The 56715-nt window shown below is 55.1% G+C and carries 56 protein-coding genes and 3 tRNA genes (2 of these 59 running past the window's edge); 39 read left to right on the forward strand and 20 right to left on the reverse strand.

The features are described from left to right. The 3 genes from mscM to rsgA form a co-directional block, all read right to left on the reverse strand. Window positions 1-2357 carry the 5' portion of a miniconductance mechanosensitive channel MscM gene (gene mscM / locus DFO56_RS07885; RefSeq protein WP_020456221.1) on the reverse strand. 976 nt of this gene lie to the left of the window's left edge, so only the first 2357 of its 3333 coding nucleotides appear in the window; it begins with the start codon at window positions 2355-2357; its stop codon lies off the left edge, out of view. 24 nt (window positions 2358-2381) lie between these two features. Continuing rightward, window positions 2382-3350 (reverse strand): archaetidylserine decarboxylase, encoded by a 969-nt coding sequence (asd, locus tag DFO56_RS07890; RefSeq protein WP_020456222.1) that lies wholly within the window; start codon window positions 3348-3350, stop codon window positions 2382-2384. A 98-nt stretch (window positions 3351-3448) separates the two neighbouring features. After that, window positions 3449-4504 (reverse strand): small ribosomal subunit biogenesis GTPase RsgA, encoded by a 1056-nt coding sequence (gene rsgA / locus DFO56_RS07895; protein ID WP_020456223.1) that lies wholly within the window; start codon window positions 4502-4504, stop codon window positions 3449-3451. A gap of 94 nt (window positions 4505-4598) precedes the next feature. On the opposite strand from rsgA, the gene orn reads away from it, so the two are divergent. The 4 genes from orn (at window position 4599) to DFO56_RS07915 (ending at window position 5763) form a co-directional block, all read left to right on the forward strand. Further along, window positions 4599-5144: an oligoribonuclease gene (gene orn / locus DFO56_RS07900; protein ID WP_020456224.1), complete on the forward strand. Its 546-nt coding sequence runs from the start codon at window positions 4599-4601 to the stop codon at window positions 5142-5144. 255 nt (window positions 5145-5399) lie between these two features. After that, window positions 5400-5475, forward strand: a tRNA-Gly gene (locus DFO56_RS07905). A gap of 63 nt (window positions 5476-5538) precedes the next feature. Then, window positions 5539-5614, forward strand: a tRNA-Gly gene (locus DFO56_RS07910). 73 nt (window positions 5615-5687) lie between these two features. Continuing rightward, a tRNA-Gly gene (locus tag DFO56_RS07915) sits at window positions 5688-5763 on the forward strand. A gap of 269 nt (window positions 5764-6032) precedes the next feature. On the opposite strand, the gene queG is transcribed toward DFO56_RS07915, so the two are convergent. Further along, a complete protein-coding gene (gene queG / locus DFO56_RS07920; protein ID WP_045513740.1) occupies window positions 6033-7172 on the reverse strand; it encodes a tRNA epoxyqueuosine(34) reductase QueG in 1140 nt (379 codons plus the stop codon). On the opposite strand from queG, the gene nnr reads away from it, so the two are divergent. The 20 genes from nnr (at window position 7171) to DFO56_RS08020 (ending at window position 27464) form a co-directional block, all read left to right on the forward strand. Beyond that, window positions 7171-8697, forward strand: coding sequence for a bifunctional ADP-dependent NAD(P)H-hydrate dehydratase/NAD(P)H-hydrate epimerase (nnr, locus tag DFO56_RS07925; protein WP_045513738.1), 1527 nt, complete (start codon window positions 7171-7173; stop codon window positions 8695-8697). The genes queG and nnr overlap by 2 nt on opposite strands. After that, on the forward strand, window positions 8690-9151 hold the full coding sequence (tsaE, locus tag DFO56_RS07930; RefSeq protein ID WP_017459175.1) for a tRNA (adenosine(37)-N6)-threonylcarbamoyltransferase complex ATPase subunit type 1 TsaE: 462 nt from the start codon (window positions 8690-8692) through the stop codon (window positions 9149-9151). The genes nnr and tsaE overlap by 8 nt, the downstream gene beginning before the upstream one ends. 16 nt (window positions 9152-9167) lie before the next feature. Further along, the gene (amiB, locus tag DFO56_RS07935) at window positions 9168-10496 is read left to right on the forward strand and encodes an N-acetylmuramoyl-L-alanine amidase AmiB (RefSeq protein WP_020456227.1); all 1329 of its coding nucleotides are present in this window, start codon (window positions 9168-9170) and stop codon (window positions 10494-10496) included. An 11-nt stretch (window positions 10497-10507) separates the two neighbouring features. Then, complete coding sequence (mutL, locus tag DFO56_RS07940) at window positions 10508-12364, forward strand: DNA mismatch repair endonuclease MutL (RefSeq protein ID WP_045513736.1); 1857 nt, start codon at window positions 10508-10510, stop codon at window positions 12362-12364. Beyond that, complete coding sequence (miaA, locus tag DFO56_RS07945) at window positions 12357-13307, forward strand: tRNA (adenosine(37)-N6)-dimethylallyltransferase MiaA (RefSeq protein WP_045513734.1); 951 nt, start codon at window positions 12357-12359, stop codon at window positions 13305-13307. The genes mutL and miaA overlap by 8 nt, the downstream gene beginning before the upstream one ends. Window positions 13308-13403: 96 nt before the next feature. Then, window positions 13404-13709: an RNA chaperone Hfq gene (gene hfq, locus DFO56_RS07950; RefSeq protein ID WP_017459171.1), complete on the forward strand. Its 306-nt coding sequence runs from the start codon at window positions 13404-13406 to the stop codon at window positions 13707-13709. Between the two features lie 75 nt (window positions 13710-13784). Beyond that, window positions 13785-15065 carry a ribosome rescue GTPase HflX gene (gene hflX, locus DFO56_RS07955; protein ID WP_045513732.1) on the forward strand — a complete coding sequence of 427 codons (1281 nt, stop codon included), beginning with the start codon at window positions 13785-13787 and terminating at the stop codon, window positions 15063-15065. 81 nt (window positions 15066-15146) lie between these two features. After that, complete coding sequence (gene hflK, locus DFO56_RS07960; RefSeq protein ID WP_020456231.1) at window positions 15147-16406, forward strand: FtsH protease activity modulator HflK; 1260 nt, start codon at window positions 15147-15149, stop codon at window positions 16404-16406. Window positions 16407-16408: 2 nt separating this feature from the next. Further along, a complete protein-coding gene (hflC, locus tag DFO56_RS07965) occupies window positions 16409-17413 on the forward strand; it encodes a protease modulator HflC (RefSeq protein ID WP_020456232.1) in 1005 nt (334 codons plus the stop codon). Between the two features lie 72 nt (window positions 17414-17485). After that, window positions 17486-17683, forward strand: coding sequence for a DUF2065 family protein (locus DFO56_RS07970; RefSeq protein ID WP_017459167.1), 198 nt, complete (start codon window positions 17486-17488; stop codon window positions 17681-17683). A 103-nt stretch (window positions 17684-17786) separates the two neighbouring features. Then, on the forward strand, window positions 17787-19085 hold the full coding sequence (purA, locus tag DFO56_RS07975; RefSeq protein ID WP_017459166.1) for an adenylosuccinate synthase: 1299 nt from the start codon (window positions 17787-17789) through the stop codon (window positions 19083-19085). Window positions 19086-19236: 151 nt separating this feature from the next. Then, window positions 19237-19662 (forward strand): nitric oxide-sensing transcriptional repressor NsrR, encoded by a 426-nt coding sequence (nsrR, locus tag DFO56_RS07980; RefSeq protein WP_020456234.1) that lies wholly within the window; start codon window positions 19237-19239, stop codon window positions 19660-19662. Window positions 19663-19700: 38 nt separating this feature from the next. Further along, window positions 19701-22136 carry a ribonuclease R gene (rnr, locus tag DFO56_RS07985; protein ID WP_045513730.1) on the forward strand — a complete coding sequence of 812 codons (2436 nt, stop codon included), beginning with the start codon at window positions 19701-19703 and terminating at the stop codon, window positions 22134-22136. Between the two features lie 472 nt (window positions 22137-22608). After that, complete coding sequence (gene rlmB, locus DFO56_RS07990; RefSeq protein ID WP_045513728.1) at window positions 22609-23343, forward strand: 23S rRNA (guanosine(2251)-2'-O)-methyltransferase RlmB; 735 nt, start codon at window positions 22609-22611, stop codon at window positions 23341-23343. A gap of 126 nt (window positions 23344-23469) precedes the next feature. Further along, on the forward strand, window positions 23470-23871 hold the full coding sequence (locus DFO56_RS07995) for a YjfI family protein (RefSeq protein WP_045513726.1): 402 nt from the start codon (window positions 23470-23472) through the stop codon (window positions 23869-23871). A gap of 20 nt (window positions 23872-23891) precedes the next feature. Next, complete coding sequence (locus tag DFO56_RS08000; RefSeq protein WP_020456238.1) at window positions 23892-24590, forward strand: PspA/IM30 family protein; 699 nt, start codon at window positions 23892-23894, stop codon at window positions 24588-24590. Further along, window positions 24590-25249: a DUF2491 family protein gene (locus DFO56_RS08005; RefSeq protein ID WP_020456239.1), complete on the forward strand. Its 660-nt coding sequence runs from the start codon at window positions 24590-24592 to the stop codon at window positions 25247-25249. Before DFO56_RS08000 ends, DFO56_RS08005 begins: the two co-directional genes overlap by 1 nt. 14 nt (window positions 25250-25263) lie before the next feature. After that, window positions 25264-25662 (forward strand): DUF350 domain-containing protein, encoded by a 399-nt coding sequence (locus tag DFO56_RS08010; protein ID WP_020456240.1) that lies wholly within the window; start codon window positions 25264-25266, stop codon window positions 25660-25662. Between the two features lie 9 nt (window positions 25663-25671). Further along, on the forward strand, window positions 25672-26298 hold the full coding sequence (locus DFO56_RS08015) for a DUF1190 domain-containing protein (RefSeq protein WP_020456241.1): 627 nt from the start codon (window positions 25672-25674) through the stop codon (window positions 26296-26298). A 2-nt stretch (window positions 26299-26300) separates the two neighbouring features. Next, entirely contained in the window at window positions 26301-27464 is a 1164-nt protein-coding gene (locus tag DFO56_RS08020; RefSeq protein WP_020456242.1) for a glutathionylspermidine synthase family protein, read from the forward strand. A 40-nt stretch (window positions 27465-27504) separates the two neighbouring features. Here DFO56_RS08020 and DFO56_RS08025 read toward each other — a convergent pair whose 3' ends face one another. Then, window positions 27505-28794 carry an MFS transporter gene (locus DFO56_RS08025; RefSeq protein ID WP_045513724.1) on the reverse strand — a complete coding sequence of 430 codons (1290 nt, stop codon included), beginning with the start codon at window positions 28792-28794 and terminating at the stop codon, window positions 27505-27507. Between the two features lie 193 nt (window positions 28795-28987). Between DFO56_RS08025 and DFO56_RS08030 the strand changes: the two genes are divergently transcribed. Next, the gene (locus DFO56_RS08030; protein WP_020456244.1) at window positions 28988-30607 is read left to right on the forward strand and encodes an isovaleryl-CoA dehydrogenase; all 1620 of its coding nucleotides are present in this window, start codon (window positions 28988-28990) and stop codon (window positions 30605-30607) included. On the opposite strand, the gene DFO56_RS08035 is transcribed toward DFO56_RS08030, so the two are convergent. The 3 genes from DFO56_RS08035 to bsmA form a co-directional block, all read right to left on the reverse strand. After that, complete coding sequence (locus DFO56_RS08035) at window positions 30604-32538, reverse strand: methyl-accepting chemotaxis protein (protein ID WP_045513722.1); 1935 nt, start codon at window positions 32536-32538, stop codon at window positions 30604-30606. The two genes, DFO56_RS08030 and DFO56_RS08035, sit on opposite strands and share 4 nt — an antisense overlap. 169 nt (window positions 32539-32707) lie before the next feature. Further along, window positions 32708-32995, reverse strand: a complete 288-nt coding sequence (gene yjfN / locus DFO56_RS08040) for a DUF1471 family protease activator YjfN (protein ID WP_020456246.1) — start codon at window positions 32993-32995, stop codon at window positions 32708-32710. 123 nt (window positions 32996-33118) lie between these two features. After that, the gene (gene bsmA, locus DFO56_RS08045) at window positions 33119-33448 is read right to left on the reverse strand and encodes a biofilm peroxide resistance protein BsmA (RefSeq protein WP_044489546.1); all 330 of its coding nucleotides are present in this window, start codon (window positions 33446-33448) and stop codon (window positions 33119-33121) included. Window positions 33449-33635: 187 nt separating this feature from the next. Between bsmA and yjfP the strand changes: the two genes are divergently transcribed. Then, entirely contained in the window at window positions 33636-34385 is a 750-nt protein-coding gene (gene yjfP, locus DFO56_RS08050; protein WP_045513720.1) for an esterase, read from the forward strand. Here yjfP and DFO56_RS08055 read toward each other — a convergent pair. Beyond that, entirely contained in the window at window positions 34382-35563 is a 1182-nt protein-coding gene (locus tag DFO56_RS08055; protein WP_045513718.1) for an MFS transporter, read from the reverse strand. The genes yjfP and DFO56_RS08055 overlap by 4 nt on opposite strands. Before the next feature lie 156 nt (window positions 35564-35719). Next, entirely contained in the window at window positions 35720-35992 is a 273-nt protein-coding gene (yjfY, locus tag DFO56_RS08060) for a DUF1471 family protein YjfY (RefSeq protein WP_045513716.1), read from the reverse strand. 343 nt (window positions 35993-36335) lie between these two features. On the opposite strand from yjfY, the gene rpsF reads away from it, so the two are divergent. From rpsF to DFO56_RS08085, 5 genes are all read left to right on the forward strand, one after another. Then, window positions 36336-36731 carry a 30S ribosomal protein S6 gene (gene rpsF / locus DFO56_RS08065; RefSeq protein WP_020456251.1) on the forward strand — a complete coding sequence of 132 codons (396 nt, stop codon included), beginning with the start codon at window positions 36336-36338 and terminating at the stop codon, window positions 36729-36731. 6 nt (window positions 36732-36737) lie between these two features. After that, window positions 36738-37052, forward strand: a complete 315-nt coding sequence (priB, locus tag DFO56_RS08070) for a primosomal replication protein N (RefSeq protein ID WP_017459147.1) — start codon at window positions 36738-36740, stop codon at window positions 37050-37052. A gap of 4 nt (window positions 37053-37056) precedes the next feature. Next, window positions 37057-37284: a 30S ribosomal protein S18 gene (gene rpsR, locus DFO56_RS08075; protein WP_000135199.1), complete on the forward strand. Its 228-nt coding sequence runs from the start codon at window positions 37057-37059 to the stop codon at window positions 37282-37284. Window positions 37285-37325: 41 nt separating this feature from the next. Then, window positions 37326-37775 (forward strand): 50S ribosomal protein L9, encoded by a 450-nt coding sequence (gene rplI, locus DFO56_RS08080; protein WP_017459146.1) that lies wholly within the window; start codon window positions 37326-37328, stop codon window positions 37773-37775. A gap of 154 nt (window positions 37776-37929) precedes the next feature. Further along, window positions 37930-38859, forward strand: a complete 930-nt coding sequence (locus tag DFO56_RS08085; RefSeq protein WP_045513711.1) for a DMT family transporter — start codon at window positions 37930-37932, stop codon at window positions 38857-38859. Window positions 38860-38879: 20 nt separating this feature from the next. On the opposite strand, the gene DFO56_RS08090 is transcribed toward DFO56_RS08085, so the two are convergent. Continuing rightward, entirely contained in the window at window positions 38880-39542 is a 663-nt protein-coding gene (locus tag DFO56_RS08090; RefSeq protein ID WP_045513709.1) for a LysM-like peptidoglycan-binding domain-containing protein, read from the reverse strand. Between the two features lie 263 nt (window positions 39543-39805). Between DFO56_RS08090 and fklB the strand changes: the two genes are divergently transcribed. Together fklB and cycA are read left to right on the forward strand one after the other, a co-directional pair. Beyond that, the gene (gene fklB, locus DFO56_RS08095; RefSeq protein ID WP_020456255.1) at window positions 39806-40426 is read left to right on the forward strand and encodes an FKBP-type peptidyl-prolyl cis-trans isomerase; all 621 of its coding nucleotides are present in this window, start codon (window positions 39806-39808) and stop codon (window positions 40424-40426) included. A gap of 300 nt (window positions 40427-40726) precedes the next feature. Next, complete coding sequence (cycA, locus tag DFO56_RS08100) at window positions 40727-42139, forward strand: D-serine/D-alanine/glycine transporter (protein WP_020456256.1); 1413 nt, start codon at window positions 40727-40729, stop codon at window positions 42137-42139. 61 nt (window positions 42140-42200) lie between these two features. Here cycA and ytfE read toward each other — a convergent pair whose 3' ends face one another. Both ytfE and DFO56_RS24805 read right to left on the reverse strand, forming a co-directional pair. After that, window positions 42201-42863, reverse strand: coding sequence for an iron-sulfur cluster repair protein YtfE (gene ytfE / locus DFO56_RS08105; RefSeq protein ID WP_045513707.1), 663 nt, complete (start codon window positions 42861-42863; stop codon window positions 42201-42203). An 89-nt stretch (window positions 42864-42952) separates the two neighbouring features. Further along, on the reverse strand, window positions 42953-43174 hold the full coding sequence (locus DFO56_RS24805) for a hypothetical protein (protein WP_162484578.1): 222 nt from the start codon (window positions 43172-43174) through the stop codon (window positions 42953-42955). Here DFO56_RS24805 and DFO56_RS08110 point away from each other — a divergent pair. Beyond that, window positions 43137-44792: a methyl-accepting chemotaxis protein gene (locus DFO56_RS08110; RefSeq protein ID WP_045513705.1), complete on the forward strand. Its 1656-nt coding sequence runs from the start codon at window positions 43137-43139 to the stop codon at window positions 44790-44792. The two genes, DFO56_RS24805 and DFO56_RS08110, sit on opposite strands and share 38 nt — an antisense overlap. A gap of 194 nt (window positions 44793-44986) precedes the next feature. On the opposite strand, the gene DFO56_RS08115 is transcribed toward DFO56_RS08110, so the two are convergent. From DFO56_RS08115 to DFO56_RS08125, 3 genes are all read right to left on the reverse strand, one after another. Beyond that, complete coding sequence (locus DFO56_RS08115) at window positions 44987-45952, reverse strand: DMT family transporter (RefSeq protein ID WP_045513703.1); 966 nt, start codon at window positions 45950-45952, stop codon at window positions 44987-44989. A gap of 75 nt (window positions 45953-46027) precedes the next feature. Beyond that, the gene (locus DFO56_RS08120) at window positions 46028-46852 is read right to left on the reverse strand and encodes an AraC family transcriptional regulator (protein ID WP_045513701.1); all 825 of its coding nucleotides are present in this window, start codon (window positions 46850-46852) and stop codon (window positions 46028-46030) included. 81 nt (window positions 46853-46933) lie between these two features. Further along, window positions 46934-47782 (reverse strand): SDR family oxidoreductase, encoded by an 849-nt coding sequence (locus tag DFO56_RS08125; protein ID WP_045513699.1) that lies wholly within the window; start codon window positions 47780-47782, stop codon window positions 46934-46936. Window positions 47783-47867: 85 nt separating this feature from the next. Here DFO56_RS08125 and DFO56_RS08130 point away from each other — a divergent pair, with 85 nt between their 5' ends. Next, window positions 47868-48278, forward strand: a complete 411-nt coding sequence (locus tag DFO56_RS08130; protein WP_045513697.1) for a helix-turn-helix domain-containing protein — start codon at window positions 47868-47870, stop codon at window positions 48276-48278. Here DFO56_RS08130 and DFO56_RS08135 read toward each other — a convergent pair whose 3' ends face one another. After that, entirely contained in the window at window positions 48279-50222 is a 1944-nt protein-coding gene (locus DFO56_RS08135) for a bifunctional 2',3'-cyclic-nucleotide 2'-phosphodiesterase/3'-nucleotidase (RefSeq protein WP_114413853.1), read from the reverse strand. It lies immediately after the preceding gene. A 189-nt stretch (window positions 50223-50411) separates the two neighbouring features. On the opposite strand from DFO56_RS08135, the gene cysQ reads away from it, so the two are divergent. Continuing rightward, entirely contained in the window at window positions 50412-51152 is a 741-nt protein-coding gene (gene cysQ, locus DFO56_RS08140; protein WP_045513692.1) for a 3'(2'),5'-bisphosphate nucleotidase CysQ, read from the forward strand. On the opposite strand, the gene DFO56_RS08145 is transcribed toward cysQ, so the two are convergent. Next, window positions 51146-51703: a YtfJ family protein gene (locus DFO56_RS08145; RefSeq protein ID WP_045513689.1), complete on the reverse strand. Its 558-nt coding sequence runs from the start codon at window positions 51701-51703 to the stop codon at window positions 51146-51148. The genes cysQ and DFO56_RS08145 overlap by 7 nt on opposite strands. Before the next feature lie 335 nt (window positions 51704-52038). Between DFO56_RS08145 and DFO56_RS08150 the strand changes: the two genes are divergently transcribed. After that, window positions 52039-52245: a DUF1107 domain-containing protein gene (locus DFO56_RS08150; RefSeq protein WP_004857160.1), complete on the forward strand. Its 207-nt coding sequence runs from the start codon at window positions 52039-52041 to the stop codon at window positions 52243-52245. Window positions 52246-52319: 74 nt separating this feature from the next. Here DFO56_RS08150 and DFO56_RS08155 read toward each other — a convergent pair whose 3' ends face one another. Together DFO56_RS08155 and msrA are read right to left on the reverse strand one after the other, a co-directional pair. Then, a complete protein-coding gene (locus DFO56_RS08155; protein WP_020456266.1) occupies window positions 52320-53654 on the reverse strand; it encodes a hemolysin family protein in 1335 nt (444 codons plus the stop codon). Between the two features lie 182 nt (window positions 53655-53836). Then, the gene (gene msrA, locus DFO56_RS08160; protein WP_044489551.1) at window positions 53837-54481 is read right to left on the reverse strand and encodes a peptide-methionine (S)-S-oxide reductase MsrA; all 645 of its coding nucleotides are present in this window, start codon (window positions 54479-54481) and stop codon (window positions 53837-53839) included. A gap of 245 nt (window positions 54482-54726) precedes the next feature. On the opposite strand from msrA, the gene tamA reads away from it, so the two are divergent. Together tamA and tamB are read left to right on the forward strand one after the other, a co-directional pair. Next, window positions 54727-56460, forward strand: a complete 1734-nt coding sequence (tamA, locus tag DFO56_RS08165) for an autotransporter assembly complex protein TamA (RefSeq protein ID WP_045513686.1) — start codon at window positions 54727-54729, stop codon at window positions 56458-56460. Next, on the forward strand, window positions 56457-56715 hold the 5' end (the start) of the coding sequence (gene tamB / locus DFO56_RS08170) for an autotransporter assembly complex protein TamB (protein WP_045513684.1). The gene runs 3518 nt beyond the window's last position; only the first 259 of its 3777 coding nucleotides appear in the window; the start codon lies at window positions 56457-56459; its stop codon lies beyond the right edge, outside the window. Before tamA ends, tamB begins: the two co-directional genes overlap by 4 nt.

Raw genomic sequence — 56715 nt, forward strand, 5'->3', positions numbered from 1 at the left:
GAACGCACCAGGCGCAATGACTGTACGCTGATAGCATCAAGATCGACTTCCGGCTCATCCACCTCGGCAGTGCCTTCGGTACTGGTGTGATGGGGAACATCTTCTTCACCACGGGCGCGCTGGGCGAGGATCTCCGCGCGGCGGTGGCGGGCGCGTTCAAAGGCCAGACGGCGGCGCTGGATTAGCATCCAGCGGCGGATGATGTGATAGACCACCAGCAACAGGAACCAGATGGCGACCGAGGTTTCCAGACGCGCCAGCAGCGCCTGCGCCGTAGCCAGATAACCCACGCAGGCAGCCAGAATCGCCGCCAGAGGCGCGCTGAGCAACAGGTTCCACAGCAGGTGGTTGGGCATATTTTCACTGCTGCCAGCTTTATCAACATACAACGGGATCCCGGCACGCTTCAGGCTTAGCGTCACAATCGCCAGCGCCCCGCAAATCAGAATAAAACAGAGCCGCCCCAGCGACGCCGAGAACTCACGATCGTTAAGGTTATCAAACATGATCAGCGCCATGATCAGCGGCACAATAAAACCGATGCTCATCAGGTAATAACGCATCCCTCTTGCCACACGGTTACGCGGCCAGCCGAAGTGGGCGACAAATAAGCCGGTCGGGCGGGCGAACGTGGCGCAGATCATCACCACCCACAGCAGCGGCACGGTGGCGGTTACGCCGTCGCCAATCGCCACTGCCAGCGGGTAGGGCCAGGCTTCCTGCAAACCGTAGCCGAGCGTTTTCCACAATACCGGCAGCGGCGATGCAACCAGAATCGACCAGAACACCGTACGCATGGTGAGCCAGAAGTGATCCTGCGTCACTTTGCCCACGCGCGCGCTGGAACGCTCCAGAAAGCGCGTAAAGTGACGACGGGAGTAAATGCTAAAGCCCACCAGCAGCAACGCGCCAAACAGTGGAAATAGCGTCTCTTTGCTGGTGAGCATCATGGCGCTGGCTTTGCCCAACTGGTTGATGGTATCGAGCGAAAGCAAGCGACGCAGATCCTGCACGATCTCAATCGGCCAGGCGAAGGAGATAGGGCTGACATCCGCCGTCCAGAACAGATAGCGGTGCGTAGCTTCATTCACTTCTTTTAGCGCGTCTTCCAACTGGCTATTGGAAACTTTGAGCTTGGTGAGTTCAAGGATTAGCGTATCGCCGCCTTGCAATAGCGAATTCAGCAGTTCGCGCTGGGTGCGCAGTTGTGCTTCCAGAATGCGGTTTTGCTCAGCCGTCAGCGCCTGACCATCCGCCTGGCGGATTTGTCGCAGTTGCGGCTGCTTGTTCAGCAGATCTTCATAGCGCATGCGATGCACACGCAACTGCGCCATTTCGGTATCAAGCTGCTGCGGTTTTGGCATCTCTGGCAGACGAGCGACCTGTGCGCGTAGCGCTTCACCGAGCATATTGGACGCGCCAAGCCATTGCGATTGTTCACGCAGGGTATTCAACGCCTGACGAACCTGCAATGTCTGCCCGGTGGCCTGGCGCTGCTGTGATGCCACCAGATCCATACGCTGCGCCTGCTGGTTCAGCGCCTGTGACAACTCGCGGTTAATGCGGAACTGCTCGACAATTCCCGCCGGTAAGTTGGCGCTGTTTTCGGCCAGTAATTCGGTGCTTTCCAGCGCCTGTTCCGCTTCGCGCTGGCGCTGGCTGTTGAGTTGATTACGCAACGCTTGTAAATACGCGTCTAATTGCTGGCTCTGTTTTTGTGCCAGCTCGGAGCGCATGCGCGCCAGCTCCTGGCGGTTATTTGCTGATAGCTGTGCCAGCTCCAGTTCGTCAACCAATGCTTTCAGCTTCGCGGATTCCGCCTGCGCGCCAAAGTTTTGTGCTTGTGCCAGCGGGGTATTGCTGTTTTGCGCCCCGAGGCGGCGTTCAACTTCGGTGACCTGGCGGCGTGCGTCGGTTTGCTGCTGCGGTAGCTGACTTAGCGAATCGCTAATTTCCCGCGCGCGCTCCTGCTCCTGCTGCGCTAAACGGGTTTTCTCCAGCAACTGGCTGCTGACTTGCAGGATCTCCTGATTCAGCGCGTCGCTGCTCATGCCCGCCGGAACGGGTTTCGGTTCATCACGCAGGTTATCGAGCTGCGCGCGCAACGTTCTGGAGAGTTTGGGGAAGTTATCAATGACTTCTTGATATTGTTTGGCGCGCTCGAGTGAACCTTTACGTTCTTCGAGCGCGTTTAGCGCGGCCTGGAGCACCTCGACGGTTTCGGCCTGATCCGGCGTGTTTTTCGCCGCTTTGGCTTGCTCCAGCTCCTGGGCGATTTGCCGGGCATCGGGGGCCGTTGCGGCGATAGCCCCCAGGCTGAGGCACCAGGCCATCAGAAAAACGATAATCAGGCGCACATCAGTCTCCAGAATGGTTAAGGCTTAGCTTTCGTCTTGCTTGTCGTCTACCAGCGGGCTGGCGTCATGCTCTGCTTTGATTTCCGCTTCCGGAAGCGGTGCCGGTTGTGCATCAACAGGCGCGAAGGTTTCGGCGGAAATCGCCAGCGGCTGGCCAATTTTGGTCACTGACAGGCTCTGTAACTGCTCGACTAAATTCACTTTGCCCGGCGCAAACAGGTTAATTACGGTAGAACCGAGTTTGAAACGGCCCATCTCCTGGCCTTTCAGCAGGGCAACCGCGCCTTCGCTTTCACCGGCAGGCCAGGTCCAGCGTTTGATGATGCCTTCGCGTGGTGGAGTGATGGTGCCCGCCCATACGGTTTCGATGCTGCCGACAATCGTCGCGCCGACAAGGATTTGCGCCATCGGACCAAACTCGGTATCAAACAGGCAGATCACGCGTTCGTTACGGGCAAACAGGTTCGGCACGTTCTGCGCCGTCAAATGGTTTACGGAGAAAAGATCGCCCGGCACGTAAATCATCTCGCGCAGGATGCCGTTGCACGGCATGTGCACGCGGTGATAGTCGCGCGGCGAGAGATAGGTGGTGACAAAGCTACCGTTACGGAACAGATCCGCCATCAGGTAGTTGCCCGCCAGCAGCGCTTCCAGGGTGTAGTTGTGCCCTTTGGCCTGCAGAATTTTGTCGTTATCGATAGCGCCAAGTTGGCTAATCACACCGTCCGCAGGCATCACCAGCACGTTCGGGTCAGTATCGAGCGGGCGCACTTCGTCACGCAGTGGGCGGACGAAAAAGTCGTTAAAAGTGCGGTAGCTGGCGGTGTCCGGCTTCTGCGCTTCTTTCATATCGACCTTGTAGTATTTTACGAACAGATCGATAACCAGTTTGGTCAGCCAGCCTGCACGTTTGCTCGCGCCCCAGCCCGCCAGGCGAGTGAGCCACAGTTTAGGCAGAATGTATTGAAGCGAAAGTTTAAATGAGTTTAACAAGGTAGCCTCCAGGCTATTGTTTTTGTCGTTCCTGACCCGGCGCGTAAGCGCCGAAGCCTTTAAAAAGGGGACGATTTTAGCGACGCTAAGCGTAGTTGTCAGTCATCAGATTCAGAAAAGCTTTTACGCGTTTTTACTTGCGACATGCTCTCAAGAATGCGGTGGTAGTTTTCAAACCGACTTTCGGCGATTTCGCCTTTCTCTACCGCTTCGCGGATGGCGCAACCTGGGTCGGTATCGTGCTTGCAGTCGCGGTATTTGCAATGACCAAGATAGTCATGGAATTCGACAAAGCCGTTGGTGATTTGTTCCGGTTCGAGATGCCAGAGGCCAAACTCGCGAACGCCCGGTGAATCAATCACATCGCCGCCATGTGGGAAATGATACAGCCGCGCCGCAGTCGTGGTGTGCTGGCCAAGACCAGAGACGTCGGAAACGTCGTTGGTGAGGATTTGATCTTCCTGAAAATCGAGCAACGCATTGAGCAGGCTCGATTTCCCCACCCCGGACTGACCCGCAAAAATGCTTATGCGGTCGGTCAAGGCTTCAACAAGCGGTGCCAGCCCGTCTTGCGTATGGCTTGAAACCATCAGCACCTTGTAGCCAATCCCACGATAGATATCCATCTGCTCGTTAACGAAGCGCAAGCTGTCGTCATCCAGCAGATCAATTTTGTTCAGCACAATTAACGGCTCGACCTGCAGGGTTTCACACGCCACCAGATAGCGGTCGATGATATTGAGCGATAACTCCGGCAGGATAGCGGAAACCACGACGATCTGGTCGATGTTTGCCGCGATCGGTTTGACGCCATCGTAAAAGTCAGGGCGCGTCAGCACCGAGGTGCGTTCATGGACCGCTTCTACGATGCCTTTCACGCTGACACCTTCTGCCGCCTCTTTACCCGGACGCCATACCACGCGATCGCCGGTCACCAGCGAGCGGATAGTGCGACGTATGTTGCAGCGATGCACTTCGCCATCGGCGGATTCCACATCGGCGTGCATGCCAAAGCGGCTGATCACCACCCCTTCGGACGGATCGCCGAACAGGTTGTCATCGTAGTCAGCTTTCTCCGCAGACGTTTTTAGTCGGCGCTGATGGTTCGCATTGACGCGGCGCTGCTGCCCTTTGGAGAGTTTATTTTTACTCAATCGTGCTGGCTCCTGGTCGCCCCGGATGGGCAAAACGACTATGATACACGCAATTTTAGATGAATATAGTTACGCGAGAAGGGTGGAAAATAGCATGAGCGCAAATGAAAACAACCTCATTTGGATCGATCTTGAAATGACGGGGTTAGATCCCGAGCGCGATCGCATTATTGAAATCGCGACGCTGGTGACCGATGCAAACCTCAACATTCTGGCGGAAGGTCCGGTAATTGCCGTTCACCAATCCGACGCGCAATTAGCGCTGATGGATGACTGGAACGTACGTACGCACACCGGTAGCGGCCTGGTGGATCGCGTCAAGGCCAGCCAACTGGATGACCGTGCGGCAGAACTGGCGACTATAGCGTTCCTGAAAGAGTGGGTACCTGCGGGGAAATCGCCGATTTGCGGCAACAGTATCGGCCAGGATCGCCGCTTTCTGTTTAAGTACATGCCGGAGCTCGAAGCCTATTTCCACTATCGCTACCTGGATGTCAGCACGTTGAAAGAGCTGGCGCGCCGCTGGAAACCGGAAGTGCTTGAAGGGCTGAAAAAGCAGAACACGCATCAGGCGCTGGATGATATTCGCGAATCGGTGGCGGAACTTGCTTACTATCGCGAGCATTTTATTAAGCTGTAATACAAAAGCGGCGCGGAGCCGGAAATTTTAGCTTCGGCTCTGTAAGCCACTAACCGCGCGACTTTGCTGGAAAAATGCGCGTTTTGTCGATTAAATCGGCACTTGAACAAAAAAAGCGAAAATTTGCTTTCGGGGGCTTGCAGCAGGAAGGATTTCTCGTATAATGCGCCTCCCGTGAAGACACAGAAATGTGCAACACGGCATCACGAAATTTTAGTGAAAAGCATAAGCAACTTACTGAAAAATCGATGATAAGCGGGAATAGCTCAGTTGGTAGAGCACGACCTTGCCAAGGTCGGGGTCGCGAGTTCGAGTCTCGTTTCCCGCTCCAAAATTTGAAATGCACCATCCAGATTTACTGGCTTCGGCATTGACGTTGAATCCAGATAAATATGCGGGAATAGCTCAGTTGGTAGAGCACGACCTTGCCAAGGTCGGGGTCGCGAGTTCGAGTCTCGTTTCCCGCTCCAAATTTGAAATGCCGAAAGGCACGCACCATCCAGATTTACTGGTGACGGCAAGCAAGCCAAACCAGATAAGTATGCGGGAATAGCTCAGTTGGTAGAGCACGACCTTGCCAAGGTCGGGGTCGCGAGTTCGAGTCTCGTTTCCCGCTCCAAATTTTCAAATCCAATAAATTATCCACAGCGGGTTTCCTCGTTGGGGACGTTTTTTATTGTCTTCGCTAAACGTTTGTGAACAGACTTATCCACAGGCGAGCCTTTCATTCGCAACACAACGATTACTTCGATAAGCAAACGATTTTCTTTTAATGCGTTGAAAATAAATAAGAAAATAACATTTCAAACTGTTAACGCGATCGCTTGACGATTTTGTGAACGTTGAATCGTAATGTGTTTTTAATTTTATTCACAAGCTGTGGATGGCTCAGGCATCGCGCGGTAACCCTTTTTCAACCACCCGAACCAGCCGTTGTTTTTTCGACGTCTGGACTTCCACCACGTAGGCGTTACGCTTCTCAATTTGCTGCGCAATCGCCCACTGTATGTGTTCGTCGAGAAGTGGGTGCTCACCCAGACGTTGTTCCAGTGCCTGAATATTGGCAACGTCCCACGGCGCATTCCCCAGCGCGACGGCAATATTCCGCAGCCAGCGCAGATGACCAATACGGCGTATGGCCGAACCCTCAGTAATTTTCAAAAAATACGCCTCGGTCCAGCCGAACAGTTCAATCAACTCTGGAGCGTGCAGCGCTTTACGCGGGCTGAAATCCTCTTCTTCGGTTAACTGAGAGAAACGGTTCCACGGGCAGATCAACTGACAATCGTCACAGCCGTAGATACGGTTACCTATCAGCGGACGAAATTCTTCTGGGATAGCCCCTTCCACCTCAATGGTGAGGTAAGAAATGCAGCGCCGGGCATCGACCGTATAGGGTTCAACAATTGCCCCGGTCGGGCAGATGGTCATGCAGGCCACACAGCGGCCACAGCCTTCTTCCACCGGTTGGTCGACGGGAAGCGGTAAATCGATCAATAACTCGCCAAGGAAAAAGAACGAGCCAGCGTCACGGCTTAAGATAAGTGAGTGCTTACCTGTCCAGCCAAGCCCGGCTTTTTCCGCCAGCGGGCGCTCGAGAATGGGCGCAGAATCGACAAAAGGTCTAAAATTCAGCGAAGCACATTGCTGCTGGATCAGCTCGCCGAGCTTTTTTAACCGGTTGCGCAGCAGCTTATGGTAATCACGGCCCAGCGCATAACGACTGACATAGCCAAGCGTCGGGTTTTTCAACGTGCTGGCGAAGGCCGCTTGTGCGGGAAGGTAGTTCATTCGCACGCTGATTACACGTAGCGTGCCGGGGAGAAGCTCGTGGGGACGGGCGCGCATCATGCCGTGACGCGCCATCCACTCCATCTCGCCGTGATATTGTTTATCCAGCCATGCCTGTAACGCAGGTTCGCTGGCGCTGAGATCGGTATCGGTAATACCGACCTGCTGAAAACCCAGTTCAGTGCCCCACTGTTTGATTTGTTGCGCTAAGTGATTGAGATCGAGGGGTTCTGACATGACGGACCATACAATGAAGAAAATCGCAGCAAGTATACCACACTCTGTCTGGCCTGCTGAGGACCTCAGACGCGCTGAAAAAGAGGCGGCGGATAGCCTTGGCATTACGCTTTATGAACTGATGCAGCGCGCGGGAGAAGCGGCGTTCAACATTGCGCGGGAATACTTTCCTGATGCGCGTTGCTGGCTTGTGCTTTGCGGCCACGGTAATAACGGTGGCGACGGCTATGTGGTGGCGCGTTTAGCCGCAGCGGCGGGGCTTTCCGTGACGCTGCTGGCGCTGGAAAGCAACAAACCGCTGCCGGAAGAGGCCGCGCAGGCGCGCGAGGCGTGGCTCAACGCGGGTGGCGAGATCCATGCGGCTGACGTTCTGTGGCCGGAACAGGTTGATCTCATAATTGATGGGCTGCTTGGCACCGGGCTGACCAGTGCGCCGCGCGATGATGTGGCGGCGCTGATTGATCATGCCAATGCGCACCCGGCTCCCGTGCTGGCTCTGGATATTCCCTCTGGCCTGAATGCGCAAACCGGCGCGGCCACTGGTGCGGTGATGCAGGCGCGTCATACGGTGACGTTTATCGCCCTTAAACCTGGTTTGCTAACGGGCAAAGCGCGCGATGTGGTTGGTCAATTACATCACCATGCGTTGGGGCTTGACGCCTGGCTTTCAGGCCAGCAAACATCAATTTCCCGTTTTGATGCCACCCTGCTTACCCAATGGTTTACGCCACGGCGACCCACTTCGCATAAAGGTGATTTCGGGCGGCTGGTGATTATCGGTGGCGATCACGGAACGGCTGGCGCGGTGCGCATGGCGGGAGAAGCTGCGTTGCGCACAGGCGCTGGCCTGGTGCGGATTCTGACACGTAGCGAGAATATTGCGCCCATTATTACCGCGCGTCCGGAATTGATGGTGCACGAACTCACCGCCGAGTCGCTGGATGAGAGCCTTGAATGGGCAGATGTGGTGGTCATTGGCCCCGGTCTTGGGCAACTGGAGTGGGGTAAAAAGGCGCTCCAGAAAGTGGAAAATTTTCGCAAACCGATGTTATGGGATGCGGATGCGCTGAACCTTCTGGCAATCAATCCCGATAAACGTCACAATCGCGTTCTGACGCCGCACCCCGGCGAAGCCGCTCGCCTGCTTAACTGTAGCGTGGCAGAAATTGAAAGCGACCGCTTACTTTCCGCGCGGCGTCTGGTAAAACGTTACGCAGGTGTTGTCGTGCTGAAAGGTGCGGGTACGGTTATCGCGAGCGACGATGGCGAAACGGGCATTATTGATGCCGGTAACGCCGGGATGGCAAGTGGCGGAATGGGCGATGTGCTGTCGGGCATTATCGGTTCACTACTGGGGCAAAAATTGAGCCTGTATGACGCGGCCTGCGCCGGCTGTGTCGCGCACGGCGCGGCGGCGGATCGCCTGGCGGTGCAGCACGGCCAGCGAGGCATGCTGGCAACCGATCTTTTTAGCACGCTGTTGCGTGTTGTTAACCCGGATGTAATTGAAACAGAAGATGATTAATCGAGTTATTCCTTTACCTGACGAGCAATCAACACTGGATCTCGGCAAGCGTGTGGCGCAGGCCTGCGACGGCGCGACAGTGATTTATTTATATGGCGATCTTGGTGCAGGTAAAACCACCTTTAGCCGGGGATTTCTGCAGGCTTTAGGCCATAACGGCAATGTCAAAAGCCCGACTTACACACTGGTTGAACCTTACACCCTCGATAAATTAATGGTGTATCACTTCGATTTGTACCGCCTTGCGGACCCGGAGGAGCTGGAATTTATGGGGATCCGTGATTATTTTGCCAACGATGCGATTTGTCTGGTCGAGTGGCCGCAACAAGGTGCGGGTGTACTGCCTGACCCGGATGTCGAAATCCATTTAGATTACCAGGCGCAGGGGCGTGAGGCGCGCATTAGCGCTGTATCCTCATCTGGCGATTCGTTACTGGCACGTATGGCCGGTTAACCGGAAGGATGACGGAATGATCTGTCGCGTGAAAAGTTGGTTGGCACTCGCTTTGTTACTGCTGTGTACACAGGTGAGTGCGGCGAGTTTAGCGGATATTCAGGTGTCGAATGGCGATAGCCAGGCGCGTATTACCTTCAGTTTTATGGGCGATCCTGACTATTCGTTTTCGCAGCAGGGCAAGCGCAGCGTTGCGCTGGACATCAAGCAGACCGGCGTGATTCAGGGTCTGCCGCTGCAGTTCAGTGGCAATAATCTGGTGAGAAGCATTCGTGCCGGTACCGCACAGGACAACCAGTCGATTCGGCTGGTGGTGGATCTGACGCAGAACGGCAAAACCCGCGCGGTGAAACAGCAAAGCGGAGCGGGCTACACTGTCGTCTTTACCATTGATGCTGATGTTCCTCCGCCCCCACCGCCGCCAAAAGTGGTAGTGAAACGCGCAGAAACCCCGGCGGTTATGCCGCAACAAACGGCACCGGGACGCAACCCGTTTAAAGGCGAAAACGATCGCATCACCAGCGTCACCAGCAGTAATACCATCACGCGGCCTGCGATGCAGTCGCGCGCGGTTTCTGGCGATAAAGTAGTGATTGCCATCGATGCCGGGCACGGCGGTCAGGACCCCGGCGCGATTGGCGCAGGGGGAACGCAGGAGAAAAACGTCACTATCTCTATCGCGCGGAAACTGCGGACGTTACTGAATGGTGACCCCATGTTCAAACCGGTCATGACTCGCGATGGCGATTACTTTATTTCGGTGATGGGCCGCTCCGACGTGGCGCGTAAGCAGAATGCAAACTTTCTGGTTTCGATCCATGCCGATGCCGCGCCTAACCGCGATGCAACCGGCGCTTCGGTATGGGTGCTGTCTAACCGCCGTGCAAACAGTGAAATGGCGGGCTGGCTGGAGCAGCATGAGAAACAATCCGAGCTGCTTGGCGGCGCGGGCGATGTGCTGGCAAATAGCCAGTCTGACCCTTATTTGAGCCAGGCGGTGCTGGATTTACAGTTCGGCCATTCGCAGCGCGTAGGCTATGATGTCGCCACCAGTATGCTCAGCCAGCTTCAGCGTATCGGTGCATTACATAAACGCCGCCCGGAACACGCCAGCCTTGGCGTTCTGCGCTCACCGGATATTCCGTCGGTGCTGGTCGAAACAGGCTTTATCAGTAACAGCAGCGAAGAGCGGCTACTGGGAAGCGATGCCTACCAGCAACAAATTGCCGAAGCGATTTACGGTGGGCTGCGTAACTATTTCCTCGCACATCCGTTGCAATCCTCGCCGCAGAGCGGCGGGCAAACCGCCAGTGCGGGCTCATCTGCTAACGGGCTGCTTAACTAAGGATTTATTTCATGCCGATACAGGTTCTACCGCCACAGCTTGCGAACCAGATCGCCGCGGGCGAAGTGGTTGAACGCCCTGCGTCGGTGGTGAAAGAGTTAGTGGAAAACAGCCTTGATGCTGGCGCAACGCGCATTGATATTGATATCGAGCGCGGCGGCGCGAAGTTAATTCGTATCCGTGATAACGGTGTCGGCATCAAAAAAGAGGAGCTGGCGCTGGCGCTGGCACGTCATGCCACCAGTAAAATTGCCTCTCTGGATGACCTGGAAGCGATTATCAGTCTTGGTTTTCGCGGCGAAGCGCTGGCGAGTATCAGCTCGGTTTCCCGTTTAACGTTGACTTCCCGTACAGCCGAACAGCAAGAAGCCTGGCAGGCTTATGCCGAAGGGCGCGAGATGGCGGTGACGGTGAAACCCGCTGCGCACCCGGTGGGCACGACGCTCGAAGTGCTGGATCTGTTTTACAACACGCCGGCGCGGCGCAAATTTATGCGCACGGAAAAAACCGAGTTCGGCCATATCGATGAAGTTATCCGCCGTATCGCACTGGCGCGTTTTGATGTCACCATTAACCTCAATCACAACGGTAAACTGGTGCGTCAGTATCGAGCGGTTGCTGAAGGGGGGCAGAAAGAGCGCCGCCTTGGCGCGATTTGCGGTACGGCATTTTTAGAGCAGGCGCTGGCCATTGAATGGCAGCATGGTGACCTAGCCCTGCGCGGCTGGGTGGCCGACCCCAAAAGTACCTCCAGCGCTTTCGCTGAAATCCAGTATTGCTATGTAAATGGCCGCATGATGCGCGACCGGCTGATAAACCACGCCATTCGCCAGGCATGTGAAGATAAGCTGGGCGCGGATCAGCAGCCTGCGTTTGTGCTTTATCTGGAAATCGATCCGCATCAAGTGGATGTGAATGTCCATCCGGCAAAACATGAAGTGCGCTTTCATCAGTCGCGCCTGGTACATGATTTTATCTACCAGGGCGTGTTAAGTGTGCTGCAACAGCAGATAGAAACACCGTTACCGCTTTCTGAAGAACCCGCGCCAAGAGCGCTGCCGGAAAACCGTGTCGCGGCAGGGCGTAACCAGTTTGCTGAACCGCTGATCGCTCGCGAGCCGCCAGCACCGCGTGTTTCCACTCCTTCTTCTGGGGGAGCGCGTAGCAATACCGCAGGGGCTCAACCGTGGCCTAACGCTCAGCCGGGTTATCAGAAACAGCAGGGGGCGCTGTATCGGCAATTGCTGGAAACCCCGGTTGTCGAACGTAAAAATGAAAACGTGGCGCCTGTCGCTCCGGCACTGGACGGGCACAGCCAGAGTTTTGGTCGTGTATTAACGCTTATTGCGCCGCATTTTGCGCTACTTGAGCGGGACGGAAAACTGGCACTACTGGCGCTGCCGGTTGCTGAACGCTGGCTGCGCCATGCACAACTGTCGCCAGACCACGCGCCTGCCTGCGGTCAACCGTTATTGATTCCGGTGCGTTTAAAAATCTCTGCGCAAGAGAGCGCCGTATTGAAGCGTGCCCAGGCAGTGCTTGCGGAAATGGGCATCGAATTTGTTCCCGATGGACAACACGTGACCATTCGCGCAGTGCCTTTACCCTTGCGCCAACAAAATTTACAAATCTTGATTCCCGCTCTGATAGGCTACCTGGCGCAGCAGACAAGCATTGATGCGGTGAATATTGCTCACTGGCTGGCGCGCCAGCTGGCGAGTGAGCATCCACAATGGAGTGTGGCGCAGGCGATAACCCTGCTTGCCGACGTTGAACGGCTTTGTCCGCATCTGGTGAAGACCCCGCCGGATGGTTTATTACAACCTGTTGATTTACAAAAGGCGATGAACGCCCTGAAAAATGAGTGAAGTGAGTAAGGCTGGCCTGCCGAAGGCTATTTTTTTGATGGGGCCCACGGCCTCCGGCAAAACCGCATTAGCCATTGAGCTTCGTAAAGTTTTGCCAGTAGAGTTGATAAGCGTAGATTCAGCCCTTATCTATCGGGGAATGGATATTGGTACCGCCAAGCCGAGCGCGGAAGAGTTACAGGCTGCGCCGCACCGGTTGTTGGATATTCTCGATCCGGCGGTAGCCTATTCCGCCGCTGATTTTCGCCGCGATGCGCTGGCGGAGATGAAAGAGATAACCGATGCAGGGCGAATTCCTCTGCTGGTGGGCGGTACGATGCTCTACTTTAAGGCGCTACTGGAAGGGTTATCGCCTCTTCCGTCGGCAGACGCGCAAGTGCGAGCAGACATTGAAAAACAGGCGGCAGAGCGGGGATGGGAAGTGTTGCATCAGCAGTTGCGGGAGATCGATCCCGTTGCCGCAGCGCGGATTCATCCAAATGATCCGCAAAGGCTTTCCCGGGCACTGGAAGTTTTTTTCATTTCGGGTAAAACTTTAACGGATCTGACGCAAACGTCAGGAGACGCTCTGCCTTACCAGGTGCATCAGTTCGCCATCGCCCCGGCGAGCCGTGAACTGCTCCATCAACGAATCGAGCAGCGTTTTCATCAGATGTTGGCTTCAGGTTTTGAAGCAGAAGTGCGGGCGCTTTTTGCTCGTGGTGATTTGCATACGGATATGCCTTCCGTTCGTTGTGTGGGATACCGCCAGATGTGGTCATACATTGAAGGCGAAATTTCATACGATGAAATGGTTTATCGAGGTATTTGCGCGACGAGGCAGTTAGCCAAGCGGCAGATAACCTGGTTGCGGGGCTGGGATGGCGTTCACTGGTTAGAGAGTGAAAAGCCGGAAAAGTCTTACCGTGACGTGCTACAGGTTGTTAGTGCTATCGCAGGGTGAATGTGTACAATTAAGTCGTATGGCGCGCAAATTTTTACGCAGTTTTCAGAACTTACGAGTTCTAAGTACAAAACAAGCATATAAGGAAAAGATAGAATGGCTAAGGGGCAATCTTTACAAGATCCGTTCCTGAACGCACTGCGTCGGGAACGTGTTCCAGTTTCAATTTATTTGGTGAATGGTATTAAGCTGCAAGGGCAAATTGAGTCTTTCGATCAGTTCGTGATCCTGTTGAAAAACACGGTCAGTCAGATGGTCTATAAGCACGCGATTTCAACTGTTGTTCCATCTCGTCCGGTTTCTCATCACAGCAACAATGCCGGCGGCGGTACCAGCAGTAACTACCATCACGGTAGCAACGCGCAGGGCTCTGCACAGCAGGAAGGCGAAGAGACCGAATAAGGTTGACGGCTGATTTTCCAGATCGGGGAGCCAGTAAAGCTGTGTTCCCCGCTGGTATTTTATGAGGGTTTACGCTTGTTTGACCGTTATGACGCCGGTGAGCAGGCGGTACTGGTACACATCTATTTTTCGCAAGACAAAGATATGGAAGACCTCCAGGAGTTTGAATCTCTGGTCTCTTCCGCCGGTGTCGAAGCAATGCAGGTGATTACCGGTAGCCGTAAAGCACCGCATCCAAAATATTTTGTTGGTGAAGGTAAAGCAGTTGAAATTGCGGATGCCGTAAAATCTGCGGGCGCTTCTGTTGTGCTCTTTGATCATGCGCTAACCCCAGCCCAGGAACGTAACCTGGAGAGACTGTGCGAATGTCGAGTCATCGATCGCACCGGTCTGATATTAGATATTTTTGCCCAGCGTGCGCGTACGCATGAGGGGAAATTGCAAGTTGAGCTGGCGCAGTTGCGCCACCTGGCGACACGCCTTGTGCGTGGCTGGACCCACCTTGAACGACAAAAGGGCGGCATTGGTTTGCGCGGTCCGGGTGAAACCCAGCTCGAAACCGACCGTCGTTTGTTGCGTAATCGTATTACTCAGATCCTCTCGCGCCTCGAAAAGGTTGAAAAGCAGCGTGAACAGGGGCGTCGTTCCCGCACGAAAGCCGATATTCCAACGGTCTCGCTGGTGGGGTATACCAACGCCGGTAAATCCACGCTGTTTAACCAGATAACGGAAGCGCAGGTCTACGCGGCCGATCAGCTATTCGCCACCCTCGATCCGACGTTGCGTCGTATTGATGTCGCGGATGTCGGTGAAACGGTGCTGGCAGACACGGTAGGGTTTATTCGCCACTTGCCGCACGATTTGGTTGCCGCGTTTAAAGCAACCTTGCAGGAGACACGCCAGGCGACGTTGTTACTGCATGTGATTGACGCCGCCGATGTGCGAGTACAGGAAAACATCGATGCAGTGAACACCGTGCTGGAAGAGATTGAGGCACACGATATCCCGACGCTGCTGGTGATGAACAAAATCGACATGCTGGATGATTTCGAACCGCGTATTGACCGGGATGAAGAGAACAAACCGATCCGTGTCTGGCTCTCCGCGCAGACAGGGGTTGGCGTACCACTGTTATTCCAGGCTTTGACTGAGCGTCTTGCGGGTGAAGTGGCGCAGCACACGCTGCGATTACCGCCGCAGGAAGGGCGTCTGAGAAGTCGGTTTCACCAGCTTCAGGCAATAGAAAAAGAGTGGATGGAAGACGATGGCAGCGTAGGTATGCAGGTGCGTATGCCGATCGTCGACTGGCGTCGACTCTGTAAACAAGAACCGGCACTCGAAGAGTACATCGTTTGACCGGCAGCCTGAAGATTTTTCCCCTTTGGGGGTGCCCGCCAAAGGCCGGGTATACACCGCAAATAAATATGGAGCACATACATGGCGTGGAATCAGCCCGGTAACAACGGACAAGACCGCGACCCGTGGGGAAGCAGCAAACCAGGCGGCAACTCTGAGGGAAATGGAAACAAAGGCGGTCGCGATCAGGGGCCACCTGATCTGGATGATATTTTCCGTAAACTGAGTAAAAAACTTGGTGGCCTGGGCGGTGGTAAAAGCACCGGCGGCGGTAATCCGGGTTCTTCTGGCCCACGCGGTCAGGCGAGCGGGCGTATTGTGGGTATCGTTGCCGCAGCGGTCGTTATTATCTGGGCTGCAACCGGGTTCTACACCATTAAAGAAGCCGAGCGTGGCGTGGTGACCCGTTTGGGCAAGTTCAGCCATTTGGTCGAACCGGGTTTGAACTGGAAACCGAACTTTATCGATGAAGTGACGCCCGTAAACGTGGAATCCGTGCGTGAACTGGCGGCATCTGGCGTGATGCTGACGTCTGATGAAAACGTCGTGCGCGTTGAAATGAACGTGCAGTATCGCATTACCGATCCTGAGCGCTATCTGTTTAGCGTTACCAGCGCCGATGACAGCCTGCGTCAGGCTACGGACAGCGCGCTGCGTGGCGTCATCGGTAAATACACCATGGATCGTATTCTGACCGAAGGCCGTACCGTTATTCGTAGCGATACCCAGCGCGAACTGGAAGAAACCATTCGCCCTTATAACATGGGGATTACCCTGCTGGACGTTAACTTCCAGGCCGCTCGTCCGCCGGAAGAGGTGAAAGCCGCGTTTGATGATGCCATTGCCGCCCGTGAAAACGAGCAGCAGTACATCCGTGAAGCCGAAGCTTACACCAACGAAGTTCAGCCGCGTGCGAACGGTCAGGCGCAGCGTATTCTCGAAGAGGCGCGTGCGTATAAAACGCAAACCATCCTGGAAGCCCAGGGTGAAGTGGCGCGCTTTGCTAAGATCCTGCCGGAATATAAAGCCGCGCCGGAAATTACCCGCGAGCGTCTGTATATCGAAACCATGGAAAAAGTGCTGAGCCATACCCGCAAAGTGCTGGTTAACGATAAAGGCGGCAACCTGATGGTGCTGCCGCTGGATCAGATGCTCAAAGGTGGTAACGCCGCTCCTGCGGCAAAGAGTGACAACAGTGGCGCGAACAACTTGCTGCGTCTGCCGCCAGCGTCAAGCTCCAGTAGCAGCGCTAACAGCGCCCCCGCAACGTCTGCGGGAGATATCATGGACCAACGCCGCGTTAACGCGCAGCGTAACGACTACCAGCGTCAGGGGGAATAACGATGCGTAAGTCAGTTATCGCGATCATCATCATCGTGCTGGTAGTGCTCTACACCTCTATCTTTGTAGTGAAAGAAGGCGAGCGTGGTATCTCGCTGCGCTTTGGTAAAGTGCTGCGTGATGATGAAAACAAGCCGTTGGTTTATGCGCCGGGCCTGCATTTTAAACTGCCGTTTATTGAGTCGGTTAAGCTGCTTGATGCACGTATCCAGACCATGGATAACCAGGCAGATCGCTTTGTGACCAAAGAGAAAAAAGATCTGATCGTCGACTCCTACATCAAGTGGCGTATCAGCGATTTCAGCCGTTACTATCTGGCGACCGGCGGCGGTGACGTCTCCCAGGCAGAGGTGCTGCTGAAACGTAAGTTCTCTGACCGTCTGCGTTCTGAAATCGGTCGTCTGGACGTGAAAGACATCGTTACCGATTCTCGTGGCCGTTTGACGCTCGAAGTGCGCGATGCGCTGAACTCGGGTTCTGCCGGTACAGAAGACGAAGTGTCGACGCCTGCTGCCGATGATGCCATCGCGAAAGCGGCTGAGCGCGTTCAGGCTGAAACCAATGGTAAAGTGCCGGTTATCAACCCGAACAGTATGGCGGCGTTGGGTATTGAAGTGGTTGATGTGCGTATTAAGCAAATCAACCTGCCGACTGAAGTGTCGGATGCGATTTACAACCGTATGCGCGCCGAGCGTGAAGCGGTTGCCCGTCGTCATCGTTCACAGGGTCAGGAAGAAGCGGAAAAACTGCGTGCCGCAGCGGATTACGAAGTGACCAAAACGCTGGCAGAATCTGAGCGTCAGGGGCGCATCCTGCGCGGTGAGGGTGATGCTGAAGCGGCGAAGCTGTTTGCTGATGCATTCAGTCAGGATCCGGACTTCTATGCCTTTATCCGTAGCCTGCGTGCCTATGAAAGCAGCTTCCAGAGCAACCAGGATGTGATGGTGCTTAGCCCGGATAGCGATTTCTTCCGTTATATGAAGACGCCGACTTCCGCGACTCGTTAAGATAACCTGCGATTTTCATCGTAAAAACCACCGCCTTCTCCGGCGGTGGTTTTGTGTTTATAAGGATCAGCAATGAATTCGACAATCTGGCTCGCTCTGGCGCTGGTGTTGGTACTGGAAGGGCTTGGGCCGATGCTTTATCCGCGAGCATGGCGGCGTATGATTGCTTCTCTGAGCCTGCTGCCGGACCATCTTTTGCGTCGATTTGGCGGTGGGCTTGTGGTCGCGGGAGTGGTTATCTACTACATGTTGAGGAAAACGATTGGCTGACGAAATTGAGGCGTTCTTTGGGCATTTTTGCACAGAAAAAGTGCTGAATCTGAAAAAAAGCGGTGGTAGAATCCATTTTTAAGCAAACGGTGATTTTGAAAAAATGGGTAACAACGTCGTCGTACTGGGCACCCAATGGGGTGACGAAGGTAAAGGGAAGATTGTTGATCTTCTGACTGAACGGGCTAAATATGTTGTACGCTACCAGGGCGGTCACAACGCAGGCCATACTCTCGTAATCAACGGTGAAAAAACCGTCCTCCATCTTATTCCATCAGGCATTCTTCGCGAAAACGTCACCAGCATCATCGGTAACGGCGTTGTGCTGTCTCCCGCTGCGCTGATGAAAGAGATGAAAGAACTGGAAGACCGTGGTATCCCGGTTCGCGAACGTCTGCTGCTCTCTGAAGCATGTCCGTTAATCCTTGATTATCATGTGGCGCTGGACGTGGCGCGTGAAAAAGCGCGCGGCGCGAAAGCTATCGGTACTACCGGTCGCGGTATCGGCCCGGCGTACGAAGATAAAGTCGCTCGTCGCGGTCTGCGCGTTGGCGATCTGTTCGATAAAGCCACTTTCGCCGACAAACTGAAAGAAGTGATGGAGTATCACAACTTCCAGCTGGTGAATTTCTACAAAGTGGAAGCGGTTGACTACCAGAAAGTGCTGGACGATGTGATGGCGATTGCCGACATCCTGACCGCAATGGTGGTGGACGTTTCCGATCTGCTGGATCAGGCGCGTAAACGCGGCGACTTCGTGATGTTCGAAGGCGCGCAGGGGACGTTGCTGGATATCGATCACGGCACCTATCCGTACGTGACCTCCTCCAATACCACCGCTGGTGGTGTAGCGACGGGTTCCGGCCTTGGCCCGCGTTACGTGGATTACGTGCTCGGCATCATTAAAGCTTACTCCACGCGTGTAGGCGCGGGTCCGTTCCCGACCGAGCTGTTCGACGATATCGGTGAGTTCCTGTGCAAGCAGGGTAACGAATATGGCGCCACTACGGGACGCCGTCGTCGTACCGGCTGGCTGGACGCGGTTGCTGTACGTCGCGCAGTGCAGATCAACTCCCTGTCTGGCTTCTGCCTGACCAAGCTGGACGTGCTGGATGGTCTGAAAGAGGTGAAAATCTGCGTTGCTTACCGCATGCCGGATGGCCGCGAAGTCACCACTACGCCGCTGGCGGCTGACAACTGGGAAGGTATCGAGCCGATTTACGAAACCATGCCTGGCTGGTCTGAATCGACCTTTGGTGTCAAAGATCGCAGCGGTCTGCCGCAGGCTGCGCTGAATTACATCAAACGCATTGAAGAACTTACCGGCGTGCCGATCGACATCATCTCCACCGGTCCGGATCGTACTGAAACCATGATTCTGCGCGATCCGTTCGACGCATAATGTGGTTTAAGGGCGCGTAAATCGCGCCCTTTTTCTTCGCTTTTTTCACCCTTCCGTTCAAATAAATTAGCGACCTGACAGGTGGCTGGTTTATCATCAATAGTGTCAATACCTGCGGGTATCTCATCTTTTTCCCTTTTATGAGGTTGATGTGCAGTTAACAAGCTTTACCGATTACGGTTTGCGCGCCCTGATTTACATGGCGTCGCTGCCGGCAGGACAAATGACCAGCATTACTGAAGTTACAGAAACGTATGGCGTGTCCCGTAATCATATGGTCAAGATAATCAATCAGCTGAGCCGTGAAGGCTACGTCGCGGCCGTCCGTGGGAAAAACGGTGGGATCCGGCTGGGGAAACCCGCGCAGGATATTCGTATTGGTGATGTTGTCCGCTCGCTGGAGCCGCTGGCGCTGGTCAATTGCAGCAGCGAGTTTTGCCATATTACCAGTGCCTGTCGCCTGAAAAAGGCGCTTGCCAAAGCTGTGCAAAGTTTTCTTAAGGAGCTGGATAACTATACGCTGGCCGATTTGGTTGAAGAGAATCAACCGCTTTACAAATTATTGCTGGTGGAATGACGAAAATTTCCACCAGAGCTGACAACGGAGGAACCGCAATGTCACAAGATCCTTTCCTCGAACGCGAATCTGAAAAATATACCAACCCCATTCCCAGCCGCGAATTCATCCTCGATCACTTAGCCAAACGCGAAAAACCAGCCAGCCGGGATGAACTGGCCATCGAACTCAATATCGAAGGTGAAGAGCAACAAGAAGCGCTGCGCCGCCGTCTGCGCGCTATGGAGCGCGACGGGCAATTAGTCTTTACCCGCCGTCAGTGCTACGCCTTACCGGAACGTCTCGATCTGCTCAAAGGCGTGGTGATTGGTCACCGCGACGGCTATGGTTTTCTGCGCGTTGAAGGCCGCAAAGACGATCTTTATCTCTCCAGCGAGCAGATGAAAATGTGTATTCACGGCGATCAGGTGCTGGCGCAACCGCTGGGCGCGGATCGTAAAGGCCGCCGCGAAGCGCGTATCGTACGCGTGCTGGTGCCGAAAACCGGGCAGATCGTTGGCCGCTACTTTACCGACGCAGGTGTCGGTTTTGTCGTGCCGGATGATAGCCGCATGAGTTTCGACATTCTTATCCCGCCTGAAGAGATTATGGGCGCGCGCATGGGCTTTGTGGTGGTCGTTGAGCTGACGCAGCGTCCAACCCGCCGCACGAAAGCGATTGGTAAAATCGTCGAGGTGCTTGGCGACAACATGGGTACCGGTATGGCGGTCGACATGGCGCTGCGCACCCATGAAATTCCGTACCAGTGGCCGCCGGAAGTGGAAAAACAGGTCGCCGGGCTGAAAGAGCAAGTACCGGAGGAGGCCAAAGTCGGGCGTGTAGATTTACGCGATCTGCCGCTGGTGACTATTGATGGCGAAGACGCCCGCGACTTCGACGATGCCGTTTACTGCGAGAAGAAACGCGGCGGTGGCTGGCGCTTGTGGGTGGCGATTGCCGATGTGAGTTATTACGTGCGTCACGGCACCGCGCTTGATAACGAAGCCCGTAACCGTGGCACATCGGTTTACTTTCCATCGCAAGTAGTGCCGATGCTGCCGGAAGTGCTGTCAAACGGTCTGTGCTCGCTGAACCCGCAAGTGGATCGCCTGTGCATGGTCTGTGAAATGACCGTCTCCTCAAAAGGGCGCTTAACCGGCTTTAAATTCTACGAAGCGGTGATGAGCTCCCACGCACGTCTGACCTACACCAAAGTGTGGCATATGTTGCAGGGCGATCAGGAACTGCGTGAGCAGTACGCGCCGCTGGTGAAACACATCGAAGAGCTGCATAACCTGTATAAAGTGCTCGATCAGGCGCGCGCTGAGCGCGGCGGCATCTCGTTTGAGAGCGAAGAAGCGAAGTTTATCTTCAACGCCGAGCGCCGCATTGAGCGTATTGAGCAGACTCAGCGTAACGATGCGCACAAACTGATTGAAGAGTGCATGATCCTCGCCAACATCTCCGCAGCACGTTTTGTGGAGAAAGCCGACGAGCCGGCGCTGTTCCGTATTCACGATAAACCGGCCAACGATGCGATCACCGCGTTCCGCTCTGTGCTTGCCGAGCTGGGGCTGGAGCTGCCGGGCGGCAATAAACCGGAGCCGCGCGATTACGCCGAGCTGCTGGAATCGATTGCCGATCGCCCGGATCACGAAATGCTGCAAACCATGCTGCTGCGCTCGATGAAACAGGCGATCTACGATCCGGAAAACCGCGGTCACTTCGGCCTGGCGCTGCAATCTTATGCGCACTTCACTTCACCGATTCGCCGCTACCCGGACTTATCACTGCACCGCGCCATTAAATATTTACTGGCGAAAGAGCAGGGGCTGAAGGGCAACAGCACCGAAACTGGCGGCTGGCACTACAGCATGGAAGAGGTGCTGCAACTGGGTCAGCACTGTTCGATGACCGAACGCCGCGCCGATGAAGCCACTCGTGATGTTTCGGACTGGCTGAAATGCGACTTTATGCAGGATCAGGTCGGCAACACCTTCCCGGGCGTTATCGCCAGCGTTACCGGCTTCGGTTTCTTCGTGCGGCTCGACGATCTGTTTATCGATGGGCTGGTGCATGTCTCTTCGCTGGACAACGACTACTACCGCTTCGATCAGATCGGTCAGCGCCTGATTGGCGAATCCGGCGGACAGACGTATCGCCTCGGCGATCGGGTGCAGGTAAAAGTCGAAGCGGTCAATATGGATGAGCGCAAGATCGACTTCTCGCTGATCTCCAGTGAGCGCAGCCCGCGTAACGTGGGGAAAACCGAGCGTGAAAGAGCGAAAAAAGGTTCGGCAGGCAAAAACGGCTCTGCGAAAAAGCCTCCGCGTCGCCAGATGGGTAAAAAAGTGAATTTCGAGCCAGACAGCGCCTTCCGTGGTGAAGGTGGAAAAGGCAAAGCGAAAAAAGCCAAAAAACCGTCGGCGAAAACGCAGAAAATCGCCGCCGCGACCAAAGCGAAACGCGCGGCGAAAAAGAAAGCTGCCCAGTAATACCAGCAAAGCCCTTCCCGTGAAGGGCTTTTTTCTGCGTCACTTATTCAATACTCCACGGGTTGTTATCTTTTCTGAGCGGTTTCCACCGATATTGGTGCGCGTATAAAACAGCCCTGGAAAATCGGCGCATTAGCTCAGTACGATTATCTGCCAGCCTGTTTTATCTCATTCGTCCTCCGGCATTTACCCGCTGCGTCATTAACTGAAGTGATGCATCACATCGCCACTCAACCTTTCGTGGTTTCCGGGAAACGCTGTTCAACAGTTACCGGGCAAAAGCGAAACCATTCGCTTTGCGCGGGCGAAACATCACGGTGCAGCGAAATTCCGCACTCCATACCACGTTCGGCAAAGCGGCAACTGAGCCCGCAGAGGTACTTTCTGCGGCGCGTGTCGGTTATAATGAGCGCAAGTGATGAGTGTCACGGCCCACATAACGCGGCGAAACCGCCCCAAATGAGTACCATCAATGAGTGAAATGATTTACGGCATCCATGCGGTGCAGGCCCTGCTGGAGCGCGCCCCGGAGCGTTTTCAGGAAGTGTTTATTCTGAAAGGCCGCGAGGACAAACGTCTGCTGCCGCTGATCCACGCGCTGGAAGCGCAGGGCGTGGTGATCCAGGTGGCGAACCGCCAGTATCTGGATGAAAAAAGCGAAGGCGCGGTGCACCAGGGGATCATTGCACGCGTGAAACCGGGGCGTCAGTACCAGGAAAACGATCTGCCGGATCTGATCGCCAGCCTCGAGCAACCCTTCTTTTTGATCCTCGATGGCGTCACCGATCCGCACAACCTGGGGGCCTGTTTGCGTAGCGCAGACGCGGCGGGTGTGCATGCGGTGATTGTGCCGAAGGACAAATCCGCGCAGCTGAATGCCACGGCGAAAAAAGTCGCCTGCGGCGCGGCAGAGAGCGTACCGTTGATCCGCGTGACCAACCTGGCGCGCACCATGCGCCTGTTGCAGGAAGAGAATATCTGGATTGTCGGCACAGCGGGCGAAGCCGATCACACCCTGTTCCAGAGCAAAATGACCGGGCGCATGGCGCTGGTAATGGGCGCGGAAGGTGAAGGTATGCGCCGCCTGACGCGTGAGCACTGTGATGAGCTGATCAGCATTCCGATGGCGGGCAGCGTGTCGTCGCTCAACGTCTCGGTCGCCACCGGCATCTGCTTGTTTGAAGCGGTGCGCCAGCGCGCGCTTTAAACTTCCAGCGCACGGTAAAACCACCCTTATTCGGGTGGTTTTTTTTGCCCTGAACACTGGTAGAATTTGCCGGCAGATATTTTCTCTTTTTACTTTTATTGCGATGGAATAATCAGGGTATAAATGATGGCATGGACTGTAGAAACACTTGGCGCGGCATTATTGCAATCATCGACGCTTACGTTAAATATCCAACACGAAGCTGATGCGTTAATTATTAAACTGGATGACTACGGCGATTTGCAATTAAATCTGTTGCTCACTTCCCGGCAGATAATTATTGAAACCTATATTTGTCCTTTAAGTGAAATTAAACAACAGGACGCTTTTAACGCCTTCCTGCTGCGCAATCAAAAACTTTTACCTTTATCGTCTGTTGGCATCTCGCCTGTCGGCGGGGAAGAGTATTATGTCGCCTTCGGCGCGCTGTCGCTTAACTCCTCGCTCGACGATATCCTGCTGGAAATCTCCACGCTTGCGCAAAACGCGCTGGATCTTGCTGAACTAACCGATGATTTTACCCAATAACATTGTCAGGGAGTGGTTGTATGGGAATTTTAAAAAGCCTGTTTACGCTGGGTAAATCCTTTATTGCTCAGGCGGAAGAGTCGATTGAAGAGACGCAGGGCGTGCGCATGCTGGAGCAACACATTCGCGACGCGCGCGCTGAGCTGGATAAAGCGGGTAAATCCCGCGTCGACCTGCTGGCGCGCGTTAAGTTGAGCAACGACAAACTCAACGATTTACGTGAGCGCAAAGCCAGCCTTGAAGCCCGCGCGCTGGAAGCGATGGCGAAAAATGTGGATGCCGGTTTGCTGAATGAAGTCGCCAGCGAAATCGCCCGTCTGGAAAATACCATTGCGGCGGAAGAACAAGTGCTGGCGAATCTTGAAACGTCGCGCGATGCCGTTGAAAAAGCGGTAACCGCCACGGCGCAACGTATTGAGCAGTTTGAGCAGCAACTGGAAGTGATTAAAGCCACCGATGCGATGCAGCGCGCGCAACAGGCTGTCACTACCTCCACCGTGGGCGCGTCCAACAATGTGGCCACGGCGGCAGAGTCCCTGAAACGCCTGCAGGCACGTCAGGCTGAACGCCAGGCCCGACTGGATGCGGCAACGCAGCTTGAAAAAGTGGCTGACGGACGCGATCTCGACGAAAAACTGGCGCAGGCCGGTATTGGTGGCAGCGATAAAACTTCGGCGCAGGATGTGCTGGCGCGTCTGCAACAGCAACAGAAACCGTGATGCTCTCTTTTCTGAAAAACCTGCTGGGGCGGCCTGATGCGGCGGCCCCGGTAAGAGGTCCGCTTGGGTTGCATCTGCACGCGGGTTTCACCATTGATACGCTGCTGTTTCGCCTGTGCGAAGAGGATTTGCTGGTTCAGCTTCCCGGCGAAGAGTACACCATTGGCGCGTGCGGGTCGTTCGATCTCGGCGCCGGATGCATGATTCATCGCTACTACACAACGGGCGATGAGTTCCTGCAAATCAGCACTTCGGGCGGTCTGGAAACGCACAATATCGATGACATCAAACTGTTTGTGTATGAAGAGAGCGCGGGGGTTTCCGGCGAAAAAGCCTGGCGCGATATGCTGAGCGCAAACGCGATGGGCAAACCCGTGCTCCGCTGGCGGGATTGCCAGTGGCAGCGCGTGTTTAACGCGGAAGAGCGGGGCGATATCGAACCGGTCTATACGCTGGAAACCGTCAACAACCACGCTGGCGCAAGCTGGGAAGTGCACAACTTTATGATGGCGTACCAGCGCGAAGTCACCGCTGACGTGTTCGAATATTTGCTGTTAAACGGCGAAGAGACCTTTAATGCGCAAAACCAGCCGGAGTGGATCTACTCGCGCGCGCTGGGCGTGGATATTCCGCTGACATCATTAAAGGTCATTGGTTAATTATGGGATTAGACATGCATATTCTCGGATCGCTGCTGGCGTTTTGCTCTTATTTTTTTATTGGCATTGCGATGGTGCTCTGTTTTCTTTTCGTTTATACGCGCATTACCCCGCACGATGAATGGCGATTAATTAAAGAGAATAATGTCGCCGCATCGTTAGCGTTTAGTGGTTCTCTGCTGGGCTATATTATTCCGCTTTCCAGCGCGGCGATTAACTCGGTGAGTATTCCGGATTATTTAATCTGGGGTGTTATTGCGCTGGTGGTGCAGTTACTTGTTTACGGCGGTGTGCGTCTCTATATGCCGAAACTGAGCGACAAAATAATTAACAGCAATACTGCCGCCGGGTTATTTATGGGGGCAGCGGCACTGGCGGGTGGGATTTTTAATGCCGCCTGCATGACGTGGTAATGGAACATCATGGCCAGAAAGAGAGCAAATCGGCAAAGAAATCCTATTCTTTCGCCTGCGCAGAGCCGCGCCCAGCGGCCCATTTTCACCCAGCCGAAAGAGCGTAAAAGCGGGCAATACCTGACGCTGGCGATTATGGGCGGCGCCGCCTTTTTTGCTTTAAAAGGCTGCAACGATCATAAAGACGATAACGACGGTGACGGGGTCTATTACACCTCGCAGCAGGATTGCGTTGACGACGGTAACGCTGCGCAGGTGTGTAACGATGCGTGGAATAACGCACGCATGAACTTCGAGCAAGAGATCCCGCGTAATATGTCGCAACCGTATTGCGTGCAGCAATACGATAATTGCTACTACGACAATATTGGCCAGCGCTGGATGCCAGTGCTCAGCGGTTTTCTGTTAAGCCAGGCCGTGCGCAAAGACCGGGATGAGCAATACAGCTACAGCAGCGGCGGCAGTTACTACGCTTCCCGCCCGGTGTGGCGCAACCGCGACGGAGATTACAGCTGGCGCTCCGGTGGAAGCAGCAGCGCGAGCAACCATTACGGTTACACCACCAAAAAGGCGACCACTTCATCACGTGGCGGTTTCGGGCGCTCTTCCAGCGCGCGCGGAAGCTGGGGAGGCTAACGATGCTGCGTCATGATGTTGCTGTGCGCCCGGATCTTGAGCGGATTGCCCGCGACCACGGCTTTGACTTCCATATCATTGATAACGAAGTTTACTGGGATGAGAGCCGCGCTTACCGTTTTACGCTGCGCCAGATTGAAGAGCAGATTGAAAAGCCGACCGCCGAACTGCATCAAATGTGCCTTGAGGTAGTGGATCGCGCCGTGGCGGACGAGGCGATCCTTCGCCAGCTGGCGATCCCGCCGTTGTACTGGGATGCGATTGCCGCAAGCTGGCGCAACCGCGATCCGTCGCTCTACGGGCGAATGGATTTTGTCTGGTGCGGCAAAGACCCGGTGAAGTTGCTGGAATATAACGCTGATACGCCAACCTCGCTGTACGAATCAGCCTACTTCCAGTGGCTGTGGATGGAGGATGCGCGGCGTAACGGTACGCTCCCACGCGATGCCGATCAGTACAACGCGATTCAGGACAAGTTGATTGCCCGTTTCGCCGAGATCCAGAGTCGTCATCCGCTCTATTTTTGCTGCTGCAAAGGAACCGAGGAAGATCGCGGCACGGTGCTCTACCTGGAGGATTGCGCCCGCCAGGCCGGACTCGATACGCGGTTTATTTATATCGAAGACGTTGGGCTGGGGCTGGGCGGTGTATTGACGGATCTGGATGATAATGTCATTCGCCAGGCGTTTAAGCTCTATCCGCTTGAGTGGATGATGCGCGACGAAAACGGCCCCTTGTTGTGTAAACGCCGCGAGCAGTGGCTGGAACCGTTGTGGAAAAGCGTGCTCAGCAATAAGGGGCTACTGCCGCTGCTGTGGCGTTTCTTCCCCCATCATCCGAACCTGCTGCCCGCCTGGTTTGACGGGGAAAAACCGCAAATCGCGGCGGGTGCCAGCTACGTGCGCAAGCCGCTGTTTTCCCGCGAAGGGGGCAATGTCACCCTTTTCGACGGGGCGCACAACGTGATTGACCATGAAGAGGGCGACTACGGTGAAGAACCGATGATCTACCAGGCTTTTCAGCCGCTGCCGCGCTTTGGCGATAGCTACACGTTGATTGGCAGTTGGGTGGTAGACGATGAAGCGGTCGGTATGGGCATCCGCGAAGATTGCACCTTGATTACCAAAGATACCTCGCGGTTTGTACCGCATTACATCGCCGGGTAATGCACCGCCCGGCAAGCGCAACGCGGCCGGGCAACGAACGTTACTCCTCAAGCGAGTGCAAATGGTCATCTTTTTTGAGCGTCATCAGCGCCACAATGCTGACTAACGCCGTTGCCATAACGTAATAGGCCGGGATATCGACATTTCCTGTCTCTTTGATAAGACCGGTGATGATTAACCCCGCGCAGCCGGAAAACAGCGCGTTCGACAGCGAATACGCCAGGCCCAGCCCGGTATAACGCACGCGGGTTGGAAACATCTCCGCAAGCATCGCCGGGCCAGGTCCTGCCAGCATACCGACCAGACCGCCCGCTACCAGTACCACCACGGCTTTTATCGCCAGCGTGCTTGATTCCGCCTGCAGGATTTTCAGCAGCGGCAGCGCCAGGATCAGCAGCAGCGCGGTGGCAATCACCATCACCGTACGACGCCCGATGCGATCGCTCAGGATGCCGGAGGGAATGATCGTCATCGCAAAGCCGATATTGGATATCACCGCAATCAGCAGCGCCTGGTTAAAGCCGGTATGCAGCGCCGACTGTAAATACGCAGGCATGATCACAAGGTAGGTATAACCGGCGGCGGACCACACCATCACCCGGCCGATCCCCATGATGATGGCTTTGAACGTGTCGCTCAGCCGGGCGCGTTCGGTAACAGGATGCGCCTGCTGTTGCACAAAACTTGGCGTCTCCTCCATGCTCACCCGCAACCACAGCGCGACAACGCCCATCGGCAGCGCAAGGAAAAAGGGGATGCGCCAGCCCCAGTCATGCAACGCCTCTGGCGTTAGCAACACGGAAAGCAGCGCCACAATACCGGCACCTGCCAGCAGCCCCAGCGCTACGGTAAACGATTGCCATGCGCCATACAGCCCGCGTTTGCCGCGCGGCGCGAACTCCGTCATTAGCGATACCGCGCCACCGTATTCGCCCCCGGCAAACAGCCCCTGCAAAATGCGTAAACCGGTAATAATGAGCGGTGCGGCGATGCCAATGCTGGCATACACCGGGACAAGACCAATGGCGGCGGTAGCGAGTGTCATCATCACCAGCACGATAATCAGCGTCGGCTTGCGGCCAATCCGGTCACCGATACGCCCGAACACCATTGCGCCAAGTGGGCGGAAGAAAAAGGCGACGGCAAAGGAGGCATAAGTCAGGATCAGACTGGTGAGTCCCGTTTCGCCCGAGAGTTGAAAGAAGTTTTTCGCAATTACGGTGGCGAGAAAGCCATAGACCGCGAATTCGTACCACTCGATAAAGTTGCCGATCGAGCCGGCAATCAAAGCGCGTTTGTGCGCATTCGGTGCGTGTTGGGAAGCTGGCATCAGGATTCTCTTTGGCAAGGTGAGAATAAATTATTCATCAGTAATCGCATTCATGAAATATATTATTCTTATATTGTGTGAGCCGTTTCACGAATGATTACCGTCAAATTGCGGCCTTGTGAGCCTACTCCCATGCAGCGTTAGCGCGGGCTGTCCATACTTATCTTCATTGCCATTGAAGGAGGGAGACACGATGCACTGGCAGACGCATACCGTTTTTAACCAACCCATTCCGTTAAAAAACAGCAACCTTTTTCTTTCCGATCGCCCTTTGTGCGAGGCGGTGATGCGCGAAGGCGCGGCGTGGGACGCCGAGCTGCTCGCCAGCATTGGCCAACAATTGGGCGCGGCGGAATCGCTGGAGCTGGGAAGATTAGCCAACGCCAATCCCCCGGAGCTGCTGCGTTATGACACCACCGGCGAGCGGCTGGATGATGTCCGTTTTCACCCGGCGTGGCATCTGTTGATGCAGGGGCTGTGCGCCAACCGGGTGCATAACCTGGCCTGGGAAGAGGAGGCGCGCGTCGGTTCTTTTGTCGCGCGGGCGGCGCGGTTTGTGCTGCACGCCCAGGTTGAATCCGGCACCTTGTGCCCCATCACCATGACTTTCGCGGCCACGCCGCTGCTGCAACAGGCCTTGCCGATGCCTTTTCATGACTGGTTAAAACCGCTGTTGAGTGACCGTTACGATCCTCATTTAGCGCCGGGTAATCAGAAACGCGGCCTGCTGATTGGTATGGGAATGACCGAAAAACAGGGCGGAACGGATGTACTGAGCAATACCACCCGAGCGGAAAAAAGCGGGGATGAATACCGGCTGGTGGGACATAAATGGTTCTTTTCCGTACCGCAAAGTGATGCACATCTGGTGCTGGCACAGGCCAAAGGCGGGCTCTCCTGCTTTTTTGTACCGCGCTTTCTGCCTGGCGGTCAGCGTAACGGCGTGCGGCTTGAGCGTCTGAAAGAGAAACTCGGCAACCGTTCTAATGCCAGTAGCGAAGCGGAGTTTTGCGATGCCAGCGGCTGGCTGCTTGGCGAAGAGGGCGACGGCGTGCGGCAGATCCTCAAAATGGGTGGGCTGACGCGCTTTGATTGCGCGCTGGGAAGCCATGGGCTGATGCGCCGTGCCTTTTCGGTGGCGCTCTATCACGCACACCGGCGTCAGGCGTTTGGTAAAAACCTGGTCGATCAGCCGCTGATGCGTCATGTGCTGAGCAGGATGGCGCTGGAACTGGAGGGGCAAACCACCATGCTGTTTCGCCTCGCCCGCGCATGGGACAGCCGCCGCAATGAGCAAGACGCGCTCTTTGCGCGTCTGTTTACTCCGGTGGCGAAATTTGCGGTCTGTAAGGGGGGGATCCCGTTTGTCGCCGAAGCGATGGAAGTGCTTGGCGGTATCGGCTATTGCGAGGAGAGCGAGTTACCGCGCTTGTATCGCGAAATGCCGGTCAATAGCATCTGGGAAGGTTCCGGCAACGTCATGTGCCTGGATGTGCTGCGCGTGCTGGGTAAACAGCCGGGGATAGTGGATTTGCTTAGTGATGATTTTGCGGCGGTGAAAGGACAGGATCGCCATTTTGATCGCGCATGGCGACAGCTACAACAGCGGCTACGCAGACCGGATGAAGCGCAGGGAAGGGAGATAACGCAACTGCTTTGGCGGCTGGGGACAGGAGCGCAAATGCTGCGCCACGCATCGCCGCCGATCGCGCAGGCGTGGTGCCAGATGATGCTGGATACCCGTGGCACGTCGCCGATTGGCGAACAGGTGCAAAATGACCTGCTGCTACGCGCCACGGGGGCAGCAAATTAATCCATCTTCAGGCGGAACAGGCTTACCAGCTCGCTCAGGTGCGCGCCTTTTTCCCGCAACGTACGGGCCGTCTCCTCGCTTTGCGAAACGCGCCCGGCGTTGACGTGCGTGGCGTCGCCGATGTGCGTCATCGCCAGGTTAACCTGGTTGATGCCCGCTGATTGCTCGTGGGAGGCATGGTTAATTTCATGCACCAGCTGGTTGATCTGATCCATGTGGCTGATGATCGATTGCATGGCAACGCGCGTGGCTTCTGACTGGGAATGTCCTTCGCTCACCTTTTTCAGCGTGTCACCAATCAGCGCTTCAATCTCTTTCACCGCGTTGGCGCTGCGCGCCGCCAGGGCGCGAACTTCCTGGGCAACCACGGCAAAACCTTTACCATGTTCCCCTGCGCGCGCGGCTTCTACTGCGGCGTTGAGCGCCAGGATATTGGTCTGGAAAGCGATGGATTCAATCACATGGGTAATGTCGGCAATGCGCTGTGATGCTGCGCGAATGTCTTCCATTGTCGCCACGGAGTGATCGACGGTTTTCCCGCCTTTTTGCACCGCGTCGGTGGTTTCATTCACCAGGCTTTGCGTTTGTTCCATGTTGGCGGCGTTTTGCTGCACGGTGGCGGCAAGCTGCTCCATGCTGGCGGAGGTCTCTTCCACGCTGCTGGCTTGCTTGTTGATCTGCTCGCTGATTTCGCCGCTGTCGGCGGCCAGCGCGTTGGTGCCGAGGTTAATTTCGGCGGCGGATTCGCGCACCTGCAACACAATCTTGTGCAGCCCGTCGCCAATGCCGTTAATGGCTTCGATCAACTGCCCGACTTCATCGTGGCGATCCACCACCAGGGTGGCGCGCAAATCGCCTGCCGAATACTGCTGAGCGAGTTCGATAACATTACGCAGCGGGCGGCTGAGCCAGCGGCGAATAATCACCACAAACAGCGCGGCAAACAGCAGGGAAACCACGATACCAGCCAGCAGGAACTGGTTACGCATGGTGGTAACATCGCGCAGCAGTACGGCTTTGTCGACTTCGCCAACCACTGTCCAGTTCCAGCCGGGCAGCACGGTGTAAGACATCAACAATGTGCGGCCGTCTGCGCTCTGGCGCGCCAGCGTACCGCTGCTGTTTGTCAGCAAGGTTTGCAGATCTTTTTCATCCCACTGCGGGCGTTTGCCTTCGTCGGTATCGTGGAACAGATAGTTGCCGTAATTCTTGCCCTGGTTGCGATCAAGCACGAAGAAATGGCCGCTTTCACCCAGCTTACGGCCGAGGATCTTATTGCGCATCACCTCCCACGAACGGGAGATATCAACGCCAACAAACAGAATGGCAATGGTGTTGCCGCTGGCGTCTTTTACCGGTTGGTATTGGGTGATATAGCGTTTGCCAAACAGCAGCGCCAGCCCGCGATAGACTTCACCTTTCATTACCGGCACAAAAGCCGGGCTGGCTTTATCCAGCTTTGTGCCGATGGCGCGATCGCCGTTCTCTTTGCGCAGTGATGTTGCGACACGCACAAAGTCGTCACCGCTGCGCACGAATAGCGTCGCGATAGCGCTGGTTCGGTTGAGGAAATCGTCCGGGATAGCGTTGTTGTTATGCAGTTCAGTATCGCCGCCTTTGAAGAGCGGCACATCGATACCGTTAATCTCGCGGCGCTGCTGTGAATCAACCGCGAGCGGCTGTGGCAGAAAACTGCTGAACAAGCGCGTGTAGCTTTCCACCTCATCACTGAGACTACTGTTGAACATTTCAACCATATCCACCACCCCGGTAGACTGGCTATGCAGGTCTTCCATGGCCAGCGTTTCCAGCTGTTGGCTGGCTTTATTGCTCATCAGAAAAGTGAATAAGAGGAAAAGCGTTGCAACGCTTGCGCCAGTCAGAAGTGACAATTTTGCACCGAGGCCGGTGCGGCGAAAAAAGGCGCTCATAATTTGTCCGTTGTTCTGTGTATGAGGCTCCTTCAACGGCACAATTGCGATAACATTTAGTTTGTCAATGTAACAAAATGTTACATCGATGTATCCTTACAATAACATAATCTTAATGATTGTAGGGGCATAAAAAAGCCACCAGATTTAGGTGGCTTTTTACGACGGCTCAGGCGTACAAAATGGCCTGCACTCGCCAGTTGTCAACTTGTTGATCTTCCTGCATTCGCACAATGCGATACCAGGAGGCTCCCTGTTCATCTGCTTTTAACGCGATAACCCGCTCAACGTCCTGTAGGCTCCCTGAGACATTATTAACGGAGATAAGACCGATTTCGTTTAATCCCGTCACGCAGTCAGCGCTGGCGAACTCTGCAGGCTGCGCTGTTGTATTTAGCAAACCGGTAGAAAGCAACAGTGAGTTTAAAGCAAGAGATCGTTTCATAGTCAGCTCCATTTTACGTTACCCCGATAGTGTGCAGGGCTTCCTTTCGCGCAACGGATTCGAAAAATCCTATTGTGCACAGGAGAACATCAATGGACGCAAAGCAATGTAAATGTCCTGAAAATCAACGCCTCGCTACTGTTTATACAGCAGGGCGCGTCCGAACCAACGACCGGGAATTATGGTGTCATCCATCATGATGATGACGTAATAATTGGCGCCGGCGGCCACTGCTTTGGCTTTGATTGCGTCTTCCACGTCCATGGGAGAACCCAGTACCGTTACGCTAACGGCACCAATCTCGCGGAGATCCTGCGTTTGATTACGGCGGATTTCCTGCGGATGGTCGCTAACCGGCGGTGCAGATTGCGGCTTACCTTCCAGCACTGCGCAGCCGCTTAATAACAAGGCGAACAGTAAGCACGGTAAAGCACGCATGGTTTTCTCATCTCTCCTGATTGCCATAGTGTAGTTCCTGGTGAATTTCCGTTTGGGGGAATGTTCCCGAAATGTTATCCCGAGCACTAATTTCGAATGAAAGTGTTTTGAAAGCGTAAGCTATCTCTCAACGTCGTCAGATGCTCATGCGAAATCTGACTTGCGCCACCCTGTCGCCAGTGGCATACCAGCACTATAGATCAAGGAGGGAGTAATGATTGAACTTCAGATTGAACAATTTGCAGGTATCGAAACGCTGCATGCCTTCCCGGCGGGAAAACGCGGCGAACCGCTGCCTTGTGTCGTGTTTTATCACGGTTTCACCTCATCAAAGCTGGTCTACAGCTACTTTGCCGTGGCGCTGGCGCAAGCCGGTTTCCGCATGGTGATGCCGGATGCGCCGGATCATGGTGCGCGCTTTAGCGGTGATGTTGAGCGGCGTTTGCACCGGTTCTGGCAAATTCTGCGTGGCAATATTGAAGAGTTCGCCGCGCTGCGCGACGCGCTGGAGCGCCTCGAATTGATTGATAACCGGCGGCTGGCGATCGGTGGTGCGTCAATGGGCGGGATGACGGCGCTGGGCATTATGACCCAACACCCGGAAGTGCGCTGCGTCGCAAGCCTGATGGGCTCCGGCTATTTCACCACGCTTGCGCGTACGCTTTTCCCGCCGCTGGCCGTGACCACGCCGGAACAGCAATGTGAATTCGACGCGATTATTGATCCGCTCTCACAGTGGGACGTCAATACGCAACTGGCGCGCATTGCCGATCGCCCGCTGCTGCTGTGGCACGGTGAGCAAGATGATGTGGTGCCAGCAGCGGAATCTTTCCGTTTACAGCAAGCATTGCAGGAACAGGGGCTGGACACCAATCTCACTTACCAGTGGGAAGCCGGGGTAACGCACCGCATCACCCCGCAAGCGCTGAGTGCGACAACGGACTTTTTTAGCCGTTATCTTTAAGCCGTTCGGCGCAAGCGCATAACCACCAGCGCGAGCACACAGATGATGGCTCCCGCCCAGAAGGTTGACGCCGCGCCGTGGGTTTCCCACAAAACCCCGGCACCGAGGCTTGCCAGCAGCAGCGCAACACCGCTGAGTAAATTGAACATGCCAAACGCCGTGCCGCGCAGTTCCGCTGGCGCGGTATCGGCAACCATGGTCGCGAGCAAGCCTTGCGTCATGCCCATATGCACACCCCACAGTGCGACACCGAGCAGCAATGTGCTCCAGTGCTGGCTGAGCGCCAGCGCCATATCCGCGAAGATCAGTACCACCAGACCCAGCTGTAGTAACCGGCTGTGGCTGATGCGGTCTGACAGTTTGCCAAACGGATAGGCGGTGACCGAGTAGACCAGGTTCATGGCGACCATCACCAGCGGAATGGTCGCCAGCGGGATCTCCAGCTGCTGGGCGCGCAGCACCAAAAATGCTTCGCTAAAGCGGGCGAGGGTAAAGATAAAACCGAGCGCCACCACCCACCAGTAAGCACGGCTTAACCGTTTGAGATTTTCGCGGCGAATGGGATTGGTGCGCTTATGGGTGATAGGGGTTTTCGGTTCGTGCAGGCCGAAGAATAACAGCGCGACCGCCAGCACTCCGGGGATCACCGCGATCCAGAATACGGCCTGAAAGTCGTCATTCCACAACAGCATCAATGCGACCGCCAGCAATGGCCCGAGGAACGCGCCAACGGTGTCCAGCGACTGGCGCAAACCAAACGCTGCACCGCGGATTTCCGTCGGGGTGACATCGGCAACCAGCGCATCGCGCGGCGCCCCGCGAATGCCTTTGCCAAGCCGATCCATCATGCGTGCGCCGAACACCAGGCCGGACGTTGAGGCCAGCGCAAACAGCGGCTTGCTTAATGCGCCCATGCCATAACCCAGCAGCGCCAGACCTTTGCGTTTGCCGATGTAGTCACTGAACATGCCGGAAAAGACTTTAATCATCAGCGCGGTGGCTTCCGCCAGCCCTTCAATCAGGCCAATAATCACGACGCTTGTGCCGAGCGTCGTGGCCATAAACAGCGGCAGCAAGCTGTGGATCATCTCCGAGGAGATATCCATCAACATACTGACGCCGCCTAATACCCAGACGCCTGCAGGTATGCGACCTAACGTTGAAAACCGCTTGAACATTGCTTTCCCCGCAACTTTTCATCACCGCAGCCAGAACGCTATTAAACCTGCCGGAAAGGGGTTTGATAAGGGGGATAAGAAAAGAATTCTCGCGTCGGTGTGCGGCCCCAATGCGGGGCCGCAAATGCAAGAGAGACTGGCCTGTAAAACGTATAATTAGCGGTAGATAAACGCGCTGGCGTGCAGGTTGCCGTTGCTCCCCGGCTCATGGGTGAGCTCTGCACGGTAATATTTGGCGCTGTGGGCGTCGGCCTCGTCATTGAGCGCCTCGTCAGCTTCATGCTCAGTAGCGAAGTTATGATTGATATAGATAACGCCTAAGCTGTGCACATCATCCATGTTGCGGGCTTGCTGGTTGTTGAGTTTAATTGCCGCTGCGGCATTGGCGCTAAGCAGCAAGGTTGTTAATAATATTGCGATGTATTTCATGATGTTATGCTCCGATAAAACGTCGTTTTTTAGTTTTTTAACATCTCTCCTCCTTATGTTTGAGGCCTGTTTGAAGTGTACGCGTTAGCCCAAAAAGGTATCGCGACCATTTCTGATGCTGTCGTTCAAAAAATTGCCGTAATGCGTTGTGCTTAATTTTAATTCGCCAGGCGCGCTTCTCTTTGCGCTTAGTGCGAATTATTTGTGCAATTGCCTTGAGTTTGGCAGGGGACATCAGTATTATGACGCGTCAATTTTTCAGCCGACCTTTAACACGTTCCTTGCCTCCCCGGGATTCGGCTGACCCAGACAGGAGGCTGAATAATCCGTAAGGAGCAATTCGATGCGTCATTACGAAATCGTTTTTATGGTCCATCCTGACCAGAGCGAACAGGTTCCGGGCATGATCGAACGTTACACTGGTGCAATCACTGCAGCAGAAGGTACGATCCACCGTCTGGAAGACTGGGGCCGCCGTCAGCTGGCTTACCCGATCAACAAACTGCACAAAGCACACTACGTTCTGATGAACGTTGAAGCTCCGCAGGAAGTGATCGATGAGCTGGAAACAAACTTCCGCTTCAACGATGCCGTTATTCGCAGCATGGTTATGCGTACTAAACACGCTGTTACCGAAGCATCTCCGATGGTTAAAGCGAAAGACGAGCGCCGTGAGCGTCGCGATGATTTCGCTAACGAAACCGCAGATGATGCAGATGCTGGGGATTCTGAAGAGTAATTACTGATGGCCAACCGCCTGGTGTTGTCCGGCACAGTGTGCAGGGCGCCGCTTCGTAAGGTCAGCCCGTCAGGAATTCCTCACTGCCAGTTCGTGCTTGAGCACCGTTCTGTGCAGGAGGAAGCCGGTTTCCACCGGCAGGCGTGGTGCCAAATGCCTGTAATAATCAGCGGGCAGGAGAACCAGGCCATTACTCACAGTATAACGGTCGGCAGCGCAGTAACTGTTCAGGGGTTCATCAGTTGCCATAAGGCAAAGAACGGCTTGAGCAAAATGGTTCTGCATGCCGAGCAGATTGAATTGATAGATTCTGGAGACTAGCCAAATGGCACGTTATTTCCGTCGTCGCAAGTTCTGCCGTTTCACCGCGGAAGGCGTTCAAGAGATCGACTATAAAGATATCGCTACGCTGAAAAACTACATCACCGAAAGCGGTAAGATTGTCCCGAGCCGTATCACCGGTACCCGTGCAAAATATCAGCGCCAGCTGGCACGCGCTATCAAACGCGCTCGCTACCTGTCCCTGCTGCCGTACACTGATCGTCATCAGTAATCGGTCACGGTCCATTAATACGACTTTGAGAGGATAAGGTAATGCAAGTTATTCTGCTTGATAAAGTAGCAAACCTGGGTAGCCTGGGTGATCAGGTTAACGTTAAAGCGGGCTACGCTCGTAACTTCCTGGTACCGCAGGGTAAAGCTGTTCCGGCTACCAAGAAAAACGTTGAGTATTTCGAAGCACGTCGCGCTGAACTGGAAGCCAAACTGGCTGACGTTCTGGCGGCTGCTAACGCTCGCGCTGAAAGCATCAACGCACTGGGCTCTGTTACCATCGCGTCTAAATCTGGCGACGAAGGTAAACTGTTCGGTTCCATCGGTACTCGCGACATCGCTGACGCTGTAACTGCAGCTGGCGTGAAAGTTGCGAAGAGCGAAGTTCGCCTGCCGAACGGCGTTCTGCGTACTGTTGGTGAGCACGAAGTGGACTTCCAGGTTCATAGCGAAGTATTCGCTAAACTGACTGTAAACGTTGTTGCTGAGTAATTAGTTACTCTAAAACAATGTGTAAAACGCCGGCCTTGTGCCGGCGTTTTGCTTTTCAGGCCTCGCAGAACAGGCCATTGTGGCTTGTTTAATCTCGCATTCTGACGCATCCTCAGGTAATAATTGAAACGCAATTTTATCTTTGAGATTTGTCATGGAAACCGCTCTGCCCGCGTCCGTTTTTGCCCGCCGCAATGTGGCTTACGCCTGCGCCACGCTCTGTTGTCTGCTCTGGGGTAGCTCCTACCCGGCCATTAAAAACGGCTACGAACTCTTTCACATCGCCACCGACGATATCCCGTCAAAGGTAGTATTTGCCGGTTACCGTTTCCTGTTTGCAGGCGTATTGCTGCTGCTGTTCGCCCTGGCGCAGCGCAAACCGATTGGCAGGTTATCGGCTACGCAGTTTGGGCAACTGACGGTGCTCGGGTTAACGCAAACGACCCTGCAATACACCTTCTTCTATATTGGTCTTGCTTATACTACCGGCGTAAACGGGTCGATCATGAATGCGACCGGCACCTTCTTCAGCGTGCTGTTGGCGCACTTTATCTATCAAAACGACAAGCTCAGCTACAACAAAAGCCTCGGCTGTATTCTGGGCTTTGCCGGCGTCATGCTGGTGAACTTCCACAGCGGTATGCGTGACTTTGTTTTTGTCTGGAACGGCGACGGTTTCATTGTGCTGGCGGCGTTTATCCTCTCTGCCGCCACGCTGTATGGCAAACGTATTTCCCAGACAGTAGATCCCACGGTGATGACCGGCTGGCAGTTGGCTATCGGCGGCGTTGCGCTGCTGATTGGCGGCTATCTGTCGGGGGGAATGCTGGAAGTGCATAGCCTCAGTGCGGTCGCGATCCTCGGTTATCTTACGCTGCTGTCTGCGGTGGCTTTTGCGCTGTGGAGCATGCTGCTGAAAGTGAACCGCGTCAGCATGATCGCGCCGTTCAATTTCGTGATACCGGTTGCCGGTACGGTGCTCTCCGCTATTTTCCTTGGGGAGAACATCCTCGATATCAAATACGCGGTCGCACTGGTGCTGGTCTGCTCAGGGATCTGGTGGGTCAATAAACGAGCCGGGTAACGTGTACCCGGCACAGTAGATTAACGCGCGCGGATAAAGCTGCCGTCCGGCTGGCGGGTAAACAGCACCGGCTGGCCGCCGGTCTCGATGGTCAGCCCGGTTACTACGCCGTTGGCGTTCTGGCGAATTTTCACCATCTGGCCGCTTTGCAGGGTGCTCAGCGGTTTACCGTCACCTTCCACTTTGGCCATCGCATAGACATCGGTTGGCGGCAGATTGTGATCGCGAAACAGTTGCGCCAGCGTTTTCCCCTCTTCAACGCGGTAAGCGCGCCACTGCTGCTCGATGCCGCTGGAAGAGGGCAGCGTGTTCTGCGCTACATGCTGGCGCGGTTGCTGCACGGGTTGCTGTTGCTCGACGGCTTGTTGCTGTTGCATTGATTCTTCCGCGCTCGGCGCGGTCTGCTGCGGCTCGCTCACCACCTGCGGCGGTGTGGGTTCCGTTGTGGAAGGTTGCGACTGTGAAGCGGTGGGAAGATTGAGTTGCGCTTCGCGAGCACCGGTTGGCGCTGTGGAACGGTTGCTGTCGTCCGTTGACGGTAACAGAAAACCGATAACCACCAGCAAAGCCGCGAGGATCAGGCCGCGACGGTGCAATGGCGGGAGCGGATCCATCAGGCGAAAATGGTCCGGGGCTTGCCAGATTTTCACCAGGGTAGGTTTCAGTTCAAATCGCCCGGGCATGGCTTTCCTCCTGCTCCGCGTCATTTAATGTCCTGTCTCGTTGAGTATATACACTTTATCCCGCCACCGCGGCGTACGCCGTTTTTAACTGCCTGAAAGTCGACAAAAAGCTGCATTTTGTGACCGCAATTCGGGATAAATCTTACTTGCTGTATTCTTTCCCTTTCCCTGCGATTTGTCATCTTTCCTGCGACAAAGTTTTACCCGGTGCAGCGCGGCTGTTATGCTGCGCGCTACCTTAAAAAGCGATGAAAGGAAAACCCATGACAACCCCAACTTTTGACACGATCGAAGCGCAAGCCAGCTACGGCATTGGTTTGCAGGTAGGACAGCAGCTGAGCGAATCCGGGTTAGAGGGGCTGTTACCGGAAGCGCTGGTCGCAGGCATCGCTGATGCACTGGAAGGCAAACAACCCGCTGTTCCGGTAGATGTTGTACATCGTGCGCTGCGTGAAATTCACGAGCGTGCCGACGCTGTGCGTCGTTCCCGTTTCGAAGAGATGGCGGCGGAAGGCGTGAAATATCTGGAAGAGAACCGCGAGCGTGAAGGCGTGAACAGCACCGAATCCGGTCTGCAATTCCGCGTTATTACCCAGGGCGAAGGCGCTATCCCGGCGCGTACCGACCGCGTACGTGTGCACTACACCGGTAAACTGATTGATGGCAGCGTGTTCGACAGCTCCGTTGCGCGCGGCGAACCGGCTGAATTCCCGGTTAACGGCGTGATTGCTGGCTGGATCGAAGCCCTGACGCTGATGCCGGTGGGTTCCAAATGGGAACTGACTATTCCGCACAACCTCGCGTACGGCGAGCGCGGCGCTGGCGCGTCTATTCCGCCGTTCAGCACGCTGGTATTTGAAGTGGAACTGCTGGAAATCCTGTAATTCCCCGCATAAATGCCTCTTCCCATTAGGGGAGAGGCTGCACCTGCTGCGCTGATCGTTTGTTAATAAAACCAATACCGACAGATTATCTTGCAAATGGCGCAATCGGGTGTATTTTTGTGAGCTATTTCGCGTTACCTGAGTGATATGACACTCACTTTAAACAAATATTTAACATTGTTTTTAATTCCGAGTATTCATCCCGCCGATTCTTACCTAATATCTTTGCGTCCATACAAGGGCGGAACACGCAACTAAAAAAGGCCAGTAGAGCCCCAACAACACAGACAGGAATACAACATGGTAGATCAGGTTAAAGTCGTGGCCGACGAACAGGCGTCGACTGAACAGTCGCTACGGCGAAATCTCACAAACCGGCATATTCAGCTCATCGCCATTGGCGGTGCCATCGGGACCGGGCTGTTTATGGGCTCCGGGAAAACCATCAGCCTCGCCGGTCCGTCGATCATTTTTGTCTATATGATCATCGGCTTTATGCTGTTTTTCGTCATGCGCGCCATGGGTGAATTACTGCTGTCGAATCTCGAATACAAATCCTTTAGCGACTTCGCCGCCGACCTGTTAGGTCCGTGGGCGGGGTATTTTACCGGCTGGACATACTGGTTTTGCTGGGTAGTGACCGGTATGGCCGATGTCGTCGCCATCACGGCTTACGCGCAGTTCTGGTTCCCCGGCCTTGCCGATTGGGTAGCGGCGCTGGCCGTTGTCGTCGTGCTGCTGAGCCTCAATCTCGCGACGGTAAAAATGTTCGGCGAGATGGAGTTCTGGTTTGCGATGATCAAAATCGTCGCCATTGTCGCGCTGATCATCGTGGGTGTGGTGATGGTGCTGATGCACTTTAAATCCCCGACCGGCGTTGAAGCTTCCTTCTCGCATCTGTGGAATGACGGCGGCTGGTTCCCGAAAGGCATCAGCGGGTTCTTTGCTGGTTTCCAGATCGCGGTGTTTGCCTTTGTGGGGATTGAGCTGGTCGGTACGACCGCAGCGGAAACCAAAGATCCGGAGAAATCCCTGCCGCGCGCCATCAACTCGATCCCGGTGCGCATCATTATGTTCTACGTTTTCGCGCTGATTGTGATCATGTCGGTGACACCGTGGAGTTCTGTGGTGGCGGATAAGAGCCCGTTTGTTGAGTTGTTCGTGCTGGTGGGTATTCCGGCGGCGGCTAGCATTATCAACTTCGTAGTGCTGACATCGGCGGCGTCTTCCGCCAACAGCGGCGTCTTCTCCACCAGCCGGATGCTGTTCGGCCTGGCGCAGGATGGCGTGGCGCCGAAAGCGTTCGCTAAGCTCTCTAAACGCGCAGTACCGGCGAAAGGGTTGACCTTCTCCTGTATCTGCCTGCTGGGCGGCGTGGTGATGCTGTATGTCAATCCGAGCGCGATTGCCGCGTTCACCATGATCACCACCGTATCGGCGATCCTGTTTATGTTCGTCTGGACGATCATCCTCTGCTCGTACCTGGTGTACCGTAAGCAGCGCCCACAGTTGCATGAAAAGTCGAACTACAAAATGCCGCTGGGCAAACTGATGTGCTGGGTGTGCATGGCGTTCTTCGTCTTTGTGCTGGTGCTGCTGACGCTGGAAGCGGATACCCGCCAGGCGCTGATCGTGACGCCGTTGTGGTTTGTGGTGCTGGGCGCGGGCTGGCTGTACGCGGGCAAAAAGCGTCTGGCTAACCGCCAGCCATAAAAAAAGAGCCGCGCGGCGGCTCTAAACTTCCATGAATCAGGGCGCTCTCGGGCGCCTTTATTTATTCGCCAGCGAGGGCACGCGGGAACAGATTGTTGTTTTCCAGGCTGATGTGTTCCATCAGATCGTCAATCAAGGTATTGATGCCGTTATACATCGCTTTCCAGGTGGTGCAGGCTTCCGGCGGCGGTGTGACGTTATTGGTAATGTGTTTGATCACTTCCAGCAGTTCGCCCGCTTCATCGTGCTCGCTCTCCATTACGCTTATCGGCCCCATCGCCTGCGAACCCATGCCCTGTTTGATCATCGGGAATAGGATCTGCTCCTCTTTCATCATGTGGCTGGAAAGCTCTTCATGCAGCATGGTCAGGTATTTGGTTAAACCGCGCGGCACGTTCGGTTTATCGGCGTGGACGCGCTCGACTTTGGTGGACTGCAGGATCAGTTCCGGCAGTTGTTCGCGGTGACGGTCATGGTAACGCACGATAATGTGGTCAATGATTTCCGCCAGCCCCGCCACGCGCCAGTCTTTCTCAATCGGCTGCTCGGCAAGCGTCGCCAGCTCGGCTTCGATGACGTCAATATCCAGCTCTTTGCGGGCCGCAGAACGTCCCAGCGTCTGCTTACCGCCGCAGCAGTAATCCATATCATATTTACGGAACAGTGCGGAGGCGCGGGGGATAGAGAGCGCCAGCTCACCCAGGGGTTGATCGCGGAAAGCCATAGCAGTTACCTCATGTGTAATTTATAAGTTGTATTTTAAATGCATCTTTAAGCCGATGATATACCCCTTTTGGGGTGGCGGAAATCGCCTTATTCCTTTCTTACACGAAAAACTGTGATATTCATCACAAAAAATCTTACGAATTTAACATGTTGAATAGCGGTGTTTTTATTGGAAATTACTGGATTGCGACCTGCATCACAATTAAACAACTCCGCTTCGCTGCCGATACCAAGACTCCAGACAATATCCTGCACGCTATAAAGGCTTACAATGTTCAAAAGAATAAAAGTTATTACTTTATTAATCATGGTATTACTTGTACTTGGTGCAATGCAGCTGATCTCCGCTGGCGTGTTCATCAGTGCGCTTAATAACGATAAAAACAACTTCAACGTTTCTCAGGTTTCCAGCCAGAACGTTTCCGAATTTACCGATGCCTGGATCAGCCTTAACCAGGCGCGTGTGACGCTGAACCGCGGCATGCTGCGTCTGCAAAGCAGCACCGCCAGCCAGATTAATGGCGGTCAGCTTAATGAACTGGCGCAAACGGCCACCAATTTGCTGAACCAGGCGCAACAGCATTTCGAGAAGTACAAAACCATTCCGGACACGCCAGGGCTGGATAAAGCGCTGTCGAAAGATCTGGAAACGCAATACGGCATCTACCATGCGACGTTGACAGAGATGAACCGTCTGCTGCTCGCCGGTAGTCTGGAAGATATGTTCCGCCAGAACGCCGAAGCGAAACAAGTTGCCATGCAGAAGAGCTATCGCGCGTGGCGCGATGCGCAAACCGTACTGGCGAGTGAAGGGATCGTCCAGAATGAACGCGATTACCAGCGTATCCTGTGGATCCTCGGTACGGTGATGCTGGTCGTGCTGGCGGTGATCGTCATGAGCTGGGTTGCGATGCAGCGCGTCCTGCTGAAGCCGTTGCATGAGGTGATGAGCCATATCCGCCACATCGCAAGCGGCGATTTGACGCATGACATTGATGCCGAAGGCAAAAACGAAATGGCGCTGCTGGCGCAGAATGTGCAGGAAATGCAGCAGTCGCTGGTGAAAACCGTCAGCGTAGTGCGCGACGGCGCCGATACCATTTACACCGGCGCGGGTGAAATTTCCGCCGGCAGTAACGATCTCTCTTCACGCACCGAGCAGCAAGCCGCGTCGCTGGAAGAGACCGCCGCCAGCATGGAGCAGCTTACTGCCACGGTGAAACAGAACGCCGACAACGCCCGTCAGGCAACGCAACTGGCGCTGAACGCGTCCGGTACCGCGAAGAAAGGTGGGGAAGTGGTAGATGGCGTGGTGCGCACCATGGATGAGATTGCCACCAGTTCCAGCAAAATCGCGCAGATCACCAACGTGATTGACGGTATCGCCTTCCAGACCAACATCCTGGCGCTGAACGCCGCCGTTGAAGCGGCCCGTGCGGGCGAACAGGGCCGAGGCTTTGCCGTGGTGGCGGGTGAAGTGCGCACCCTGGCGCAGCGCAGTGCGCAGGCAGCAAAAGAGATTAAAGGGCTGATTGAAGACTCCGGTAATCGTGTCAATGCGGGTGCCGCCCTGGTGCATGAAGCCGGGGAAACCATGGCTGAAATCGTCAGCGCCGTCACGCGCGTGACCGACATCATGGGCGAAATCTCGTCTGCTTCTGACGAGCAGAGCCGTGGTATTGATCAGGTAGGCCAGGCCGTTGCTGAGATGGACCGCGTTACCCAGCAGAACGCCTCGCTGGTGGAAGAGTCCGCCGCTGCGGCTGCGGCACTGGAAGAGCAGGCGGCACGCCTGACTGAAACCGTGGCGGTATTCAAGGTCAACCGCACACGCAGCGCACGCCGTCCGGCGTTAATCACGCCAGTCAGCAAACCGCAGGCCAAAGCGACCGAAAGCTTCAGCGAAGCCAACTGGGAAACGTTCTGATAACGGTTGCGTCGCTCTCCCGAAACCCGGCAAATGCCGGGTTTTTTTATGCCCATTTGAAAAACACAGGAGGGTGAGGCACTCATCGGCACAGAGTGGCTGTGCCTGATTGTGTGGCATTCACTCTTATCGAACGGGCCGACGCCTGATTTTCACGCCGCGTGTCGGCGAGAAAGCACTACGAATGCGGCTGTTTATTCGGTCCTCAGTGCGGTGATGCTGGCTTTTTCCGGCTTCGACAGTACCGCCATCAACACGCCGCCGACCAGCAAGACGATACCGCAGATGGTGAGCAGCGGCGGCAGGCTTTGGCGCAACACAAAGGTATAGAGCAGCCCGGCCAGGGTTTCAAAGACAATCAACGGGCCGACAATCACCGTCGGTAAGCGCTGGCTGGCAATGTTCCAGCACAACGCGCCCACCCATGAGCAGAGCACCGCAATGGTGAACATCAGCGTAATAAACACCAGCGGACGCGGGCCGAAGGGCAGGGTGAAATCCGGTTGCTGAACACCAAGCCACAGGCACGCCGCAATATAGCCCACCAGTGACACCGGTAGCGTCACCAGCGCTTGTGCCGTGGCCCACATCATCGGTTTTTTGTCCGGGTTTTCCCGCAGCCAGCGGGCATTGCGCAGCGCATACCAGGCCCAGCAAGCCACCGAAGTGAAAGCCAGCACAATACCGGAACCGTAGCGCCAGCCGCTGAAGTTCGGCAGCCCGTGGCGCAGTTCGGCGATATTGACGCAGCCTAACCCAATCGCAATGCAGAGTAGCGCGGGAGCCAGCCGCCGCCATGCGAGTTTGCCGTCACGCTGGCTATAGAGCAGGTTAGCGCACACCGGGATCACCACTGGCAGCGTGGCGATAATCATCGTCGATACCGGCGCGCCCGTACGCTGAATGGCGCTTGCCAGGCAGACGTAATAGACAAGGTTGCCCATGATCGTCAGCCATAAGGCTGTGAACCAGTCGCTGCGCGTAAGCCGGCGCAAACGCGCGCGACCGAGCCACGCCAGCGGCAGGGCAATAATCCCCAGCGCCAGATAGCGCCCGGTGGATTGCAGCGCCGCCGGATAATCCGGCACGATCAACGGCCCGACAAAAATAAGCCCCCAAAACAGCCCGGCGAGCAGGGCATACAACACACCACTAATCATCATTCCACCTGCGTTTACATCGGCAGCGGACAGTGTAGGAGAGCGACGGGCGGGAATATTGTATGAGATTGCGCATTAACGGCGCGTAACCTGCTTCTGGTAACGCACCGGCGTGATGCCGTAGCGGTGTGTAAACGCGCGGGTCAGGTGTGATTGATCGGTGAGGCCAGTAACGACGGCGACATCGGCGGCGGGCATGCCCTGAGTCAGAAACGATTTGGCGCGCCACAGGCGGATCGCCATCAGCATCTGATGCGGGGTGACATGAAAATGCGCCTTGAACTGGCGTTGAAAATGGTACGGGCTGAGTGCCGCGACTTTCGCCAGCTCGTCGAGCGTCAGGCTGTGCATATAGTTGTCATGCAGGTAATCGCGCACGCGCTCAAACCGGTGCGCGCCTTCCGGGCGCTGCGGCGCGTGGTGCGCCAGCGGACGGAAGGTATCGATAAGATCCAGCAAAATCCCCTGTTGCGCCAGCGGATCGTCGGTGTGCCACAAGCCGTGGATCTGTGCGCAGATCTGCCGGGTGCGCAGCGGATCGTGACGCATCACATCGCTAAACCACCAGTGGCGGATCCCGGTGACCTCTTCGAGCAGTTCGGGCTCAAGATAAACCATGCGATAGCGCCAGCCGTCGGCGGTTTCCGCCTCGCCGGTGTGTAGCTCGTCAGGGTTCATGGTGACCACGGAATGCATCGGCGCGACATACTGCGTACCGCGATAACGAAAGCGTTCGGCACCGGCTTCGATAGCGCCAATACCAAACGCTTCATGAGTGTGCGGCTCAAAGGCGTAACGCGAAATATGCGCGTGGTACAGCTCCACCCCCGGCAGTAACGCCAGGTGGCGAAAGCGCGCGCAATCTCGCTCGTCAGTAAACTGTTCGGGTACGCCTTCCACGTTCTCTCTCCACACGGATCATCCTTTCATTATTAGGGATGACCCGGCGGGAGGCTACAAAAATTAACCACTTTGTAACCTTTACAGGAGGTCATTGACGCTCTTTTCAATCGACGTGGTCGGGCGTCCAATCAATTTGCTGAGCGTTTTACTGTCATCAAACAGGCCACCTTTGGCGGCACCCGCATCGGAATCCGCCAGCATGGTGGCGAGCCAGTCCGGCAGGCCAGCACCTTTCAGCGCGGCGGCGAAATCGGCTTCGCTCAGGTTCTGGTAGACCACGTTTTTACCGCTGGCTTTGCTGAGCAGCGCGGCCAGTTCAGTGAGCGTCCAGCCGTGATCACCGGCCAGTTCATAGACTTTGCCCGCATGCCCCTCTTCGCTTATCACGCGCGCGGCGGCGGCAGCGTAATCGGCGCGGGTGGCGGAGGCGATTTTGCCGTCACCGGCGGCGCCAATAAATACCCCGTGCGCCAGCGCCGCTGGTGCGCTTGCTAGGTAGTTTTCGCTATACCAGCCGTTACGCAGCAGGGTGTAAGGAATACCGGAATCGGCGAGCATTTTCTCGGTTTCAACGTGTTCAACGTGCAGACCAAGCGGGGATTTATCGGCGTGCAGCAGGCTGGTGTAAGCAATGAATTTCACCCCGGCGGCTTTGGCGGCGTTTATCACATTGCGGTGTTGCGCGGCGCGCTGGCCCACTTCGCTACTGGAGATCAGCAGCAGCTTGTTCACGCCTGCTAACGCCTGGGTTAACGCGGCCTGGTCGCCATAATCAGCCTGGCGTACCAGTACGCCTTGTTTGCTGAGCGCTTCGGCTTTCGCCGGGTTACGGACGATAGCGACAATCTCTTTTGCCGCCACGGTTTTCAGCAGTTCTTCTACCACAAACTGGCCCAGTTGGCCGGTCGCGCCGGTGAGTGCGATCATGAGTATTCTCCTTCGGTGTTCGGTGAGTGTTGTGGTACGCTAACACCTTAACTAACTTTTAGTAAGTACGTACAAAAAGGTAAGTATGAAAACGCAACTCCGACCGCAAACGTTGAGTGAACAGATGCGCGACGGCAATCTGTTCGCCGAGCAGTGTCCCTCGCGGGATGTTCTGAAACACGTCACCAGCCGCTGGGGCGTGCTGATACTGGTGGCGCTACGCGAGGGCACTCACCGCTTTAGTGATTTGCGCCGCAAAATGGGCGGCGTCAGTGAAAAGATGCTGGCGCAGAGCCTGCAATGGCTGGAGCAGGATGGTTTTATTAACCGCGTGTCGTATCCCGTCGTTCCGCCGCATGTTGAATATAGCCTGACCCCGCTGGGTGAGCAGGTCAGCGAGAAGGTCGCGGCGCTTGCCGACTGGATCGAGCTGAATATCGAGCAGGTACTGGCCTTCCGCGATGAACGGGAAGGCCAGCAGGCATTGGTGGAATAATTATTTGTTTAGCTGGATGTTATAGATAGCAAAGCCGATATCGTCATTAGCGACTTTCGCCATCGGGTAGCGAGCTTTCTCTTTAATAAACGCGGCGGCTTTGTCCGTGGGCGCGGTTTCAAAACGAATATCCAGCTTCGCGTCGCTGTGGATCGGTGCCAGTTGCCAGTTGTTGTCGGCAGCCGGATGGATTTCCCCTTTCTGTTTGGTTTCATCGCTTATCCATTTCGCCAGCACCGCGCGGTTTTCATCCGGCGAGGCAAAAGCGATATGGCTGTCGCCGGTACCGGCAAACTTGCCGCCGTAGGCGCGGTAGTTATTGGTCGCCACAAGGAACACGGCGTTCGGATCAATCGGCTTGCCGTTAAAGGTCAGATTCTTAATGCGTTCCGCCTGCGGGTTAACGCTCTGGCATTCGCCGTCGTAGCGTGCTGGCTGCGTGACATCAATCTGGTAGTTCACACCATCGATCACATCGAAGTTATAGGTGCGAAAACCGTCCCAGTTGATCAGGCTTTGCGGCTTATCGCTGTGCGGATCGATCTGGTTAAACTGACCGGCGGAGCACTCCAGCCACTCTTTAACCTCTTTACCGCTCGCTTTCACCACCACCAGCGTGTTCGGGTAGAGGTACAAATCGGCGGCATTGCGGAAGGTTAACTGGCCTTTTTCCACTTCGACATAACTGGCGGGATCGTTTTTGCGACCGCCCACTTTAAACGGCGCGGCAGCGGAAAGCACCGGCAGTTTCGCCAGATCCGGATCGCCCTGAATAAAGTGTTCGACATAGGCTTTCTGCGCATTGTTCACCACCTGCACGGTCGGATCGTCCTGCACCAGCGCCAGGTAGCTGTACATGTTGTCGGCAGATTTGCCGATCGGTTTGCTGACAAACTCGCGGGTGGCGTCGTGATCGTGTTTGAGGATCTGCACCAGTTTACTGTCCTCGCCAACGAGGGCTTTTTTCGCCGCGGCGTCATAAATCGGGCGCGCTTCGGCTTTGGATTCGCGTACCTGCCATTTGCCAGAATCATTGTTCAGCACCAGATCGACCACGCCAAGATGATCGCCCCACATGCCCGGCATCACGGACGGAATACCGTTCAACGTTCCTTTCTGGATATCCGTGCCTTTTATCGCCGCGAAATCTTTACCCGGGAAAACAGCGTGAGCGTGACCAAACAGGATCGCATCAACGCCTGGCACTTCGCTGAGGTAATAAACGGAGTTTTCCGCCATCGCCTGGTACGGCTCCGCCGACAGCCCGGAGTGTGCGACCACGACCACCAGATCGGCCCCTTTGGCGCGCATTTCCGGCACATATTTACGCGCGGTTTCGGTGATGTCGTTCACCGTCACTTTGCCGCTCAGGTTGGCTTTATCCCAGACCATGATCTGCGGCGGTACAAAGCCGATATAACCGATGCGCAGCGTGTGCGTTTTGCCGTCGCTGTCGGTGACCGGCGTCTCTTTGATTAAGTAAGGCGTAAACAGCGGTTTTTTGCTTTTCGCATCAATGATATTGGCGTTCACATAGGGGAATTTCGCGCCAGCCAGCGCCTTGTGCAGGTAATCCAGACCGTAGTTAAATTCGTGGTTGCCCAGGTTACCGACGGCGTAATCAAGGGTGTTCATCGCTTTATACACCGGATGAACTTCCCCGGCTTTCAGCCCTTTCGCCGCCATGTAATCGCCCAACGGGCTGCCCTGGATTAAGTCACCGTTATCCACCAGCACGCTGTTTTTGACTTCATTTCGCGCGGCGTTAATCAGGCTTGCGGTACGTACCAGGCCGAATTTTTCCGTCGCCGTGTCTTTGTAGTAATCAAAATCCATCATGTTGCTATGCAAATCAGTGGTTTCCAGAATACGTAAATCCACCGTTGCAGCCTGCACGCTGGCCGCAATCAGCGTGGCCAGAAGCGTTGCACTAAACTTAATCATCAGAGGCATCCTTTTTCGATCTAAGCCACAAAAGAAAGTGTTATGTACATTTTGTTGCTTACAGAATTGTGAATACTGCCATAAAAGCGCGCAAAGAAAACGCAATCGCTATCACAGATGGCAGATTCCGCCGCAATACGATATAAGTAAAACAATGAGTTACAAACCACTGAACAGAAGAGGTGGAAAATGTTAGATGCAATTTGCCAGCTCGCGCGCGAAGCGGGCGATGCCATTATGCAGGTCTACGATGGGCATAAGCCGATGGAAGTCACCAGCAAAGTGGATGACTCACCGGTGACGGCCGCCGATATTGCCGCACACGGGGTGATTGTGCGCGGTTTACAGGCGTTGACGCCGGACATTCCGGTGCTGTCAGAAGAAGATCCGCCCTCCTGGGAAGTTCGCCAGACATGGGGGCGTTACTGGCTGGTGGATCCGCTGGACGGCACCAAAGAGTTCATCAAGCGTAACGGCGAGTTTACCGTCAATATCGCCCTGATTGAGAACGGAAAACCGGTGCTTGGCGTGGTTTACGCGCCGGTGCTGAACGTGATGTATTCCGCCGCGGAAGGGAAGGCGTGGAAAGATGAGGCGGGGCATCATCAGCAGATTCAGGTACGCGATGCGCGTCCGCCGCTGGTGGTGGTGAGCCGCTCGCATGCGGACGATGAACTGAAAGAGTATTTACAGCATCTTGGTGAACACCAGACCACCGCCATTGGCTCTTCGCTGAAGTTTTGCCTGGTGGCAGAAGGCAAAGCGCAGCTTTACCCGCGCTTTGGGCCAACCAGCGTCTGGGACACCGCGGCAGGCCATGCGGTGGCGGTCGCCGCCGGGGCACATGTTCACGACTGGCAGGGGCGCACTCTGGATTACACCCCGCGTGAATCTTTCCTTAACCCCGGCTTTCGGGTTTCGCTCTACTGATTAAGCAGTTTGTGCAGCAGGTCGATGACTTGCTGCACCTCTTGCTGGCTCAGCCCGCCATCTTTTGCGTACTGTATGCGCCCGTCTTTATCCAGCACCACAATCGCCGAGCTCTCCTCGTCCAGCTTCCAGGCTTTGCGCGTCACGCCTTCGCTATCCACAATAAATTGTGACCACGGATAAAGCTTCTTATTGCTTTCGATACTGCTGCGCACAAACATCGCGCTGCCGGGAATGGCGTCATCGGTGTTAACGATGGTGGTGGTTTGGTATTTATCGTGCGGCAGCTTTGCGGATTTGATCGCTTCAATCAGCGCGGCATTCTTCTCTTTTGCTGACGTTCGACCAGCAATATGCTGCACCACTCGCACTTTGCCTGGAAGTTGAGCGCTATTCCATTTTTTATAGCTAAACTTATCGTTATCCAGTATCAACTCCCCTCTGTCGGCTATGCCCACAGGCGGCACGCGTTGGTTGTTTTCAAAATTATGGGCTGAAGCAACCAGCGGCAGTAACAGGCATGTCGCTGCCAGGATGTTACGTAGGGTCATGGCGTTTCCTTATTATCTCTTGTGTTTGTGCAGGTGATCCGACCACTTGGGCTCGCGTTTTAATCATAAATGCGATCAATGCGTTTTTCCCGCAATCTGGATGCCAGTTTGCGGGCGAACGCACATAACCGTGAAAAAATGTGGGCTTATACTGCGCAGAGTAAGGTGTTGAAAAGAATATTCTGAATAATTGTCATCAAAAGGTAAATAAAGTTATTCACACTATGTATGGGTTAGGTTCTGAACTATAGTCATTGAGCATTAAAATTTGCGCTCACCTACGTTGGTCCGATTGTGGAACCGCAAGAGCGTAATGTTTCACAGGAGATACAAGAATGAAAATTTTCCAGCGTTACAACCCACTTCAGGTGGCTAAGTACGTAAAAATCCTGTTTCGTGGACGGTTGTATATCAAGGACGTTGGCGCTTTCGAGTTCGATAAGGGCAAGATCCTGATCCCGAAAGTGAAAGACAAACAGCATCTGTCTGTCATGTCTGAAGTTAACCGTCAGGTGCTGCGTTTGCAGACCGAGATGGCTTAACAGCTGTGCTATGCAGTAGTTTAAATACGATAAAAAAACGGCCCCAAAGGGGCCGTTGACATTTCTGCGACAGATTACGCCGCGCCTTTACCTTCGGCGTCCGGCAGCTTCGGCGTTAACACCGCCGCGCGGGTATCGATGCGGGTCACCAGCAGCTGATCGATGCGGTAGTTATCAATGTCCACCACCTCGAATTTGTAGCCGGAAAACTTCACCGCATCGGTGCGTTTCGGGATTTTACGCAGCATAAACATCATAAAGCCGCCGATGGTTTCGTAGTTACCGGACTGCGGGAATTCATCGATATCCAGTACGCGCATCACGTCATCAATCGGTGTGCCGCCGTCAATCAGCCACGAGTTTTCATCACGCGCGACGATCATCTCTTCCACCTGGCCGACCAGATCGCCCATCAGTGTCGTCATTACATCGTTAAGGGTGATAACGCCCACCACCAGCGCGTATTCGTTCATGATCACCGCGAAGTCTTCGCCTGCGGTTTTGAAGCTTTCCAGCGCTTCAGAGAGCGTTAACGTATCCGGAACAATCAACGTATTGCGGATCTGCACGCCGCTATTCAGCGCCATGCTCTGGTTTGCCAGCACGCGGTTGAGGAGATCTTTGGAGTCGACATAGCCGACAATGTGGTCGATATCATCGTTACAGACCAGAAACTTCGAGTGCGGATGTTCCGACACTTTCTTTTTCAGGCTCTGCTCATCTTCATGCAGATCGAACCAAATCACGTTTTCGCGCGAGGTCATCGACGATGGCACGGTGCGCGATTCCAGTTCAAACACGTTCTCAATCAGTTCGTGTTCCTGCTTACGCAACACCCCGGCTAACGCACCGGCTTCCACCACCGCGTAAATATCGTCAGAAGTGATGTCATCTTTACGCGCCATCGGCAGCTTGAAGATGCGGAAAATGACGTTGGCCAGGCCGTTGAAAAACCAGACCAGCGGGCGGAAAACAAATAAGCAGAAGCGCATCGGGTTGATGATACGCAAAGCCACGGCTTCAGGCGCAATCATACCGATGCGTTTCGGGGTGAGATCGGCAAACAGGATGAACAACCCGGTCACCAGCGAGAACGAAATAATAAAGCTGAGCTGTTCGGCCATTTCCGGCGAAACCACGTTGATCAACATGCTGTGAAAAACGGGAGAGAACGCCGCGTCGCCGACGATACCGCCAAGAATGGCGACGGCGTTCAGGCCGATTTGCACCACGGTAAAGAACGTGCCGGGCGTTTCCTGCATTTTCAGAATGCGTTGCGCGTTGATATTGCCTTCATCGGCAAGCAGTTTGAGCTTAATTTTTCGCGATGCGGCGAGTGAAATCTCAGACAACGAGAAAAACGCACTTACCGCGATCAGACAGAGTATGACTAAGATACTGTTTAACATAATTTATCCAGCTATTAACCGGATCCTCGGAAGGGGTTTTTGAATATCCATGTGGTAAACACTTATGAAAGCCGGCCCGAAGCGGTGGACCGGCAATTTCGAGGGGTAGTATAGCGTAAGCCTGTCGCAGGCTGCCAGAGGCTTAATTTGCGCCGTTTTTCGGCGATAAAACCCGTGATTTTTTAAGGGTTAAGCTGCGGTGGCAAACAAACACCAATACCGCCGATACCGCAGTAGCCGTGCGGGTTTTTATACAGATATTGCTGATGCTCATCTTCCGCGTAATAGAACGGTGTCGCAGGTTTGATTTCCGTGGTCACCTGGCGCGCGTCGCCTGCGCTGCGCATCGCTTGCTGAAAGCGCGCAAGGCTGGCTTGTGCGGCGTCGCTTTGCTCTGGCGTCAGCGGGTAAATCCCGGAACGGTATTGGGTGCCAGAATCATTGCCCTGGCGCATGCCCTGCGCCGGATCGTGGTTTTCCCAGAAAACCTGCAGCAGTTTTTCATAACTCACCACCTTCGGGTCGTATACCACCCGCACCGCTTCCGCGTGGCCGGTCAGACCGGAGCAGACTTCGCGGTAGGTCGGGTTCGGCGTGTACCCGCCGGTGTAACCCGCGGCGGTGCTGTAAACGCCATCTAACTGCCAGAACAGTCGTTCCACGCCCCAGAAACAGCCCATGGCGAACAGGGCGACTTCCATCCCTTCCGGAACATGACTCATTGAATGCTCGTTAACAGCATGTAAACTGGCAACGGGCATCGGTGTATTGCGTCCGGGCAATGCATCTGATTGGGAAACAAGCTCTTTTTTATCGAACAGACTCACGGTGATACCTCCCGGAGGGGCTAATTGCGGTTAGGGTTGTGTTGCGGCCTGTGTTTTAACACAATAAACGCCATAAATCAGACTAGATTTAAACATAAGAAATTTTGGGGTAGTCGTCTGTTTTTCAACCTGTGTTAACGGGTTTTTATCGGCTTGTGTTCTGTCGTAAGGCAAAACCTGGCTCAGCGCGGAGCTGCGCTTACGTTTCCTTCCAGGGGTGGGAACAAGGATATTCAGGAGAGAACGTGCCAAAGATCCGTCTGTTATGTTTTGCCGCTTTACTGCTGGTGAGCGAAACGGCTTTCGCCGCCAATGTGCGATTGCAGCTGGAGGGGCTAACCGGGGAGCTGCAAAAAAACGTGCGCGCCCAGTTGTCCACCATTGAAAGTGATGAAGTGACCCCGGACCGCCGTTTTCAGGCGCGCGTGGATGACGCCATCCGCGAAGGGTTAAAAGCCTTAGGCTATTACGAACCCACCATTGATTTCGAACTGCGGCCGCCGCCGGCGAAAGGGCGTCAGGTGCTGATTGCGCGCGTGCAGGCCGGTGAACCGGTGCGCATTGGCGGCAATAGCGTGATCCTGCGCGGCGGCGCGCGTACGGACCGCGATTATCTCGACTTACTCAAAAAACGCCCCGCTATCGGCACGGTGCTGCACCATAACGATTACGATAATTTCAAAAAATCGCTCACCAGCGTGGCGCTGCGTAAAGGCTACTTCGACAGTCAGTTTCTCAAAAGCCAGCTTGGTATTGCCCTTGAGCGCCGCCAGGCGTTCTGGGATATCGATTACGACAGCGGCCAGCGTTACCGTTTTGGTACGGTGACGTTTGAAGGCTCGCAAATCCGCGACGAATACCTGCAAAACCTGGTGCCTTTCCACAAAGGCGATTATTACCAGACGCAGGATCTGGCAGAGCTAAACCGCCGCCTGTCCGCCACCGGCTGGTTTAATTCGGTGGTGGTCGCACCAGAGTTTGATAAAGCGCGTAAAACCAAAGTGTTGCCGCTTAAAGGCGTGGTATCGCCGCGCACGGAAAACACCATTGAAACCGGGGTGGGTTACTCGACCGACGTCGGGCCGCGCGTCAAAGCAACATGGAAAAAGCCGTGGATGAACTCCTACGGCCACAGCCTGACCACCAGCACCAGCATCTCCGCGCCGGAACAGCAGCTTGATTTCAGCTACAAGATGCCGCTGCTGAAAAACCCGCTTGAACAATATTACCTGGTGCAGGGCGGCTTTAAGCGTACCGATCTGAACGATACCGAAGCGGATTCCACCACGCTCGCGCTGTCGCGCTACTGGGATCTCTCCAGCGGCTGGCAGCGCGCTATTAATCTGCGCTGGAGCCTCGATCACTTTACCCAGGCGAACGTGACCAACACCACCATGCTGCTTTACCCTGGCGTGATGATCAGCCGTACCCGCTCGCGCGGCGGCCTGATGCCAACCTGGGGGGATTCGCAGCGCTACTCGGTGGATTACTCGAATACCGCCTGGGGATCGGATGTCGACTTCCTGGTATTACAGGCGCAAAACGTCTGGATCCGCACGCTTTACGATCGCCACCGCTTTGTCATGCGCGGCAATCTGGGCTGGATCGAAACCGGGGACTTTGAGCGCGTGCCGCCGGATCTGCGCTTCTTCGCCGGGGGCGATCGCAGTATTCGCGGCTACAAATACAAATCTATCGCGCCTAAAAATGATGACGGCAAGCTGATTGGTGCCTCCAAACTGGCGACCGGTTCACTGGAGTATCAGTACAACGTCACCGGCAAATGGTGGGGGGCGGCGTTTGTCGATAGCGGCGAAGCGGTGAGCGATATCCGCCGCAGTAATGTGAAAACCGGCGCGGGTGTTGGCGTGCGCTGGGAGTCGCCGGTCGGGCCTATCAAGCTCGATTTCGCCGTACCGGTCGGTGATAAAGAAGAACACGGATTACAGTTTTACATCGGGTTGGGGCCGGAATTATGAGTTTATGGAAGAAAATCAGCCTCGGCGTTCTGGTGTTTATCCTGCTGGTGCTGGGCACCGTGGTCTTTCTGGTGGGCACTACCAGCGGGCTGCATCTGTTATTTAACGCGGCCAACCGCTGGGTGCCGGGGCTGGAAATTAGCCAGGTAACCGGCGGCTGGCGCGATCTGACGTTAAAAAATATCCGTTTTACCCAGCCGGGCGTGGCGGTGAACGCGGGCGAAGTGCACCTGGCGGTGAAGCTCGGCTGCCTGC

The sequence above is a fragment of the Kosakonia sp. AG348 genome (genome assembly GCF_003337365.1).
GTDB lineage: Bacteria > Pseudomonadota > Gammaproteobacteria > Enterobacterales > Enterobacteriaceae > Kosakonia.

Bases quoted from the DNA above. Each gene is read 5' to 3' on its own strand.
- orn (WP_020456224.1), top strand. From the start codon at position 4,599: ATGAGCGCAAATGAAAACAACCTCATTTGGATCGATCTTGAAATGACG.
- nnr (WP_045513738.1), top strand. From the start codon at position 7,171: ATGACGGACCATACAATGAAGAAAATCGCAGCAAGTATACCACACTCT.
- queG (WP_045513740.1), bottom strand. From the start codon at position 7,172: ATGTCAGAACCCCTCGATCTCAATCACTTAGCGCAACAAATCAAACAG.
- tsaE (WP_017459175.1), top strand. From the start codon at position 8,690: ATGATTAATCGAGTTATTCCTTTACCTGACGAGCAATCAACACTGGAT.
- amiB (WP_020456227.1), top strand. From the start codon at position 9,168: ATGATCTGTCGCGTGAAAAGTTGGTTGGCACTCGCTTTGTTACTGCTG.
- mutL (WP_045513736.1), top strand. From the start codon at position 10,508: ATGCCGATACAGGTTCTACCGCCACAGCTTGCGAACCAGATCGCCGCG.
- miaA (WP_045513734.1), top strand. From the start codon at position 12,357: ATGAGTGAAGTGAGTAAGGCTGGCCTGCCGAAGGCTATTTTTTTGATG.
- hfq (WP_017459171.1), top strand. From the start codon at position 13,404: ATGGCTAAGGGGCAATCTTTACAAGATCCGTTCCTGAACGCACTGCGT.
- hflK (WP_020456231.1), top strand. From the start codon at position 15,147: ATGGCGTGGAATCAGCCCGGTAACAACGGACAAGACCGCGACCCGTGG.
- hflC (WP_020456232.1), top strand. From the start codon at position 16,409: ATGCGTAAGTCAGTTATCGCGATCATCATCATCGTGCTGGTAGTGCTC.
- DFO56_RS07970 (WP_017459167.1), top strand. From the start codon at position 17,486: ATGAATTCGACAATCTGGCTCGCTCTGGCGCTGGTGTTGGTACTGGAA.
- purA (WP_017459166.1), top strand. From the start codon at position 17,787: ATGGGTAACAACGTCGTCGTACTGGGCACCCAATGGGGTGACGAAGGT.
- rnr (WP_045513730.1), top strand. From the start codon at position 19,701: ATGTCACAAGATCCTTTCCTCGAACGCGAATCTGAAAAATATACCAAC.
- rlmB (WP_045513728.1), top strand. From the start codon at position 22,609: ATGAGTGAAATGATTTACGGCATCCATGCGGTGCAGGCCCTGCTGGAG.
- DFO56_RS07995 (WP_045513726.1), top strand. From the start codon at position 23,470: ATGGCATGGACTGTAGAAACACTTGGCGCGGCATTATTGCAATCATCG.
- DFO56_RS08000 (WP_020456238.1), top strand. From the start codon at position 23,892: ATGGGAATTTTAAAAAGCCTGTTTACGCTGGGTAAATCCTTTATTGCT.
- DFO56_RS08005 (WP_020456239.1), top strand. From the start codon at position 24,590: ATGCTCTCTTTTCTGAAAAACCTGCTGGGGCGGCCTGATGCGGCGGCC.
- DFO56_RS08010 (WP_020456240.1), top strand. From the start codon at position 25,264: ATGCATATTCTCGGATCGCTGCTGGCGTTTTGCTCTTATTTTTTTATT.
- DFO56_RS08015 (WP_020456241.1), top strand. From the start codon at position 25,672: ATGGCCAGAAAGAGAGCAAATCGGCAAAGAAATCCTATTCTTTCGCCT.
- DFO56_RS08020 (WP_020456242.1), top strand. From the start codon at position 26,301: ATGCTGCGTCATGATGTTGCTGTGCGCCCGGATCTTGAGCGGATTGCC.
- DFO56_RS08025 (WP_045513724.1), bottom strand. From the start codon at position 28,794: ATGCCAGCTTCCCAACACGCACCGAATGCGCACAAACGCGCTTTGATT.
- DFO56_RS08030 (WP_020456244.1), top strand. From the start codon at position 28,988: ATGCACTGGCAGACGCATACCGTTTTTAACCAACCCATTCCGTTAAAA.
- DFO56_RS08035 (WP_045513722.1), bottom strand. From the start codon at position 32,538: ATGAGCGCCTTTTTTCGCCGCACCGGCCTCGGTGCAAAATTGTCACTT.
- yjfN (WP_020456246.1), bottom strand. From the start codon at position 32,995: ATGGAGCTGACTATGAAACGATCTCTTGCTTTAAACTCACTGTTGCTT.
- bsmA (WP_044489546.1), bottom strand. From the start codon at position 33,448: ATGGCAATCAGGAGAGATGAGAAAACCATGCGTGCTTTACCGTGCTTA.
- yjfP (WP_045513720.1), top strand. From the start codon at position 33,636: ATGATTGAACTTCAGATTGAACAATTTGCAGGTATCGAAACGCTGCAT.
- DFO56_RS08055 (WP_045513718.1), bottom strand. From the start codon at position 35,563: ATGTTCAAGCGGTTTTCAACGTTAGGTCGCATACCTGCAGGCGTCTGG.
- yjfY (WP_045513716.1), bottom strand. From the start codon at position 35,992: ATGAAATACATCGCAATATTATTAACAACCTTGCTGCTTAGCGCCAAT.
- rpsF (WP_020456251.1), top strand. From the start codon at position 36,336: ATGCGTCATTACGAAATCGTTTTTATGGTCCATCCTGACCAGAGCGAA.
- priB (WP_017459147.1), top strand. From the start codon at position 36,738: ATGGCCAACCGCCTGGTGTTGTCCGGCACAGTGTGCAGGGCGCCGCTT.
- rpsR (WP_000135199.1), top strand. From the start codon at position 37,057: ATGGCACGTTATTTCCGTCGTCGCAAGTTCTGCCGTTTCACCGCGGAA.
- rplI (WP_017459146.1), top strand. From the start codon at position 37,326: ATGCAAGTTATTCTGCTTGATAAAGTAGCAAACCTGGGTAGCCTGGGT.
- DFO56_RS08085 (WP_045513711.1), top strand. From the start codon at position 37,930: ATGGAAACCGCTCTGCCCGCGTCCGTTTTTGCCCGCCGCAATGTGGCT.
- DFO56_RS08090 (WP_045513709.1), bottom strand. From the start codon at position 39,542: ATGCCCGGGCGATTTGAACTGAAACCTACCCTGGTGAAAATCTGGCAA.
- fklB (WP_020456255.1), top strand. From the start codon at position 39,806: ATGACAACCCCAACTTTTGACACGATCGAAGCGCAAGCCAGCTACGGC.
- cycA (WP_020456256.1), top strand. From the start codon at position 40,727: ATGGTAGATCAGGTTAAAGTCGTGGCCGACGAACAGGCGTCGACTGAA.
- ytfE (WP_045513707.1), bottom strand. From the start codon at position 42,863: ATGGCTTTCCGCGATCAACCCCTGGGTGAGCTGGCGCTCTCTATCCCC.
- DFO56_RS08110 (WP_045513705.1), top strand. From the start codon at position 43,137: ATGTTCAAAAGAATAAAAGTTATTACTTTATTAATCATGGTATTACTT.
- DFO56_RS24805 (WP_162484578.1), bottom strand. From the start codon at position 43,174: ATGATTAATAAAGTAATAACTTTTATTCTTTTGAACATTGTAAGCCTT.
- DFO56_RS08115 (WP_045513703.1), bottom strand. From the start codon at position 45,952: ATGATTAGTGGTGTGTTGTATGCCCTGCTCGCCGGGCTGTTTTGGGGG.
- DFO56_RS08125 (WP_045513699.1), bottom strand. From the start codon at position 47,782: ATGATCGCACTCACCGGCGCGACCGGCCAACTGGGCCAGTTTGTGGTA.
- DFO56_RS08130 (WP_045513697.1), top strand. From the start codon at position 47,868: ATGAAAACGCAACTCCGACCGCAAACGTTGAGTGAACAGATGCGCGAC.
- DFO56_RS08135 (WP_114413853.1), bottom strand. From the start codon at position 50,222: ATGATTAAGTTTAGTGCAACGCTTCTGGCCACGCTGATTGCGGCCAGC.
- cysQ (WP_045513692.1), top strand. From the start codon at position 50,412: ATGTTAGATGCAATTTGCCAGCTCGCGCGCGAAGCGGGCGATGCCATT.
- DFO56_RS08145 (WP_045513689.1), bottom strand. From the start codon at position 51,703: ATGACCCTACGTAACATCCTGGCAGCGACATGCCTGTTACTGCCGCTG.
- DFO56_RS08150 (WP_004857160.1), top strand. From the start codon at position 52,039: ATGAAAATTTTCCAGCGTTACAACCCACTTCAGGTGGCTAAGTACGTA.
- DFO56_RS08155 (WP_020456266.1), bottom strand. From the start codon at position 53,654: ATGTTAAACAGTATCTTAGTCATACTCTGTCTGATCGCGGTAAGTGCG.